This window comes from Micromonospora sp. SD19 (assembly GCF_054462275.1).
In genome coordinates this window covers 1139146-1196646 of sequence record NZ_JBTLMN010000001.1, presented here as the reverse complement: position 1 = coordinate 1196646, position 57501 = coordinate 1139146, and the positions used below count along the sequence as shown (strand labels likewise).

The window sequence follows — 57501 nt, the reverse complement described above, 5'->3', positions numbered from 1 at the left end:
GAGGCGGCTCGACACGCCGGCACGGAGGTCAGCGGCGTCCAGGTGCGGGGCCGCGACCGAGGGCCGGCCGGCCGGTGGGCGCAGCTGCGCCGACGGGCGTTCTTCGGTGTCGGTGCGGTGCCGCAGCACGGGTCCGCCTCGGACACCTCGACAGTGGAGGGACTGGCATGAACGAGCGCAGCGCGCGGAGCGTGACCTCCGGCCTCGCCGGCCGGCTGGGTCGGGCGGCGGCGTTCTCGCTGCTCGCCGGCACTGTCGGAGGCGCCGCCGTCCTCGCCGGTGAGGCGTTCGTCGCCCGGCACCGACGCTACGCCCAACCGGAGCTGGGCCTGGCCCTGCGCGCCACGATCGGCCGGGCGGGCGCTCCTCCGCTGCGACTGGTGCTGCTGGGTGACTCGTCGGCACTCGGTGTCGGTGTGGACCGGCTGGAGGACACCATCGGCGGGCAGTTGGCCAACCTGCTCGCCGAGGGCCCGACCGGCCGCCGGGTGCACCTGTCCAGCGTCGGCGTGTCCGGGTCCCGCTCGACCGACCTCGCCACCCAGGTGGCCCGGGCCCTGCTCGGTGAGCGGCCCGACGTGGCGTTGATCCTGATCGGCGCGAACGACGCCACCGGGCTGCGCCGGCCCGCCGACGCGGCGGCCTACCTCGGTGCGGCGGTGCACCGGCTGCGTGAGGCGCGCGTCGAGGTGGTCGTGGGCACCTGCCCCGACCTCGGCGCGGTGCGTGCGATCGCTCCCCCGCTGCGCCAGGTGGTCGGCTGGTCCGGGCGTCGGGTGGCCCGCGCGCAGACCAGCGCCGTGTTGCAGGCGGGCGGCTCGGTGGTCGACCTGGGCACCGAGACCGGGCCGGTGTTCCGGGCCGATGCGGGGACGCTCTGCCCGGACCGTTTCCACCCCTCCGCCGATGGTTACCGGGTGTGGGCGCACGCGCTGCTGCCCGCCATCGTCGCCGCGGCGGCGGCCACCACCCGGCGCTAGATCGTCGCCGGCCGCTGGTGACATTTCCCGCTGTGCCGGCTTCTTCCGCGCATGTTACCGGCGGGTTAACGTTGGTCCATGCCGATTGAGTCGTCCCGCGACGCCGTCATCGTCGCCACCGCCCGCTCCCCCATCGGCCGGGCGCACAAGGGTTCCCTGCGCGATGTCCGCTCCGACGACCTCGCCGCGACCATCGTCCGAGCCGCGCTGGACAAGATCCCCGCGCTCGATCCGACCACGATCGACGACCTCTACCTCGGGTGCGGCCTGCCCGGCGGCGAACAGGGCTTCAACATGGCCCGGGTGGTGTCCACCCTCCTCGGCCTGGACACTGTCCCCGGCGCCACGCTGACCCGCTACTGCGCCTCCTCGTTGCAGACCACCCGGATGGCGATGCACGCGATCCGGGCCGGCGAGGGCGACGTGTTCGTCTCCGCCGGCGTGGAGATGGTCTCCCGCTACGCCCGGGGCAGTTCCGACGGGCTGCCGCCCGAGGCGCAGGCGCTGGTCGGCGGCGGCTGGGAAAACCCGCGCTTCGCGGCGGCCGGCGAGCGCTCGAAGCGCCGCGCGCAGGGCGGCGCCGAGGTGTGGACCGACCCGCGCGAGGCCGGTGAGCTGCCCGACATCTACCTCACCATGGGGCAGACCGCGGAGAACCTGGCTCAGGTGTACGACGTCACCCGCGCCGACATGGACGAGTTCGGCGTACGCAGCCAGAACCTCGCCGAGAAGGCCATCGCCGACGGCTTCTGGGCCCGGGAGATCACCCCGGTCACCGCGCCGGACGGCACTGTGGTGAGCACCGACGACGGGCCCCGGGCCGGCGTCACCCTCGACGCGGTCGCCGGTCTGAAGCCGGTGTTCCGCCCGGACGGACGGATCACCGCCGGCAACTGCTGCCCGCTCAACGACGGTGCGGCGGCGGTGGTGGTGATGAGTGCCCAGCGGGCCGAGGAGCTCGGGATCACCCCGCTGGCCCGGATCGTCTCGACCGGTGTGACCGCCCTGTCGCCGGAGATCATGGGCCTCGGGCCGGTCGAGGCGTCCCGGCAGGCGCTGCGCCGGGCCGGTATGACGATCGACGACGTCGACCTCGTCGAGATCAACGAGGCGTTCGCCGCGCAGGTCATCCCCTCCTACCGCCAGCTGGGCATCCCCGAGGAGAAGCTGAACGTGATGGGTGGGGCCATCGCTGTCGGCCACCCGTTCGGCATGACCGGCGCGCGGATCACCGGCACCCTGCTCAACGCGCTGGAGTGGCACGACAAGACCATCGGTCTGGAGACCATGTGCGTGGGCGGCGGCCAGGGGATGGCCATGGTGCTCGAACGGCTCAGCTGAGTCGCCCTCAGAGCGCGCCGCGGGTCGCCGTCACCTCGGCGGCGGCCCGGGTCAGCGCCTCGGCCCCCGGGTCGGCGGCCAACAGGTCCGCCGTGACCACCCGCAGCTGGTCGGGCAGGGCCAGGTCGTTGTCGAGCCGGGGCACCACCCGCCGGGGCTGCCCCTCGGCGTCGGCCGCCAGGTTGGCGACCTCCTGCACCAGGCGGTGCACGAGGTCGGCGCGGGACACGTTGCCGGCGGTCGCGGCCGCCGCCCACCGCGGCTGCTGCCAGTGCGCGATCTGACCGACCAGCAACCGCACGGCCTTGTCCAACTCCGCTGCGCTCATCGCCGCCGAGTCTACGGCCGGCACCGACCGCGCCGGGTCGGGCCGGTCAGCGACGCAGGTAACTGAGCAGCCGCAGCAGCTGCCAGTAGAGGAAGACCAACCCGGTGAGCAGGCCGAACGCGCTCAGCCACGCGCACCGGCGGGCTCGACCGTCGCGCACCGAACGCTCGACGAGATCGAAGTCGAGGATGAAACTGAACGCCCCGGCGATGATGGCCACCACCGAGATCGCGTACGGCACCCAGCCGACCTCCCCGCTGACGCTGTAACCCGCCAGGCCCGGTCGCCCGCTGATCAGGTACGACACCAGGTTGACCACGCTGAGCACGGCGATGCCGAGCAGGGTGCCGATCACCAGGCGGGCCAGCCGGGGCGTCGCCCGGATCACCCGGGCCCGGTACAGCGCCGCCATGCCGAGGAAGACGCCGAAGGTGCCGGCCACCGCCTGCACCACGATGCCCGGATAGACCTGCTCGAAGGTGCGGCTCGCTACCCCCAGCAGCAGGCCCTGCAGGATGGCGTAGCCGACGATCGGCACCGGGTTGGTGATTCCCCGCAACGAGATGACCAGGACCAGCGCGATCGAGGCGAGCGCGCTGCCGGCCAACGCGGCACCCAGCCACACGGCGTCGGGAATCACCGCCCAGGACACCGCCGCGGCGACGCCGGTCACCAGCAGCAACCCGACGGTACGGACCACCACGTCGTCGACGGTCATCGGCTCGACGTCACGGGAACCGAGCACCCGGGCCTCCACCCGGCCGGCCTCGTCCAGCCGGTTGAGCACCGGGTTGTTGCTGCGCACCGTCGCCTCCTCCGCCCGCGTACCCCAGGGCTTGTGTCAAAGCCTCGCAGTCACTCTGCCCCGGGCGGGCCGGCGGCGGCGGGGAAACGGCGCGGACGACGGCGCCCGCCCCCAACGACGTTGGAGGCGGGCGCCGGTCGCAGTGCGGACGAGGTCAGTCGTCGCCCTGGAAGTAGCTCAGCAGGCGCAGGATCTCGATGTAGAGCCAGACCAGGCTGACCAGGATGCCGAACGCGGCCGTCCAGGAGTAGCGCTGGGGCAGGCCCATCCGGACGCCGTCCTCGATCTCCTTGAAGCTGAGCACGAAGCTCAGCGAGGCGACCACGATGCAGACCAGGCTGAAGCCGATGGCCAGCGGGCTGCCGTCACGCAGGCCCGTGTTGACGCCGAACAGCGCCAGCACCAGGTTGATCATCATGACGGCGAAGAGACCGACCATCACGGCGATCATGCCCTTGACGAAGGCCGGGGTGGCCCGGATGACCTTCGCCCGGTAGAGCATCGCCATCAGGAAGAAGATGCCGAAGCTGGCGGCGGCGGCCTGGAGCACGATGCCGTCGTAGGCCGTCTCGAACGCCTTGCTGACCATGCCGACGAAGACACCCTCGACGACCGCGTACGCGATCACGAGCGCCGGGTTGGCCATCCGGGAGAACGAGATGATCAAGCCGAGGACCAGGCCGACCACCGCCGCGCCGATCCAGGCGGTACCGACCAACGCGTCGGGCACGAGCACCCAGGCGGCCGCGGCGGTGATGCCGAGGATGCCGAGCAGAGCGACCGTCTTGACGACCACGTCGTCGACGGTCATCGGCGCCACGGTCGGCGGCGCGGCCGGGTAACCGGCCTGGGACGGGTACTGCTGGGGAATGCCGGGCTGTCCGTACGGCCCGGCCGGGGCGTACCCGGCGGAGCGCTCCCGCTCGGCCGCCTGGCCGAGCCGGGCGAGCACCGGGTTCGAGGTCTTCACTGTCTGGCCTCCCTCAGGGGGTCGTGTGCACGTGAACGTGCCCTCCAAGAGTAAACGGCGCAGTCACGTCTTGGAGATCACGAATGAGAATGGGTGAGGTCGACCGGTGCCCGGGGCGGGGGTCGAACCCGCACGCCTTTCGGCAGCCGCTTTTAAGGCGGCCGTGTCTGCCGTTCCACCACCCGGGCGAGTGACACCGGCGCGCCGACACGCCTGGTGCAATGTCACCGTAGCCGGTCTGCGGCGACCCGGCGTACCCCGCCGGCCTGGCCACATTAGGGTCGATGCCGTGAGCAGCGCAGCCCCCATGGCCCCCGACGCCGCGCCTGAGCAGGCATTCCGCCTCGCCGATCAGGTCAACCGCCGGCCCCGGGCCACCCGGCTGCTGGCCGCCGTCCGGCGTCACCGGGCGGATCTGCTGGCCGCTCTGATCTTCGCGGTGCTGGCCGGTTGGCTCACCCACGGGCTGTGGCCCGACCCGGGAGCCCGCACCCTGGCGCTCAACCCGGAGGACCAGACCCTCTACGAGTGGTTCCTGGCGGTGGACGCCCGCGCGCTGCTCGGCGACTTCGACCTGCTCACCGACCGGCTCAACGCCCCCGACGGGGTCAACCTGATGGCCAACACCACGGTGATCGCGCTGGGCGTCGTCTTCGCGCCGGTCACCCTGCTGCTGGGCGCACCGGTCACCTTCGCGCTGATCGCCGCCGCCAACCTCGCCGGCACCGCCCTCGCCTGGTACCTGCTGTTCCATCGGACGCTGCGCGCCCGCCGGTTGGCCGCCGCACTCGGCGGCGGGCTGTGCGGCTTCGGACCCGGCATGGTCTCGCAGACCAACAGTCACCTGCACATGACCGCCCAGTGGCTGGTGCCGGTGATCGTCTGGCTGGTGGTCCGGCTGCTGAGGGCGGCCGACCCGGGGCCCGGGACACCCGACGGGACCGGCACCACCGGGCCGGACCGTCGACGGTTGTTCACCTCGGCGGCGGGGCTGGCCGGCGCGGTCACCGCGCAGGTCTTCATCGGCGAGGAGGTGCTCTTCCTCGCCGCGATCACGCTGCTGGTGATGTCGATCAGCTATGCCGTGGTGGACCGGGACCTGGCCCGCCGGGCGCTCCCCGGGTTCGCCGCAGGGTTGGCGATCACCGCCGGGCTCGCCCTGCTGGTGCTGGGCTATCCGCTGTGGTTCCAGTTCGCCGGGCCGCAGGGAGTCGCCGACGGGATGTTCACCCCGGCCTACTTCTCCGCCGACCTGAGCAGCTGGTGGACCCTCTCCCCACTGTCGGTGGCCGGCAGCGCCGAGTCCGCCCGGCTGACCACCGGCCCCGCCGAGTACAACACGTTCCTCGGCTGGCCACTGCTGCTGGTCGCCGCGGCCTGCGCGATCTGGGCCGGGCGACGCCGGCTGGTCTTCGCCTGCGTCGTGGCGGGCCTGGTGATGGGGTCGCTCTCGCTCGGCCCCGAGGTGGTGTTCGGCGGCACCAGGACGGCGGTCCCCGGTCCGTACGCAGTGATCGCCGGGCTGCCGGTGGTGGACGGGGCGTTGCCGATGCGGTTCGCGCTGGCGTTGCTGCCGATCGTCGCGACGCTGCTGGTGCTCGCTGTCGACCGGGCCCTGGGCAGCTCCGGTCGGGCACGACGGCTGGTACCACTGGCCGTCGGGGTGGCGCTGCTGCCGCTCTTCCCGACCCCGCTGCCCACCGCCGGACGACCAGCCGTGCCGACATTCATCAGCGGCGGCCACTGGCGGCAGTGCGTACCACCGGGCGGGGTGCTGGTCCCGGTGCCGTTGCCGACGCCGAAGGAGCCCTGGCCGATGCGCTGGGCGACCGCCGCCGACGCCGGTTTCGGGCTGCCGGAAGGCTTCTTCATCGGCCCGTACGGAAGGCGCGGCACCGCGGCGATGGGCACCTTCAAACAGCCCACCTCCGCACTGCTCGCCGATGTCGCCCGGCGCGGCGACCAACCGGCCATCGGCGATGAGCAGCGCCGCCAGGCCGCCCGCGACGCGGACTTCTGGGGTGCCTCCTGCGTGGCGCTGACCGACGACGCTCCGCACGCGGAGAGCCTGCGGGCAACCCTGGAACAGCTCTACGGCCCGCCCACCCGCATCGCCGACGCCTGGACCTGGCGGGTCTGAGCCCGCCTCGCGGGACCCAAAAACCCCGCCGATCTTGCACTTTCTGCTCGGACAAGACGGGCCAAAAGGCGCATCACGGCATCCGAAGGTGCAAGATCGACGGGGTTGGTGGGTCTGGGTTTTTGGGTTCTGGTCAGACGCGGGGCGCACCGACGGGCTGGGATGCCTCGACGAACTCCTCGCGCGGGTCGTGCAACTGACCCAGTGCGACCACCTCACGCTTGAGGAAGAACGCCAACGACCAGTCCACCACCACGCGGATCTTGCGGTTGAACGACGGGATCCGGCTCATGTGGTACGTCCGGTGCATCACCCAGGCCGGCCAACCGGTCATCTTGATCCCGTACACCTGGGCCACGCCCTTGTGCAGGCCGAGGCTCGCCACGCTGCCGACGTGCTTGTGCTTGTAGTTCACCGGCTCACGGCCCCGGACCACTGCCACGATGTTGTCGGCCATCCGGGCGGCCTGACGCACCGCGTGCTGGGCGCTCGGCGAGCAGAAGTTGCCCGGCTCCTTGGTGAGGTCCGGAACGGCGGCGCAGTCACCGGCGCTCCAGGCACCCTCGACCACCTGGTCACCGTCGACCACCTGAAGGGTGGGCAGGCAGGTGATCCGCCGACGGTCGTCGCGCGGGAAGTCGGTCGCGTCAAGCATCGGCGACGGCTTCACACCGGCCGTCCAGACGATCGTGTCGGAGCGGAAGCTGTCACCGTCGGAGAGCTTGACCACCCCGTCGACGCAGGACTCGAGCCGGGTGTCCAGCCGGATGTCCATGTTCCGCTTCAGCAGTTGCTGCACGGTGTAGGCACCCATGTCCCGGTCGACCTCGGGCAGCACCCGCTGGGTCGCCTCGACCAGCACCCACCGAACCTCGTCCTGCTTGAGCTCCGGGTAGTAGCGCAGGGCGTCGCGAGCCATGTCCTCCATCTCGGCGAGCGCCTCGATGCCGGCGTACCCACCACCGACGAAGGTGAAGGTCAGCGCGGAGCGGCGGACGTCCGGATCCGGCGTGGCAGCCGCCACATCGAGCCGATCCAGCACGTGGTTGCGCAGGTAGATCGCCTCGCCGATGGTCTTGAACCCGATGCCCTGCTCGTGCAGGCCCGGGATCGGCAGGGTGCGGGAGACCGAACCCGGGGCCACGATCACGTGGTCGTAGGTGATCTCCCGGGCCGGGCCGCTGATCGGCTGCACGGTGGCCACCTTGCGGTCGTGCTCGATCCGCGTGACCGTGCCGGCCACCATCTTGCACCGGCGCAACTCCCGCCGCAGTGGCACCACGGAGTGCCGCGGGGAGATGTTGCCCGCCGCCGCCTCGGGCAGGAACGGCTGATAGGTCATGTGGGGTTGGGGGTCCACCACCATGACCTCAGCCTCACGGGAGCTGAGCTTCTTCGACAGGCGCAGGGCGGCGTACAGACCGACGTGCCCGGCACCAACCACAAGGATCCGCTTCGGATTCACGTTGTCTATCTTTCCCCGGCCGGCTCAGGTAATCCCGCTCGCGCCCCCCATCTGTGACGGAGCACAACCCATGTGACCTGCGTAACCCTCAGGTCACAGCGGTCACCGACGCCGCAGGAGCCAACCGAGCAACGCCGCCGTCCCCACCGCCACCAGCAACCCCAGCACGGTGACCCACTGGTATCCGGCTCCCCCACCCGTCCCCGCCGCCTGCAACAGCAGCACGCCCAACACGGCGGCACCCAACAGCACGGCGGCCGAGCGCACCAACCAACGGCTGATCAACTCCGGGTCGACCACCGCGTCGTAGGGCAACAGCGCGGCCAGCGCGCAGAGGGTGTGGCCCAGGTAGAGCAGGGCCGCGACGGCCAGCAGCCGCCAGAGCGCGACCGGACGGCCGTACCCGTCGGTGGCGAGCAGCCAACCCCCGACAGTGACCAACGCCGTGAAGGTCGCCCACAGCCGCCGCGGCCCGAACGCGGGCAACAGGGCGGCGAACGCCAGGAAGAGGATCGGCCGGCCGGAAAGCACCTCCGCCGGAAACGCCAGGGCGAACCCGGCAAGCACGATGACGAAGATCGCCGCCCGCACCAGCAGCGGGGCGACGCTGATCCGGGCGACGGCGTTCCGCGTGGCCCGAGCCCGCTCCACGACCGGGTTCACCGCACTGACCTTTCGTTCACCGGCCACCCACCCTGGGGGCCGTCGCCAACCGCGCCACGTCCCGCAGCACCTGGTCCAGGCTGCCGGCGCCCGCCCAGCGCACCACCGGTACGCCGTGCTCGCGGAGCTGCCCGATCATGATCTCCCGGTCCAGCCTCCACAGCCGGTACGCCACCTCGGCCCAGCCCCGGTCCTTCGGTGACGCCAGGTCCGTCGGCAACGTGTCGACGGCCACCACGAACCGCCCGCCGCGAGCCAACCGGGCGAGCATCTGCGCCGACCGTTCGTCCAGCAGCGGGGTGAGCACCACCACCAACGCGTCCGAGGAGAGCAACTGCGGGCCGAAGACCTGGTCGTACGGTTCGTGCGCGGACGCGTGCACCCGGACGTCGAGCAGCCACTCCAGGACGGTGAGGTACTGCCGCCGCCCGGCGGCCGGCCGGAGCCGACGGGCGGCCGGCCCGTACTCCAGCAGGGACACCCGGTCGCCACGGTGCAGGTAGTGCTCGGCGATCGCGGCGGTGGCCCGGACGGTGGTGTCCAGCACCGAGGCGGCACCGTCCACCCCACCGGAGCGGCCCGCCTCGGCGAGCACGTCGAGCAGCACCACCACCTCCGCGTCCCGGTCGGAGAGGGTGGCGGCCACGTGCAGTTGCCGGGCCCGCAACGAGACCCGCCAGTCGATGCGGCGCAGCCGGTCACCGGGGGCGAAGACGCGTACGCCGGCCAGCTCGCCGCCCTCTCCGGGTCGGCGGGAGTGGTGCGCCCCGACCAGGCCGGCTGCGCGGGGCATCGCCTCCACCGCCTCGAACGGCTCGGTACGCGGGTACACCCGCACCCGGACCGGCTCGGTGATCACCGCCCGGGAGACCAGCAGACCGCCCGCCGTGGCGACCCGGGCACCGGCGGGGCCAATCGGGTGCCGGCCCCAGCGCAGGGCCTTGCCGGCCAACTCAAGGTCGACAGCGGCACCGATCGGCACCGAGGTCACGAACGGTCGGTCGGCGACGGAACGGCCCCCGTTGTTACCCGGAGCGGTCACCCCGGTCGCCGCGACGGCACTCTGTGCCCCGTCGCCGGCGGCCTCGTCGCTGGCGAAGCCGGCCCTGTCGATCCGCAGCCACGGCGACACCCGGGACCGCATCACCACCAGGTCGTAGTCGACAGTGTCCGGGTTGCCGACGCTCACCGCCGCCGCCACGTCACCGCCCTCGACAAGCGGCCCGCCGTCACCCTGGGTGATCCAGACCTGGGGCAGCGCCGTGGGCCGTCGACGCAACGCGTACGCGGTGCCCAGCGCGAACGGAGCGGCCAGCACGATCAGGTCCACCCTGCCCAGCAGCACGCCGGCCACCAGCAGCAGGCCGGCGAGCAGCACCGCGCGGCCGAGCGCCGGGGTGGGCGCCCAACCGGCGGCCGGTTCCGCTTCGGTGGCCCTCGGCACTGTCGGTCCGGTCATCAGTGCCGGGGCCCGCCGGCGGCGTAGCTGGGCAGCGCGCCACTGGCCGGGGCGGGAGTCGCCTCCAGCACCTCGCCCACCACGAACGCCGGGTCGACCCGGCGCAACCACATCTCCGGGCGCAGGGTGATCCGGTGTGCCAGGGCGGGCGCGGCCACCGACTTGACGTCCTCCGGCACCACGTAGTCCCGGCCGCCGAACACCGCGCGGACCCGGGCCAGCAACAGCAACGCCAGCGAACCACGAGGTGAGGCGCCGACCAGCACCGACGGGTGCTCCCGGGTGGCCGCGGTGAGCGACACGATGTAGCGGCCGATGGAGTCCTCCACCACCACGTCCTCCAGGGCGGCCTGCATGGCCCGCAGCGTCGCCGCGTCGACCACCGGCTTGATGTCCGCCTCCTCCCGGCGACGGCCCATCCGGCGGCGCAGCACCTCCCACTCCTCTTCGTGCTGCGGGTACCCGAACGAGACCCGCAGCAGGAACCGGTCCAGCTGCGCCTCGGGCAGCGGGTAGGTGCCCTCGTACTCGATGGGGTTGGCGGTGGCCAGCACGTGGAACGGCTCGTCGAGCTTGTAGGTCACCCCCTCCACCGACACCTGCTTCTCCTGCATCGCCTCCAGCAGCGCGGACTGGGTCTTCGGCGGCGTCCGGTTGATCTCGTCGGCGAGGAGCAGGTTGGTGAAGACCGGGCCGGCCCGGAAGCTGAAGTCGCCGTTGCGCTGGTCGTAGAGGAAGGAGCCGGTGACATCGGCGGGGAGCAGGTCGGGGGTGAACTGCAACCGACGGAAGTCCAACCCGAGCGCCTGGGCGAACGATCGGGCGGTGAGCGTCTTACCGAGCCCCGGGAGGTCCTCCAGGAGCACGTGCCCGCCGGCGAGGATGCCGGCGAGGACCAACTCCAACGCGTCCCGTTTGCCGACCACGACGGTGCCGACCGCATCCAGGACCGCCCGGGCCAGGTGCCCGACCTCGGCGGGGGCAATGCTCCGGTCCACGTCGTTCATCAAATACTCTCCAGTTCGGCGACGATCACCGCGAGGTCGCGCGGCGACGGGGTGCGGCGAGGCGGGGTCTCCAGGAACGTCCACAGGCGCTCACCCAGCAGGGCGCGAGCGCGGGCGGGATCCGACTCACGGGTCACGCCGTGTTTCAGCCGCATCCGCTCGTCGGCCAGTTCACCGATCCGGGGCAGGACCGTCCCGGTGAACCGTTCGGGTCGGGTCGAGGACCAGTCCAGCGGCCACTCCCACCTGTTGATCGCGCTGCGCAGCGCGTCCCGGGCACCCCAGTTGTAGCTGCCGTCCTCCTCGCCGGCGCCGACCCGAGCACCGCCCGGCGGCGGGGGCGGCGGCGCGAGCAGTGCGGTGACCCGGCGCACCGCCAACACGGCGAGCACCCCGGCGATCAGTACCGGCAGCGAGACCTGAAGGCCCACCGCGCGGAGGCCGACGAGCAGGACCGCGACCAGCGCGGCGGCCCAGGCGAGGGAACGCAGCATCGGACGCCAGCGGGAGTCGCGCGCCCCCGGACCGGTCGGCGCCGCCTCCTCCTCGAAGGCGAGCAGATCGTCGATGCTGGTGCTGCTCATGGGGTCACCACCGCGGTGAGTTCTCCGCGCAGCCGGCGAAGTGCGGCGCGGGCCTGGTCCCGGGTGCGTTCGTCGACCGGGTGGGTGGCGTACCGGGCCTCCCGGTAGACGTGCGCGAACTCCGCCAGCACGTCGGTGCTGGCGATGGCCGGCACGCCCGCCTCCGGGTCGCCCTGCAACAGCCGGCTGACCAGGTCGGTGGGGGTGTCCCCGGCGAGCCTCGGCACACCGGCCGCGGCGGCGGTCTCCTCCAGCCGCACCCAGCAGGCGATCACCGCCACCCGGGGGTCGGTGTCCCGGTCGTCGAGTTCCACCAGGCCGGCGTCGAGGGCGGCGACGACCTCGCGGGCGGTGCCCTCGGCGGTCCGACGGCCCCGCTGCGCCGGTAGCGCCCGGGTGGTGCGGCGCAGCGCGCCCCGGACCAGGACCCAGCAGAGGTAGCCGAGCGCGGCCAGGATGGCCAGCCCGAGCAGGGCCACGGCCACCTTGCCGACCCACTCCGGAATGTGCGCCTGGGTGGCCTCGCCCGCGTCGCGTGGCTCGATCGGGATGGACGGTGACGGCTCGACGGTCGGGTACTCCGGAACCCAGGGAACGTTGTCCGCGGCCGGCGGGATCCGACTGGCCCCGATCGACGAGTGGGCGGACGCCAGCGCGGCACCGGCGAGCAGGACGGCGACCGCGCCGACCGGCCACCACCGGCGGAGCAGGCCGAGCACCGGACGCAGCGCCGGCTCGGCCGACGGCGCGGGCGGGCGGGTTCCGTGTGTCATCGCCACCACCCCACGCGTCGTCTCAGTCCACTCCGGCCAGCTGTTTAGCCTGGCCGAAGACGTCGTCCAACATCCCTGGTGTCAACCGCCCGGTGAAGGTGTTCTGCTGACTGACGTGGTAACAGCCCAGCAAGTCCGGGGCGTCCGTGCCGGACCAGTGTGCCCCATGACCGAACGCCGGTCGCGGGCTGGGCGGGCGCTGCCCGTACACCGCGCGGAGCACCGGCCACCACGCGGCCCAGGCGAACGCGCCCAGCGCGACCACGACCCGCAGCGTGGGCTGGATCAACGCGACCTCACGGTGCAGCCAGGGCGCGCAGATGTCCCGTTCCGCCGGGGTCGGCTTGTTGTCCGGTGGCGCACACCGGACGGCCGAGAAGACCCGCAGGTCCCGCAGGGCGAGCCCGTCGTCGGCGGCCACACTCGTCGGCTGGTTGGCCAGCCCGGCCCGGTGCAGCGCGGCGAACAGCACGTCACCCGACCGGTCACCGGTGAAGATCCGGCCGGTGCGGTTGCCACCGTGCGCGGCGGGCGCCAACCCGAGGATCGCGATCCGCGCGTCCGAGGTGCCGAAGCCCGGCACCGGCCGACCCCAGTACTCCTGGTCGCGGAAGGCGGCCCGGCGGGTGCGGGCGACCTCCTCCCGCCACCGGACCAGCCGTGGACAGGCGAAACAGTCGCTCACCGCCGCGTCGAGGTCGGCCAGGTCGGTCGCCCGCGCTGCGCGGGCGACCACCTGTTCGGGGGTACGCGTCTCAGCCAAGCTTGGCCCGGAAGAGTTCCAGGGTGCGGGCCCAGGCGCTGGCGGCGGCGCGCTGGTCGAACGCCTCCGGCCGGTCGTCGTTGAAGAAGGCGTGCGAGGTGCCCGGGTAGTCGTAGAGGTGGCAGTCACCGCCGGCCTCCTCGATGGCCCGACGGGCGGTCTGTACGCCCTCGGCGGTCGAGGTGCCGTCCTCTTCGGAGCAGTGGATGACCGCTGCCTTGCCGGCGTAGTCGGCCCAGTCGGGGCGCATCGACTCCCAGGGCAGCACGGGATAGAACCCGGCGGTGGCGACGATCCGCTCGGAGATGGTGGCCGACCAGAGGGCCAGGCTGCCACCGGCGCAGAAGCCCACGGCACCGACCTTACCGGTGACCTCGGGCCGCCCGGCGAGATAGTCGGCCGCTCCGGCGATGTCCTTCGCCGCCTCGTCCATCCGCATCGCCAGCAGCAGCCGCTGCGCCTCGTCCGGCTCGCTGGTCGTCTCACCGTGGTAGAAGTCCGGGGCGAGGGCCACGAAACCGGCCTCGGCGAACCGGTCGGCCACCGACCGGATGTGCGGGACCAGACCCCACCATTCCTGAATGACGATGACGGCGGGGCTGGCCGTGCCGCTGGCGGGTATCGCGAGATACCCCTCGCTCGTGCCCCCGTTGCTGCGGTAGCTCACCATTTCGCCCATGGGCCGTCCTCCTAGCGGTCAGTCATCGTTGGCTGGTCGCCCAGTGGTCCTACGTGCCGGTAGCCTGCCACGCCACGCGGCCGTCGGGAAGACGCCGGAACAGTGGCATTCACCTCCTGTTCGCCCCCTGGTGACTCCGGGTACGCCGACGGCGGCGGGATGTCTCCCGCCGCCGTCGACACCGGTCCGCCGCTCCGGTCAGACCTTCTTGGTCAGGCAGAGCACGTAGCCCGTCTTGCCCGGCTCGATGCTGGAGAAGATGTACCCCTCCTCGCCCTCCTTGAAGAACTGGGTGCAGGTGGTGTCGGCCTTGGCCTGAGCCTCGCTCTGGCCGTCCACCCGACCGACCACGTTGTACGCCGCGTCGGTGGAGGTGCACTCGACGACCTTGGCGCCGTCGACCTCCTCCTGCTCGGTGCCGGTGATCTCGGGCAGCTCGGCGATGCAGTCGCCGGTCTTGGCGTCCGCGGTCTCGTCCTTGTTGAAGTAGTTGCCGATCGCCGAGGCGACGCCGAACTTCAGGCCGGCGATGACGACGACGGCAAGGACCGCACCGACGATGCCGAGGACCTTCCTACCACCGGACTTCTCCGCCTTCGGCTCGGCTGGCTGCGGCTCGGTCGCCTGCGGCGACTCGCCAGCGGGTTGCTGCGGCGCGGCCGCTTGCGGCGTCTCGACGGCCGGCTCAGGGGTTGCGGCGTCGGACGCGGGGGGCGGTGCGACCTGCTCTGACACGGGGGTTCCTTCCGAGGGGTTGATGAGCAGACGACACCGTAACGATCATTGATTTTCGGTGCCGTCCCGCTCGCCTCGTCCGTTCAGCTATTTCCCAGCTTCACCCGCATGATCCAGTTCACACCTCGGTTCACCGGGTCGGGGTGGGGGTTGGTGTCCCGCTCGGCGGCACTGCGGTGGGCGTACCGTCTGGCGGCGGCGTCCCGGTCGGCCCGGGTGTGCCGCTCGGGTCCGGGGTGCTGGTCGGGTCCGGGGTGCTGGTCGCTGAACCGCGCGGGAGGGGTGCGCCGGGCGCGCGGGGCACGAAGGGCGCCTGCTCCGGGCAGTACGGGTACGCCCGCAGGTTCGGCTTGTCATAGACCTCTTCCGAGCAGTCCGGGTAGCCGAGCCGGATCGGATTGCCGTTCTGGTCGAAGAGTCGGGCGTTCTCCACCAGTCGGCCCTCGCTGTCGTAGACGAAGACGTCCCGGACCCGGTCGTACTGGCTGTCGACCGAGGTCTGGTCGTAGCCGTAGTCGCCGTAGCGCATCCGGTCCTCGGCCTGCATCAGCGCGGCGAACGCGAAGATCACCAGCACCACGCTGCCGACCTGCACGGCCGAGCGCGGCCAGCGGGTCAGCTGAGCCGAGCGGCGGCCGATCCAGATGGAGGCGACCACGAAACCGATCAGCATGATCATGCCGGCGAGCAACTCACCGCCGAACCTCGGCAGCAACCCGAAGCTGCCGCCGGTGCTGATCACGGTGACCAGCATCGCTGCCAGGTAGCCCCGGAGCACCCACCAGCCGGGGCGCAGCAGGTGGAGGAAGTCGCTGGCCGTCGCGTACCCCAGGGGTGGGCCGAGACGGGTGTCCAGGGTGCGCAGCCGGCCGCGGACCCGGGCCATCGCGGTGGCCACCCGCTGGTCGAGATTGCGCCCGCCGCCCGGCGCGGCGCCGGCCGCGGCGCGCAGCTCGGCGGCGTACGTCTCGGGCTCGCCCAGTCGCTCGAGAAGGGTGCCCTCGGCCTCGGCGGCGACCTCGGTGAGGTGGTCGGCGAGGTCCTCGGTCAGCTCGTCGCGTTGCGCGGTCGGCAGGTCGGCCAGAGCGGCCCGGACCCGCGCCACGTAGTCGGTGATCTCCTGCTCCGTGACGGTCATGCCGCCATCCCCCGATCGTCGAGCAGACTGTCCATGGTGGTGGCGAACGAGCGCCAGAGCTTGCCGGAGCGGGTCAGTTGGTCGCGCCCCGCGGCGTTGAGTGAGTAGTACTTGCGGTGCGGCCCGGATTCGCTCGGCACCACATAGGTGGTGAGCAGGCCGGCGGCGAAGAGGCGACGCAGCGTCCCGTAGACCGAGGCGTCGCCGACCTCCTCCAGGCCGGCCTCGCGCAACCGGCGCAGGATGTCGTAACCGTAGCCGTCCTCCTCCCGGAGAACAGCCAGGACGGCCATGTCGAGCACGCCCTTCAGCAGCTGTGTGGTGTCCACGCATTGCACACTACTGTGCAATGCGTAATAGCGTCAACGAATCCGCCTCAACACGCCGAGCCGGTCAGGCGCGCGGAAGGTTGATCGACTCGGTTTTCAGGAAGTCGAGGCATCCGAGGCACACGGATACCGCGACTTCAAGGAAGGCGAGTTGATCGAGCCGGCTAGCGCGTGGCCGGCTGGAGGCTCCAGGCGATGCCGTCGAGGATGTCGTGCTCGGATGCCACCACCGACGGCATCCCGGCCCGCTCCATGATCACCCGAAGCACCAGCGCGCCCGCACCGATCACGTCGGCCCGGCCCGGGTGCATCACCGGGTTCGCCAACCGCTGCTCGCGGGTCTGACCCAGCAGCTCAGCGGTCACCCGGGCGACCTCCTCGTACGACACCCGGGCGTGGTGGATGCGCTCCGGGTCGTACTCCCGCAGGCCCTGCGCGAGCGCGACCACAGTGGTGACCGACCCGGCGAGGCCGACCAGGGTGGCCGCCTCGCGACCGGGCACCACGGCGAGCGCCCGGTCCACCACTGCCGCGATGTCGGCCTGCGCCGCCGCTACCTGCTCGGGCGTCGGCGGGTCACCGGGCAGGTGCCGCTCGGTCATCCGGACGCAGCCGATGTCGACCGAGATCGCCGCACGCACCCCGTCGGCCCGGCCGCCGACCACGAACTCGGTGGAACCACCACCGATGTCGACGACCAGGAACGGCTCCTTCGCGTCGGCGGGCAACCCACGCACCGCGCCGGTGAACGACAACCGGGCCTCCTCGTCGCCGCTGACCACCTCGGGCTCGACACCGAGGGTGGCCCGCACCATCTCGGTGAAGTCAGCGGCGTTGGCGGCATCGCGGGAGGCCGAGGTGGCACACATCCGCACCCGCTGGGCGCCCAGCTTCTCGATGTCGGCGGCGTACGACGCCAACGCCATCCGGGTCCGCTCGATCGCCTCCGGCGCCAGTCGACCGGTGCGGTCCACGCCCTGCCCCAGCCGGACGATCTCCATCCGCCGGGTCAGGTCGACAAGCGGCGCCTGCGGCCCGGCCGACGCGTCGGGCAGGTCGGCGACCAGCAGTCGGATCGAGTTGGTCCCGCAGTCGATGGCCGCCACACGCGTCGTCACGGCAGCAACCTTACGGCAGGACGGGCGGCCACCTGGCGGCTTGGCCGGCCGTGGGCACCGACTCGCCCGCGTCGCCCGACGGGCCCCGTAACAAGCTCGCCCCCAGCGCGGTCAGGTGATGTCGGACGGCCCCGCCCTCGCGCACGCTGGCCACCAGACCGGCGGTCCGCAGGGCGTGGGCGTGCTCCGAGGCCGAGGAGAGACTGATCCCGACCGACCGGGACAACACGGTGGTGGTCAACCCGCCGTCGGCCGCCAGCCGGCGCAGCACCAGCGCCCGGGTGACGCCGAGCAGCCGACCGAGGGAATCGGCGGCGGCGGAGGCCCCGAGCGTGGGCATGACCACCGGATAGACGAGCAGGATCGGATGACCCTGCTGGAGCAGCACCCGGGGCCGTGGCCCGGCCAGCGGGGAGGGCAGCAGGATCAGCCCGTGGCCGGTGCCGGGGAGATCACCGTCCCACCACGTGTGTACCTCCAGCACCGGCTCCCGCCACCGGATCCCCGGGTGCAGACCCGAGAAGAGGCGGGCCAGGCCATGCTGCGCCAGCCGCTGACTGGCAGCCGCCACCTGCTGGCGGTACGCGGACGTCAGCTCGGCCCAGTGCGGTTCGAGGACCGCGTCGAACCAGGCCCGCACGGCCCCGCCGAACAGGTCCAGCACCTCCGGGTCGGCCGCCGCGAACCGCCGCCGCAGCGGGCTGACCGGCGTGTCCGCGTACGCCATGGTGACCTCGGCGCGGACCCGCCGTGCCGGGGTGGCCCGAATCGCCTCCAGGCCGGCCTCCACCGATTCCAGACCGGCGAAGGGCGTGACGAAGTCCGGCAGACGCCCCTGGCCGGGCAGCAGGTGCCGCAGGATCGCGGTGGCAGCCTGGGCGGCAGGCGTGCCCTCGGCCGCCACCGCCCGCTCGGCCAGCGCCGGCGCCAGCGCCGCGACAGTGGGATCGCGCAGCCACTGACCGGCCAGCAGCGCGTTCGCGACCGGGTGGAGCCGGTCGGCGAACCGCACCCGGCACAGGTCGGCCGACCCGAGCTGGAGGCGAAGCATGACACCAGCCTGCCCGCCTTCGGCCAGGACCGAAAGGGTTGTTTACCGGCCGAAGGATCTCCAGTGTGGACGGCGGGGTCGACGGGGGGTGACCGGCGTGCGGCGATCGGTGGCGGTGTTGACGGGGCTTTGCCTCCTGATCGTGGCCGCAGCCTGTAGTGAGCGGGGGCAACCCTCGTCGGCCCCGCCAGCCGCGCCGTCCGCGTCGAGCGAACGACCGGCGGCCGGCGACCACCAGCTCACCCTGAAACACAACGGGCTCGACCGCACCTACCTGCTGCACGCGCCGGCAGGGTACGACCCGACCCGGTCACCCGCACTGGTCATCGCGCTGCACTTCTATCCCGGCACCGGCTCCGCGATGCGGGAGCTGGCGGGCCTGGACGCCAGGGCCGACAAGGACAACGTGCTGGTCGCCTACCCCGACGGGCAGGGCGGCGGTTTCAACGCTCTGATCTGCTGCGGCAGCGCCGACGACGTCGGCTTCCTCGACGCCCTCACCGACCATCTGGTGCAGACCTGGCACGCGGACCCGAACCGGGTGTTCCTCACCGGCATCTCGAACGGCGGCGACATGAGCTTCCGGGCGGCGGTGGAGAGCACCGGCACCTTCGCCGCGATCGGGGTGGTCAGCGGTGGCTACAGCGGGGAGTTGACCACGGCCGACAGCTACGTGCCGAAGAGCCCGGTCTCCGTGATCACCTTCATCGGCGGTCAGGACCGGTACGCCACGATCTTCCAGACCGGGATACGGACCTGGCAGCAGCGGCTCAACTGCCGGCCGAGCCCGAAGGCAGCCGGGGTGCCGGGCGTGACACACACGGTGGCGGGCTGCGCGGACGGCAGCGAGGTCAGCGTCTACACCCTCGCCGACATGGGTCACAGTTGGCCGGGCGCGACAGCGGGCCAACTCGCCGCGACCTCCGCGGGGCTGTCCGCCACCGACCTGATGTGGGACTTCTTCGCCGCCCACCCCCGCAAGGGCTGATCACAGGCGCAGCAGCATCCGGGTGTTGCCCAGCGTGTTCGGCTTGACCCGCTCCAGGTCGAGGAACTCCGCGACACCCTCGTCGTACGACCGCAGCAGCTGCTCGTAGACCGGCTGCGGCACCGGCGCGCCGTCGATCTCGCGGAAGCCGAACGAGGCGAAGAACCGGGTCTCGAAGGTGAGCACGAAGATGCGGGCCACGCCCAACTCCCGGGCCGCGTCGATCAGCTCACCGACCAGCCGGTGACCGATCCGCCGGCCCCGGCAGGACGGGTCCACCGCCACCGTGCGGATCTCCGCCAGGTCCTCCCACATGACGTGCAGCGCCCCGCAGCCCACCACGACGTCGTCCTCGGCCCGGACCGCGACCCGGAACTCCTGCACGTCCTCGAAGAGGGTGACGGTGGCCTTGCTCAGCAGCCGCCGGTCGTCGGTGTAGGTGTCGACGAGTCGCCGGATGCCCCGCACATCCCCGGTGCGCGCCCGCCGTACCGTGATCTGATCCGCAGTCGGCGTGCTCATTCGCCCGCCGGCACGTCCACGCACGGCCCCGTCGACCACCAGGGCTCGACCAGCTCCAACGTCTCGTCGCCGAACGGGTTCACCCCGGGGCCGGCGCCCAACGCGTGGCCCAGGTGCACGTGCAGGCACTTCACCCGGCCCGGCATCCCGCCGGCCGAGATGCCGGCGATCTCCGGCACCTCGCCGATCGCCTCCCGGCGGGTGAGGTAGTCCTCGTGCGCCGCACGGTAGTGGGCCGCCAACTCCGGGTCCGTCGTCAGCCGGTCCGCCATCTCCTTCATCAGCCCCGCCGACTCCAGTCGGCTGCACGCCGCGGTGGCCCGGGGGCAGGTCAGGTAGTAGAGGGTCGGGAACGGGGTGCCGTCGGAGAGGCGGGGGGTCGTCTCCACCACGTCCGGCAGGCCGCACGGGCACCGGTGGGCGACCGCCCGGGTGCCGCGGGGCGTCCGGCCCAGCTGCGCGGCCACCGCGGCCAGGTCGGCCTCGGTGGCCGGCTCACGCTGCGGCAGGGGTACGGAATCCGCCGCCGGCTCCGACGGTGGTACGACAGTCACGGTGCCATCTCTCCTGGTGCGGTGCGGTGCGGTGGGTCGGTGGCTCACTTGCCCGGCTGCTGGCTGTCCGCCGCCTGCACGCTCGACCAGAGCGTGTCGTACCAGGTCACCGGCCCGGCCGGGGCGGCCGAGCCGGCCGGCTTCCCGGCGTCCCGGGCGGCGCCCTCCGGGTCGTGCAGCACCACCATCATCTTCTCGCCCGGCCGGCCCATGAAGAACCGTTCCCGAGCCTGCGTCTTGATGTACTCGGGGTCCTTCCAGTTGGCGGCCTCGGCGGCGAGCTTGGCGATCTCCGCCTCCTGTGCCGCCTGGGCGGCCTCCATCCGCTCGATGTCGGCCTGCTGGTCCAGGTAGACCCGGACCGGGTAGGTGTAGGCCAGCGCGAGCGCGATCAGGACCGCGAACAGCACCGTGGCCCGACCGGTGAAGCCACGGGGGTGGGGTGCGGCGAGCCGCTTCACGGCACCGCCGGCGGCGGTACGCCGAGCGGCTGCCGGACGGTTCGCGGAGCGCACGCCCTCGGCGCCCCGGGCAGCACCCGGCGCGCGACCGGCGGCGCGCGGCTCGGCGCGTACGCCGGCCTCCCGGACCGATCCCCGCGTGGCGCGCCCGCCGCCCGGCCGGCCGGACTGACCCGGCCGGCGAGCGGGACGCTGACCACCCGGTGTGCGGCGCTGCTGCATCGTCACACCCCTCCCCCGAGGCTTCGTGCGTCTCAGGCCGAACGGTAGCGCGGGAACGCGCCAGCGCCGGCGTAGCGCGCCGCGTCAGCCAGCTCCTCCTCGATCCGGAGCAGCTGGTTGTACTTGGCGACCCGGTCCGAACGGGCCGGCGCGCCGGTCTTGATCTGGCCGCAGCCGGTGGCCACCGCCAGGTCGGCGATGGTGGTGTCCTCGGTCTCGCCGGAACGGTGGCTCATCATGCACTTGAAGCCGGCCCGGTGGGCCAGGTCCACCGCGTCCAGGGTCTCGGTCAGCGAACCGATCTGGTTGACCTTGACGAGAACCGCGTTCGCCGCCTTCTCCGCGATGCCGCGGGCGATGCGCTGCGGGTTGGTCACGAACAGGTCGTCGCCGACGATCTGCACCCGGTCACCGATCGAGGCGGTCAGCGTCTGCCAACCGCTCCAGTCGTCCTCGGCCAGCGGGTCCTCGATCGACACGATCGGGTACTCGTCGGCCAGCTTCGTGTAGTAGGTGCTCATCTCCTCGGCGGACTTCGCGGCGCCCTCGAAGGTGTAGGTGCCGTTGTCGAAGAACTCCGTGGCCGCCACGTCGAGCGCGAACACGATGTCGGTGCCGAGCCGGTAACCGGCCTTCTCGACCGCCTCGGCGATCAGGTCCAGGGCCGCCGCGTTCGTCGGCAGGTTCGGCGCGAAGCCACCCTCGTCGCCGAGCCCGGTGGAGAGGCCCTTCTTCTTCAGCACCGACTTCAGCGCGTGGTAGACCTCCGCGCCCGAGCGCAGCGCCTCCCGGAACGTGGGCGCGCCGATCGGCGCGATCATGAACTCCTGGATGTCAACGTTCGAGTCGGCGTGCGCGCCACCGTTGAGGATGTTCATCATCGGCACGGGCAGGAGGTGCGCGTTCGGGCCGCCCAGGTAGCGGAAGAGGCTCAGCTCGGCGCTGCCGGCAGCGGCCTTCGCCACCGCCAGGGAGACCCCCAGGATGGCGTTCGCGCCCAGCTCCGACTTGCTGTCGGTGCCGTCGATGTCGAGCATCTTCTGGTCGATCAGCCGCTGCTCGCTGGCCTCGTACCCGATGATCTGGTCGACGATCTTGTCTTCGACGTTGGAGACCGCCTTCTCCACGCCCTTGCCCTGGTAGCGGTCGGCGTCACCGTCGCGCAGCTCGATCGCCTCGAAGGCGCCGGTGGAGGCGCCGGAGGGCACGGCGGCGCGGGCTACCGTGCCGTCGTCCAGACCGACCTCGACCTCGACCGTCGGGTTGCCCCGCGAGTCGAGAATCTCCCGGGCGACGATTCCCTCGATGGTTGCCACTAAGTCGCTCCTCGTTGTTGTTATCCGGTCCGTGGGTGGGCCGCGACGGTGCGGCTGAGGCAGGTGTTGAACGCAGCGTATCGGGCGGCGCGAACGGGCACGGCGTCGCCCGCGCACCCGGGTCACCCCGCGTTGACGGACATTCCCGGATTTCCGGGCGTCAACCGGCAACGGGTTTGCGCTGCACGGACCAAATCCACCAGGCTGGTCGCCATGCCCGCCGCCTCGACCACCCTCCGCATGCTCGCCGTGTCGGTCATCGCGTCGCTCACGGTCACCGGCTGTCAGACATTCGAGGACGCCGGAGTCGCCATGGGCCGCTCGGAACTCGTCAACGATCTCGCCGCCCGGCTCGACCGGGCACTGGAGTTGACCTACTCGGCCACCTACCAGTTGCCCGGCGGCCAGCGCGCCGCGATCGTGCAGGCACAGGACCCGGCGCGATCCACGTACACCTACCCGGGCGGGCAACTCACCGTCACCCCGGACGCCATCACCCGGTGCACGACAACCGGCACCCGCCCGGAGTGCACGCTGGTCGCCCCGCCGACCCCGGGCAGCAAGCCCACCGTGACGCTGTTCGGCGAGGCCAACCGGCAGGGCCTCGTCACGCCGCCGGTGGTGGTCGGCCTGCTCACCGCCGCCGCGCTCGACCCGCAGGCGGTCATCAAGCAGAGCGACACCACGGTCGCCGGGCACCACGCCGCCTGCGTGGCGGTGGAGAGCTCGTCCGGCGACTTCACCGCCTGCGTGACCACCGAGGGCGTGCTCGGCAGCTTCACCGGGCCGGTCGACGGCAAGCCGGTGGAGCTGGCGTTGAGCGACTACTCCGCGACCGTCGACGAGGACGCGTTCGAGCCGCCCGCCGGTGCCGGCGTCGTCGACCGCCGCCCCGGCGGCTCCTGACCGAGCCGGCCGAGCCCAGGTCGGGCGCACCGCCCGGCGGGCCCGCGTCCGGCGCAACTGCTGCCCGCGTACGCCATCTCGCGCCGGCACATCGACGCGACGGTGACCGACGGCGGCGCCGAGCCCGCGCGGCGGCCCTGCTCAGAGACCGAGCAGGGTGCGCAGGTGGCGCGGGGGCGGGCAGTCGTGGGCGAGCATCGCGTCGTGCCAGTCGCGGACCGACACCCCGTCCGGGCGGGCGGCGGCGATGTCGGCCACCTCGCTGTAGCCGACGAAGTAGGTGGACAGCTGGGTCGAGGTCAGTTGGGCGCGCCGCCACTTGCCGGCCGCCTCGCCCTCCTCCTGGAAGCCGCGCCCGGTCATCAACGCCATCGCCTCGGCCTCGGGCAGGTCCTCGGCGTGCACCAACTGGTCGAGCAACGCGTTGATGGTCATCCGTAGCTGCATCTTGAGCTGCTGCAACCGCACCGGCAGACCACCGAAGCCGAGACCCGTCATCACCTCCTCCGCGTAGACCGCCCAGCCCTCGATGAACGGGCCGGACTCGGCCAGCGCGCGGACCCGGGTGCCACCGACGTAGCGGCGGGCGTGGGCGAGTTGGAGGAAGTGCCCCGGCATCGCCTCGTGCACCGTCAGGTTGCGGATCATGTGGTCGTTGTATTCGCGGTAGAACGACTCGACCCGGTGCGCCGACCAGTCCGACGGGGTGGGCGCGATGCAGTAGAAGGTCGGCACGGCGGCGGTCTCCAGCGGGCCGGGCGCGTCGCAGTACGCCACCGCGACGCCCCTGGCGAACTCCGGCATCTCCTGGATCACGCACCGGTCGTCGACCAGGGTGACCAGGTCGTGTGCGCGGACGAAGTCGGTGGCCTCGTCCAGTGTCACAGCGGCCAGCTCGACGATCGTCGCGTCGTTCGGGTGCTCGGCGGCGAGCAGGTCCAGCGCCCGCCGTACGGACGCGTCGTCGGCCGGCCCGCCGACCAGCTCGACGGCCGCCGCACGGATCTCGGCGGTGACCCGGTCCAGGTTGGCCCACGCGCGCCGCTGGATCTCGGCGGCGCCCAGCTCGGTGTCGAGGGTGTGCCAGAGCCGCGCCTCCCAGCGACGTCGGCCCAGTCGCGGGTCACGGCCGGGACCGGCATCGGCGGCCAGGCCGGCCCGGAGCCAGGCGACGAACTCGTCCAGCGCGGCGATCGCGGCGGTGGCCGCCGGCTCGACCCGGTCGAGCTGGCTCGGCGCCTGGGCGAGCAGCGCCGGCAGCTCGTCGCGGATCAGCGCGGCCGTGCCGGTGAACTGCCCGACGGCCGTCTCCGCGTGGATCCGCGGCATGTCCCGCAGCGTCGCGCGGGCGGTGGCGAGGGCGTCCGGTACGGCGGCGAGCCGCCCGGCCAGTTGGGTCAGCCGCACCTCGGCGGGGGCGTACGGGCGGGCCAGCAGCGGGTGCAGCAGCGGGCCGGGGTTGTGCCGCAACGGATCCCACTCGTGCGACCGGATCTCGGTCAGCTCGAACAGCTCCCGGTCCACGAATGAGGTGAGCAGCGCGTGGTCGACCTGTTCGTCGACGTCGAGGGAGTCCGGGTCCAGTTCGGACAGCGCGTTGGCCGCGTCGGAGAGCATCGCCCGGTCGGCGGTCAACCCGTCGGCGGACAGGTCCGGCAGCCGGTCGTCGAACCGGTGGTCCCCGGCGGCGGTGGCGACCCCCGGCCGCGACTCCAGCAACGCCTCGACGACCCGCTCAGCCAGCACCCCAAACGCTTCCACCCGCCCACCCTACCGACCGCCCCACCGTGGTCGGCCGGTTCCGCCCCGTTCCGTCGATCATGAAGTTGTTGCCGTTCGCCTCGGCGTGTCGGGGCAACAACTTCATGGTCAACGCGGGTCTGCCGGTGGCGGTTCGGCGGTGCGGATGAGATCGGCGTGGGCCAGGGTGGCGCGGCGGAGGGCGGCTTCGGGGTCGAGGCCCGCCTCGCGGGCCGCCGCGACCGTGGCCAGCAGGCTGGCTCCCAGCCTCGCTTCGGCGTCCGGTTGGGCGTCGGGCAGCGGCGGCGGAACCTCGATGCCCCGGCGGGCGGCACGGTCCAGGATCTGCGCCGCCAGAGCCAGCGCGGGCTGACTCAGGGCCACGCCGTCCAGCACCGAACTCCGCGCCTTCTCCGCGCGCTTGATCCGCTCCCAGTTCTCGGTGATCTCCTCCAGGGTGCCCACCTCGGCACCGGCGAAGACGTGCGGATTACGCCGGATCATCTTGTCGACCAGACCACCGGCCACGTCGTCGATGGACCACCGCTCATCCTCGGGCAACTCCTCGGCGAGCCGCGCGTGCAGCACCACCTGCAACAACACGTCGCCCAACTCCTCGCGCAGCGCGTCGGTGTCGTCGGCGCTGATCGCGTCGTACGCCTCGTAGCTCTCCTCCAGCAGGTAGCCGGCGAGGCTGCGGTGCGTCTGCGCCCGCTTCCACGGGTCGCCACCCGGCGAGGCCAGCCGGTCCAGCACGGCCACCGCGTCGAGCAGCCGGGCGCCCGGCGGATCCCACGAGCCGTACATCAGCTCCATCTCGGCCAACCCCGGTTGCCGGGCCAGCCGCAGGCCCAACTCCCGGGCCAGCGCCTCGTCACCCGTCGGACCGGCCAACCACACCACGGTGCCGTGCGCCGCCACCGCGTCCAGCAACGGCTGCGTGGCCGGGCCGTCCACCACAGTGACCTCGGCGCCCGCCTGACGCACGGCCGTGACCATCTCACTGTCCGAGCCGGTCAACACCGGGTGCTGGCGTACGACGTCCCAGGCCGCGGAGGTCAACAGGCCGGCCGGCAGCCGGGGTGAGGTGACCAGCAGGACGATCCGCGCCGACATGCTCAGCTGGCCGTGCCCTGCTCCGGTGCGGGAGCCTCGTCGCTCGGCGCGCCGCTCGACGGCAGCGGCTCCGGGGTGGAGATGTCAGTGACCGGGCCGGCCTCGTTGATGTACGGCAGCGAGTAGAAGACCAGCGACTGGCCGGTGCTCACCACCGACGGCACGCCCACCGCCCGGTAGCGCGGGTTGATCGTGACGTCGACCCGGCGCGCCTCTTCCTCAAGCGCGGTGCTGAGGGCGGTGGCGCTACGCACGAAGCCGCCGTCGCCGAACGCCTGACGGACGTTGGCCACCGACATCCCGGCGTCGATCGCCCCGGTCTTGGTCAGGGCGTCGTAGACGGCCATCAGCGAATCGTCGCTCAGCTCGGCCGGCGGGAGCTGCTGGTTGAGCACCTGGAGCAGGTCGATCCAGTCACCCCAGAGCTTGGCGTACTCGGTGCTCGCCGGCACCCGCAGGTTCTGCTCAAGCTGCTGTGGGCTGACCTCGTCGGGCACCTGGATGTTCTTCGCCGCCGCCACCCGCTTGCCGAGGTCCAGGCTGACCAGCAGGTTGACCACGTCCTGACGGGTCACCGCGGCGCGCAACTGCTCCGGAGACGGCGTCGCCCCCGCCTGACCGGCCTCCCGCCGGACGGCGTCACCGTACTTCGTCTGCGCGTCGTCGTAGATCGCGTCGACCCGGTCCACGGAATAGGCGGTGTCACCGACATAAGCGGCGATGTTCGGTGCGGACTTGCCGCAGGCAGCGAGGGAGAGGACACCCAGGGCCGCGACGCTGGCGGCGGCGATCACACGGCGAGCACGCATACCCGTCACTCTCTCATGCCCTCCGCCAGCCTGTGACGGCCCCCACCACACCACGGACCCGCCTCAACCCGCCGCGACGGCGAGCGGGGCGGGAGCACCGAGCACATCGGAGAGCAGTTGTGCACACCACTGCAGCAGCGCCTGGTCCCGCAGCGGCTCGCCGCCGATCCGCCGGGTGGTCGGTCGGGGCACGCTGACCTGGTCGGTGGCCTGCTTGTAGACGGCATCCGGGTGGTAGCGCTTGAGCCGCATCTGCTTCGAATCCGGCAACGGCAACGGCCCGAAGCGGACGTGCTTGCCCTGCATGGACACGTCGGTCAGGCCGTAGCGGCGGGCCAACAGGCGGAACCGGGCCACCTCCACCAGGTTCTGCACCGGGGCCGGCGGCTCGCCGTACCGGTCGGTCATCTCGGCGATGACCTCGCCCAGTCGCTCCTCGTCGCGCGCCTCGGCGAGCTTGCGGTACATCTCCAGACGCAGTCGCTCCACGCTCACGTAGTCGTGCGGCAGGTGCGCGTCGACCGGCAGGTCGATCTTGACGTCGGTCTCCTCCTCCGACCGCTCACCCTTGAACGCGGAGACCGCCTCGCCGACCATCCGCACGTACAGGTCGAAGCCGACACCCTCGATGTGGCCGGACTGCTCGCCACCGAGCAGGTTGCCGGCGCCCCGGATCTCCAGGTCCTTCATCGCCACGTACATGCCGGCACCCAACTCGGTGTGCTGGGCGATGGTCGCCAACCGCTCGTGGGCATGCTCGGTCAGCGGCTTCTCCGGCGGGTAGAGGAAGTAGGCGTACGCCCGCTCCCGGCCCCGGCCGACCCGGCCGCGGATCTGGTGCAGCTGGGCCAGGCCGAGCAGGTCGGCCCGCTCCACGATCAGGGTGTTGGCGTTCGGGATGTCGATGCCCGACTCGACGATCGTGGTGCAGACCAGGACGTCGAACTCCTTCTCCCAGAAGCCGACCATGACCTTCTCCAGGGCGTCCTCACCCATCTGGCCGTGCGCCACCGCGACCCGCGCCTCGGGCACCAGCTCCCGCAGCCGCCGTGCCGCCCGGTCGATCGACTCGACCCGGTTGTGCAGGTAGAAGACCTGCCCGTCGCGGAGCAGCTCACGGTGGATGGACGCGGCCACCTGCCGGTCGTCCTGCGCGCCGACGAAGGTGAGCACCGGGTGCCGCTCCTCCGGTGGCGTGGCGATGGTGGACATCTCCCGGATGCCGGTGATCGCCATCTCCAGGGTGCGCGGGATCGGGGTGGCCGACATGCTCAGCACGTCGACCGACGCGCGCAGCGTCTTCAGGTGCTCCTTGTGCTCCACACCGAAGCGCTGCTCCTCGTCGACGATCACCAGGCCCAGCTGCTTGAAGCGGGTGGCGGTCTGGAGCAGCCGGTGGGTGCCGATGACGATGTCGACGGTGCCGTCGGCGACCATCTCCAACGTCCGCTCGGTCTCCTTCGCCGTCTGGAACCGCGACAGCTGTCGGATCTGGACCGGGAACTGGCTCATCCGCTCGGCGAACGTGTTGTAGTGCTGCTGCACCAGCAGGGTGGTCGGCACCAGCACCGCCACCTGCTTACCGTCCTGCACCGCCTTGAACGCCGCCCGGACCGCGATCTCGGTCTTGCCGTAGCCGACGTCGCCGCAGATCAGCCGGTCCATCGGGACGGTCTGCTCCATGTCCCGCTTGACCTCCTCGATGGCGGCGAGCTGGTCCGGAGTCTCCTGCCACGGGAAGGCGTCCTCCAGCTCCCGCTGCCACGGCGTGTCCGGGCCGAACGAGTGACCCTTGGACGCCTTGCGGGCGGCGTAGAGCTGGATGAGCTGCGCGGCGATCTCCCGGACCGCCTTGCGGGCCCGGGCCTTGGACTTCTGCCAGTCCGAGCCGCCCATCTTGTGCAGGGTCGGCTGCTCACCGCCCACGTAGCGGGAGAGCTGGTCGAGCTGGTCGGTGGGGACGAACAACCGGTCGCCGGGCTGGCCCCGCTTGCTGGCCGCGTACTCGATGACCAGGTATTCCCGGCTGGCCCCGTTGACGGTCCGCTGCACCAACTCGACGTAGCGGCCGATGCCGTGCTGCTCGTGCACCACGAAGTCGCCGGCCTTGAGCTCCAGCGGGTCGATGGTGTTGCGCCGCCGGCTCGGCATCTTGCGCATGTCCCGCGTCGAGGTGCCCCGACCGCCTGTCACATCGTTGCCGGTGAGCAGCACGAAGCGCGACGCCTCGTCGACGAACCCGCTGCCCAGCGCGCCGCAGGTGACCACCAGCTCGCCGGGGGCGGGCGCGGTCGGCACCTCCTGCACCAACCGGGCACCGAGGCCGGCGTCGCGCAGCACCTCCACCGCCCGTTGGGCGGGGCCGTGCCCCTCGAAGACCAGCGCGATCGACCAGCCGTCGCCGGACCAACGCTTGAGGTCCTCGACGACCCGCGAGGTCTCACCGTGATAGAGCGGTGCCGGCTGGGCGGAGAGGGTCACCGCGATGGCGTCGTCCGGGGTGACGGCGGCCTGCTCCGGCGCGTCCTCCCAGGGCTGCCGCGTCTCGGCCGTCTCGCCCTCCACCAGACCGAACGGGGACAGCGTCCACCACGGCTGGCCGAGCTTGCCGGCGGCGGCGCGTACCTCGCCGAGGGTGCGGAAGGCGGCGGCGCCGACGTCCACCGGGGCCTGGCCGCCGACCGCGGCGGCGGCCCAACTGGCCTGCAAAAACTCCTCCGAGGTACGCACCAGGTCGTGCGCCCTCGTGCGGATCCGCTCCGGGTCGCAGAGCAGGACGTGGGTGCCGACCGGCATGGCGTCCAGCAGCAGCTCCAGCGAGTCGGGACCGACCAGCACCGGGGCCAACGACTCCATCCCCTCCACCGGAATTCCCTCGGCCAGCTTGTCGAGGATCTCGGCCAACTCCGGGTGCTGCTCGGCGAGCGCGGCGGCCCGGTCGCGCACCGCCGGGGTGAGCAGCAGCTCACGACACGGCGGCGCCCACAGCAGCGGGACCTGTTCGATGGTCCGCTGGTCGGCGACGGCGAAGGTGCGGATCTCCTCCACCTCGTCGCCCCAGAACTCGACCCGGGACGGGTGCTCGTCGGTGGGCGGGAAGACGTCCAGGATGCCGCCGCGTACCGCGAACTCGCCGCGCTTGGTGACCAGGTCGACCCGGGCGTACGCCATGTCGATCAACCGGCGGGCGACCTCTTCCAGGTCCGCCTCCTCGCCTGCGGCGAGCTGCACCGGCTCCAGGTCACCGAGCCCTTTGAGCTGGGGCTGGAGCAGCGAACGCACCGGGGCCACGACCACCCGCAGCGGCCCGGTCCGGCCGTGCGCGTCGGCAGACTCGGGGTGCGCGAGGCGGCGCAGCACGGCCAGCCGTCGACCCACGGTGTCCGAGCGTGGGGAGAGCCGCTCGTGCGGCAGCGTCTCCCAGGAGGGGAAGACCACTACCTGTTCGGCCGGCAGCAGCCCACCGAGCGCGGCGGCCAGGTCGTCGGCCTCCCGGGTGGTGGCGGTCACCGCGAGCACCGGGCGCCCGGCCCCGTCGTTGTCGGCGGCGACCGCCGCGACGGCGAACGGGCGCAGCGCCGCCGGGGCGGTGATGTCGAGGCCGTCTACCTGGGCGGCACCGGAGCGCGCCAGGTCACGCGCCCGGGCCAGCCCGGGGTCGGCCAGGGCGGCGGAAAACAGACCGGTGAGCAAGGGAAATCCTTCCCGGGGAGTCGACGCACACGACGGCGGCCCCTCGTCCAGTCGGACGGGGGGTGCACGACAACAAGCCTAGCCCCGTCGACCGACAGTCACCCCCTTCCGCCCAGGTCCACGCCGCCCCGCGCCTCGCGCCTCGCGCCTCGCGCCTCGCGCCTCGCGCCTCGCGCCTCGCGCCTCGCGCCTCGCGCCTCGCGCCTCGCGCCTCGCGCCTCGCGCCTCGCGCCTCGCGCCGAAGATCGTGCTCGAACCAGGATGTAGTGGCCTCAGCGACGCGCCGATGCCACTACATCCTGGATATTGCGAGATCTTGGGACCGCGCCGCCCGGCGCCACCAGCCCTCGCAGCGGATCTTGACCAAGTCGCGGCTGGCGTGGTCGGGTTTCGGGATGGGTGAGCAGTGGCGGGCACAGTTCGACGCGGAGGTGAGCTTCGCCAACGGCGGCGGGCTGCGTACCGAGGGGTTCCGACTGGACATTCCCGGTCGGGAGATCAGCGACGACGACCTGGCGGCGTTGTTCGTCCGGCACCTCGGGCTACTGATGGTGGCCGAGGTTCGGATCAGCGCCAAGACGATCATCGAGGAACCGCACAAGGGCGGCCGGGGCGTCGCCGTCGATCAGCCGACGTCCGGCCGCAGGCTGGTCGAGCTGAGCCACGTGATCAGCGAAGGGATGACCACCCTGCCCGGTTGGCCGGGCCCCCGGATCACCGACTGGTTGACCTTCGCCGCCTCCCGGGAGCGGTACGCCCCGGGCACCGAGTTCCACGTGGCCCGAATCGACATGATCGCCAACACCGGCACGTACCTGGACACGCCCGCCCACCGATGGGCCGGCCGGGACGACCTGACCGCTGTGTCGCTGGACCGTCTCGCCGACCTACCGGGGGTGGTGGTCCGGGTGCCGGCCGGCATCCGCGCGGTTGACCGGCTCATGCTGGCCCCGTACGAGGTGGCCGGTCGGGCGGTGTTGCTGCACACCGGGTGGGATGCGCACTTCGGCACCGAGCGGTACGGCGCGCCGGAAGCGCCGTACCTGACCGGGGACGCCGCCCAGGCGCTTGTCGAGGCTGGGGCGGCGCTGGTCGGCATCGACTCGATCAACATCGACGACATGGGCCCGGCTGCCGCCGGCGTACGCCCCGCGCACAGCGCACTGCTCGCCGCCGGCATCCCGATCGTGGAGCACCTGACCGGCCTGGGCGCGTTGCCGCCGAGCGGGTTCCGGTTCACGGCGGCCCCGCCGATGGTGGCCGGCATGGGCACCTTCCCCGTTCGCGCCTTCGCCGTCGTCGCCGCTGGCACGTGAGGCCCGACACCAGCGACACCTGACCCACCACCGTCACGTCTGGGGAGGGAACGATGCCCGCCGAGGGAGTCGGCAGTGATCCGCGTCGCCGCACCACACCCGCCCGGTGGCGGGTGCTGGGGCACCCGGAGGGGCTGCTCGTCTACCAGGCGCGGTGCATCGTGGAGGACCACGGCTGGACGGAGTCCACCGTCGTGGACCGGCACAAGGTCATCCTGGGCCGTTCCGGGGCGTACCGGCGGCGGCTCAACGGTCGGGTCGAGCTCTCCGACGCCACCTCGGTGCTGCTCACCCGCCCCGGCGACGAACTCGCCGTGGCCCACCCGTTCGGCTGCGGTGACTCGTACACCTGCCTGGAGATCGACCCGGTGGTGCTGGCGGCCCGCCCGGACGCGGAGGGTTGGCTGGACCGGGGTGGGTGGTCCGGATCCTCCGACGCGGCGCTGGACCTGGCGCACCGGCTTCTGGTGGCGGAGTTCCGGCGCGGGCTGGACGGGTTCGAGATGGCCGAGCGGCTGCACCGGTTCCTGACCCACCTGCTGCGGCACAGCCCGCTCGGCGCGGACGAGGGGCTCGACCCGGCGGTCCGCCGTCGACCGGCGACGCTGGTCGCCCACCGGCGGTTGGCCGACCGGGCTCGGGAGGTGCTGGCCAACTCCGGTTTCACGCTCAGCCTGGACGAGGTCGCCCGGGAGGTGGGCAGCTCGCCGCACCACCTCAGCCGGGTCTTCCACCGGATGACCGGCAGCAGCCTGACCAGTTACCGGAACCGGCTGCGGGTACGGGCGGTGCTGGACACGCTCGCCGAGCCCGACGGTCGTCCGCTCGGTGCGTTGGCCACCGAGTACGGGTTCGCTGACCAGGCACACCTGACCCGGGTGGTCCGGGAGCAGGTGGGCCATCCACCGGCCCGCCTGCGCCGGTTGCTCACCCCCACGGGCGAGACCCGGACCGGGTCGGGCTGACCCGTCGGCGGGTGCGGACACCGTCGAGGAGGCCCCGTCAGCGGACCTGCGGCGCCCTCTCGGGCACGTGCGACCGGGGGCGTCGGGCCTCCCCGAACAGGCCCGCGTGCCCCCGTCGCCAGGACGGAGTCCGGTCCGGCAGGAACCATCCTCGGGCCGTCGGGCCGCCGCGTCTTGAAGAAAATTGCTCAGTAGCGCCCTATGTTCCGATCCCGGCGCACACCACCGTCTGCCCGCGCGGACCGATCATGGTGGTTGAGATCACGCCGCAAAACACACGTCCGGAGGCAGTGGATCACCCGGGGGCCCTCCAGACATCCGGTCCGCGCGGATACCATCCAGTAAGTCGGACAGCGCTGTCCTTCGTACCCACGCAAGGGAGCGCATCGTGACCGACCAGCACGACCACGACGGCCCGGACGCCGCACTGCGCGCCGACATCCGCCGACTCGGCACCCTGCTCGGCCAGACCCTGGCCCGCCAGGAGGGTCGCCCGCTGCTCGACCTCGTCGAGGAGATCCGCGCCCAGGTCCGCAGCGACGCCCCGGCGGCCGCGCAGCGCCTCGGCGGGCTCGACGTGACCACCGGCACCAAGTTGGCCCGCGCCTTCTCCACCTACTTCCACCTGGCCAACATCACCGAGCAGGTGCACCGCGCCCGGGATCTGCGCCGCCGTCGCGCGGTGCAGGGCGGCTGGCTGGACCAGGCCGCCAAGATGATCGCCGAGCGGGGGGTGCCGGCCGAGGAGATCGCCAACGCCGCTCGCCGGCTCGCGGTGCGACCGGTCTTCACCGCGCACCCGACCGAGGCGGCCCGTCGGTCGATCCTGTCCAAGCTGCGGGCGATCGCCGACGAGTTGGACACCGAGACCGCCAACGCGATCCTCTACGGCGCCAGCGACGAGGGCCCGGCCAACCGCCGGTTGGCCGAGCTGCTCGATCTGATGTGGCAGACCGACGAGCTGCGGCTCGACCGGCCGGACCCGACCGACGAGGCCCGCAACGCGATCTACTACCTGCGCGACCTGTACGCGGAGGCCGCCCCGCAGGTGCTCGACGACCTGGCCGACACGCTGCGCACGCTCGGCGTGGAGACCTCACCGACGGCCCGGCCGTTGAGCTTCGGCACCTGGATCGGCGGCGACCGCGACGGCAACCCGTTCGTCACCCCGGCGGTCACCCGCGAGGTGCTGACCATCCAGCACGAGCACGGCATCGCCGCCACCGAGAAGGCGATGGACCACCTGATCAACGAGGTCTCGGTGTCCCGCCGACTGCGCGGGGTGTCCCTGGACCTCTCCGCCAGCCTCGCCGCCGACCTGGACGCGCTGCCCGAGGTGGCGCAGCGTTTCCGCCGGGTCAACGCGGAGGAGCCGTACCGGCTCAAGGCGCGCTGTGTGAAGGCGAAGCTCGCCAACACCCGGCTGCGGTTGCGTCAGGGCACCGCGCACGTGCCCGGTCGGGACTACCGGGGCTCCGCCGAGCTGGTCGCCGACCTGGACCTGCTGCGCGCCTCGCTGGCCCGCAACTCCGGGCAGCTCACCGCGGTCGGCCGGCTGGCCTCCACCATCCGTACGGTCTCCGCGTTCGGCCTGCACCTGGCCACCATGGATGTCCGGGAGCACGCCGAGGCGCACCACGCGGTGCTCGCGCAGCTCTACGAGGCGGTCGGCGAGGTCTCCGACTACCCGGCGCTGACCCGGCTGGAACGCACCAAGCTGCTCGCCGACGAGCTGACCGGCCGCCGGCCGCTGTCCACGCTGGACACGTCGCTCACCGAGCCGGCCCGCAAGACGTTCGACGTGTTCAGCACCATCCGGGAGGCACAGGACCGGTTCGGCGCCGAGGTGATCGAGTCGTACATCATCTCGATGACCCTGGGCGTCGACGACGTGCTGGCCGCCGTGGTGCTGGCCCGCGAGGCCGGCCTGGTGGACGTGCACAGCGGGCGGGCCCGGATCGGGTTCGTGCCGCTGCTGGAGACCCCGGCCGAGCTGAACGCCGGCGGTGAGCTCCTCGACGAGTTGCTGTCACTGCCCGCGTACCGGGCGCTGGTCACCGCCCGCGGCGACGTGCAGGAGGTCATGCTCGGCTACTCCGACTCGAACAAGGAGGCCGGGATCACCACCAGCCAGTGGTCGATCCACCGGGCGCAGCGCGCGCTGCGCGACGTGGCCGCCCGGCACGGCGTGCACCTGCGGCTCTTCCACGGCCGGGGTGGCACGGTCGGGCGTGGTGGCGGTCCGACGCACGAGGCGATCCTGGCGCAGCCCTACGGCACGATGGACGGCGCGATCAAGGTGACCGAGCAGGGCGAGGTGATCTCCGACAAGTACACCCTGCCCTCGCTGGCCCGGGAGAACCTGGAGTTGACCCTCGCCGCGGTGCTCCAGGCGACCCTGCTGCACACCGCGCCCCGGCAGCCGGCCGAGATGTTGGAGCGCTGGGACGCGACGATGGACGTGGTCTCCGAGTCGGCGTTCCGGTCCTACCGGTCGCTGGTCGAGGACCCGGACCTGCCGGCGTACTTCTGGGCGTCCACCCCCACCGAACTGCTCGGCGCGCTCAACATCGGCTCCCGGCCGGCGAAGCGCCCGAACACCGGCGCGGGACTGTCCGGGCTGCGGGCCATCCCGTGGGTGTTCGGCTGGACGCAGACCCGGCAGATCGTGCCGGGCTGGTTCGGCGTCGGTTCCGGGCTGGCCGCCGCCCGCGAGGCGGGGCTGGCGGACGTGTTGGCCGAGATGCACCGTAACTGGCACTTCTTCCGCACGTTCCTGTCGAACGTCGAGATGATGCTGACCAAGACCGACCTGAGCATCGCCCGCCGGTACGTCGAGACGCTGGTGCCGAAGAAGCTGCACCCGATCTTCGAGCAGATCGAGCGGGAGTACGAGCTGACCAAGCGGGAGGTGCTGGCGGTCACCGCCTCACCGGCCCTGCTGGAAAACTCGCCGGTGCTCCAGCGCACCCTGGCCGTCCGCGACACCTACCTGGAGCCGCTGCACCACCTGCAGGTGGCGCTGCTGCGGCAGTACCGGGAGTCGGGTGCCGCCGGGCGGGCCATCGCCACCGCCCCGGGTGGTCGACGCGCACCGAGCGACGGCACCGCCCTGGAACGCGCGCTGCTCACCACCGTGAACGGCATCGCCGCCGGAATGCGCAACACCGGCTGATCATCAGGTACGACAACGGGCCCCGGTCGCTGTGACCGGGGCCCGTTTCGTGGGTCTGCGGACGACTGTCAGAAGTCGCCGCCGCCGAAATCCCCGCCCCCGAAGTCACCGCCGCCGAAGCCCCCACCGCCGAAGTCACCGCCGCCGAAATCCCCACCGGCGTAGTCGCCGCCGAAATCCCCACCCTGGTCGCCGCCGCCGAAGTCCTGGTCGCCGCCGTCGCCGCCCTGGTCGACGCCGTCACCGAAGCCCTCCTGGTAGCCGGCGTCATAGCCGTACCCGGGGTCGGCGAAGGCGGGCGAGAAGAGCGCGTCGGCGATCAGGATGCCGCCGAGCACGCCGGCCCCGGCGCCCAGCGCCGTCTTCCACCACGGCGTCGAATACCAGCCGGCGGGCACCGGCCGACCCTGATAACGCCCACCGGGGTAGTAGTAGGGCGTTTCCCGGCCGGGTTGCGGCCCGGCCCGGAAGGTCTGCCCCTGCACGTCGACCTCGCGCTCCTTGGTGAGCTGCCCCACGCCCCGGGCGGCGGCCAGGGTCGGCAGTTCGGGGCCCGGGTCGATACCCAGCGCCGTACGCGCCGCCCGGATGTACGCCAACCCCTCCAGCGCGGTCTCCCGGGCCAGGGCGAACTGGTGCGGCGTACGCGCCTGCTCCAGCTGCGAGCCGGCGGCGTTGTACCGCTCACCGGCGTCGGCCAGCGCCTGGCGCACCGCCGGGTCGTCGCCGTGCAGGTTCATCAACTGGCCGCCGAGGCGCTCGTACCACCGCTGCGCCTCCGCGCGGGCGTCGCCGAGCTCGGTGCGTCGGCGGGCACCGGCCTGGGCGCGGATGAGCGCGGCTGCGCCCAGCGCGCCGACCAGCACCACGGCGAGGCAGAGCAGAAGTTCCATGTCATCGAACGTACCCCTGGGTGTCACGTCATATCCGTCTGGCAAGCTCCGGTGATGGACGTCTCGACGTTGCTCCTGGTGATGGTGTGCCTCGGCGTCGGCGGGGCGGTGGGCTGGCTCGCGGCCCGGTCCCGCTCGGCGGCCGACATCGCCCGTCTCGACGCCACCCTGGCCGCCACCCGGGAGGGCGAGGGCCGGCTGGAGCAGTCCATGCGGGCGTTGAGCTACGAGGCCACCGCGCAGTCCCAGGAGGCGGTGGCCAGGGCGGTCGCGCCGCTGCACGACACCCTGCGCCGCTACGAGCAGCGGGTGGCCGAGCTGGAGCACGACCGGGTCGACGCGTACGCCGAGCTGCGCGAGCAGGTCCGCTCCATGACCGCGGTCTCGGGTGAGCTGCGCACCGAGACGAAACAGCTGGTGGCGGCGCTGCGCGCACCGCAGGTGCGGGGTCGCTGGGGCGAGCACCAACTGCGCCGGATCGTCGAGGCTGCCGGCATGCTGGAGCACTGCGACTTCTCCGAGCAGGTCACCGCCGACAACGACGGGCAGGTTGTCCGCCCGGACCTGGTGGTCCGGCTGCACGGCGGTCGCTCGGTGGTGGTGGACGCCAAGGCGCCGTTCGACGCGTACCTGACCGCCATGGAGGCCCGCGACGAGCGTGGCCGGGACACCCACCTCGACGCGCACGCGCGGCACCTGCGGGGGCACGTGGACGCGTTGGCGGCCAAGTCCTACTGGTCGGCGTTCGACAGCGCACCCGAGTTCGTGGTGCTGTTCGTCCCCGCCGACCCGTTCCTCGACGTCGCGCTCCAGCGTGACCCGACGCTGCTGGAGCACGCGTTCACCCGCAACGTGGTGCTGGCCACGCCGGCCACGCTCGTCGCACTGCTCCGCACTGTCGCCTACTCGTGGCGGCAGGAGGCACTGGCCCGCAACGCGCTCGCGGTGCACACCCTCGCCCGGGAGCTGTACGGCCGGTTGTCCACCCTGGGCGATCACGTGGGCAAGCTCGGGTCCTCGTTGGCGGGTGCGGTGACCGCCTACAACCGGGCGGTCGGCTCGCTGGAGGCCAGGGTGCTGGTCAGCGCCCGCAAGCTCGCCGAGTTGGGCGTATCGGACGACGAGTTGGCCACGCCGGCCCAGGTCGAGCTGACGCCCCGGCAGCCGCAGGCACCCGAGTTGGTCGATCCGACCGACGGCGAGGTCGAGGCCCGCTCACCGGCTATGTGACAGTGCGTGTGCCCTCATGTCACGAAGTGGTCACAAGGGACTGACCGGTAGTGACAGTGTTCATCGATACCACGAAAGATTCTGCTCACCCGAGCGCCCTTCTCTGAGGGGCCCTGTTCTCTGGAGGTAAAGAGAACGTGAGCAGACTCCGAAACCTGAGCCGGCGCACCTCAGCCGCGCTCTTCGCGTCGGTCCTGGCGGCGAGCGCCGCGACCGCCGTCGGCGGTGCCGCCACCGCGGCCGCCGCTCCCGCCACCACACCTGACGCTTCCCCGGCCACCGCCGCCGAGACGCTGGGCGCGCACGACGCCAAACTGCTCGGCGAGGCCCGCGCCAAGAAGGCCCCGACGGTCACCCTGATCGTCGCCACCGAGAAGGGTGAGGCAGGGGACGTCGCCGACAGCCTGACCAAGCTCGGCGGGACGGTCAGCCAGCGGCAGGACCGGGTCGGCTTCGTGCTGGCCAAGGTCCCGACCGACAGCGTTCTCAAGGCGGCGCGGCTGCCCGGCGTCTCGGCCGTCGACCTGGACGAGGTCATCCAACTGCCAGACCCGACCCCGGAACGCACCACCACCGGCACCGCTGGCGCTCGGCAGGCCACCGTCGGGGCGCCGGGAGCGACCACCCCGGCCGACAACCCGTACATGCCGACGAACGAGACCGGCGCGGTGGCGTTCACCGCGGCCCACCCGGAGTGGGACGGCCGGGGCGTCACGATCGGCATCATGGACTCCGGCGTGGACCTGGCCCACCCGGCCCTGCAGCAGACCACCACCGGCGAGCGCAAGATCGTCGACTGGGTCACCGCCACCGACCCGCTGGAGGACGGCACCTGGCGGCGGATGCAGGCCGAGGTCGCCGGCCCGTCGTTCACCATCGCCGGTGGCACCTGGACGGCGCCGGCCGGCGCGTACCGGTTCAACCTGTTCAGCGAGTCGGTGACCACCAACAGCGACGCCCGGGGTGACGTCAACCGCGACGGCGACACCACCGACACCTGGGGTGTGCTCTACGACCCGGCCACCAACAACATTTGGGTGGACGCCAACCAGAACCTCAACTTCACCGACGACCCGATCATGCGGCCGTACAAGGAGAAGTACGACATCGGCTACTTCGGCACCGACAACCCGGCAACGCCGGTCGCCGAGCGGCAGCCCTTCGTCGTCGAGTTCCGCAAGAACGTCAACACCACGCCGATCGGGCTGCCGGGCACCTACGACTACGTCAACATCGGCATCGTCGAGAGCACCCACGGCACCCACGTCGCCGGCATCACCGCCGCCAACGACATGCTCGGCAACGGGGCGTTCGACGGTGCCGCGCCCGGCGCCAAGCTGGTTTCCGCCCGCGCCTGCTCCTGGGGCGGCGGCTGCACCGCGGCCGCCCTCACCACCGGCATGATCGACCTGGTGGCCAACCGTGGCGTCGACATCGTCAACATGTCGATCGGTGGCCTGCCGGGCCTGAACGACGGCAACAACGCGCGGACGAACCTCTACAACGAACTGATCGAGACGTACGGCGTGCAGTTGGTCATCTCGGCCGGCAACTCCGGCCCGGGTCTCAACACCGTCGGCGACCCGTCGGTCGCCAGCAACGTGATCAGCGTTGCCGCCAACATCAGCAAGGACACCTGGCTGGCCAACTACGGCTCGGTCGTCAGGAAGAAGAACGCTTTGTTCAACTTCTCCTCCCGTGGCCCGCGCGAGGACGGCGGCTTCAAGCCGAACATCGCCGCCCCCGGTTCGGCCATCTCCACCGCACCGACCTGGCAGCTCGGCGCTCCGGTCCCCGAGGCCGGATACGCGCTGCCCCCGGGCTACGCGATGCTGAACGGCACGTCGATGGCGTCCCCGCAGACCGCCGGCGCGGGCGCGTTGCTGCTGTCGGCCGCCAAGGCCACCGACCGGGGCGTCAGCCCGGCCGCGCTGCGGCGGGCGCTGTTCAGCTCCGCCAAGCCGATCGCTGACGTGCCGACATACGCGCAGGGCTACGGCATGGTCAACGTGCCGGGTGCCTGGCAGCTGCTGCGTCAGGGCGTCGAAACCCGGTCGTACGTCTCCGACGCGCCGGTCTGCAGCCCCCTGGCCGGCCAGCTGACCATCTGGAACGGTGTGAAGTTCGTGCCGAACCCGGGTCGGGGCACCGGCGTCTACAACCGTTGCACCTCGTCCGAGGGCGGCCACAAGGTCGGCCAGAGCAAGACCTACCCGGTCAAGCTGACCCGCACCAGCGGGCCGGCCGGCACCATCAAGCACGACGTCACGCTCCAGGGCAACGACGGCACCTTCAAGGCACCGAAGAGCGTCGCGTTGCCGCTCAACAAGACCGTCACCATCAGCGTCACCGCCAAGCCGGCCACCGAGGGTGCGCACGGGGCGATCATGCGGATCGACGACCCGGCCACCAACGTCGTCGACTTCGAGGTGTCCACAGTGGTGGTGGCCTCGAACGACGTGAAGAAGCCCACCTTCTCGTACGCCAACGAGGGCTCGGTCGACCGGAACGGCTTCACGTCGTACTTCGTGACGGTGCCGGAGGGCGCCAAGGCGCTCCAGGTGAACCTCTCCGGGATCGCCACCGGTTCGCAGACCCGCTTCATCGCGATCAACCCGCTGGGTGTGCCGGTGGAGGCCACCACGAGCACCGTCTGCTACACCAACTTCTCCGACGTCAACGTCTGCAAGCCGCAGGAGCGTGACTACCAGAACCCGCTTCCCGGGGTCTGGGAGATCGAGGTGGAGTCGCGGCGCACGTCCCCGGCGCTGAACAACCCGTTCAAGCTCCAGGTGCGGGTGCAGGGCCTGACGGTCGAGCCGGCGCTGGTCGAGCTGCCCAGCGTCGAGGCCGGCGAGCCGACCCGGGTGAGCTGGAACGTCACCAACGCCTTCGGCCCGGTCTCGGTCAGCGGCCGCAGTGGCGCGCTGACCGGTGTCCGCACCGAGCGTCCGACCATCACCGAGGGCGGCCCCAACCAGGAGTGGACCGTCGAGATCCCGGCGGGCACCTCGACGTTCACCGCCCGGATCGGCAACCCCGCGAACGCGGGCGCAGACCTGGACCTGTTCGTCTACCGGGGTGCCACCGAGGTCGGCCGGGCGGCCGACGGTGACTCGGAGGAGGCGGTGACGCTGAACAACCCGCCGGCCGGCACCTACCGCGTCGTGGTGGAGCCGTACGGGGTCGACGGGCCGGGCACGAGCACCGCCTACGACTACTACGACGCGTTCGCGTCCGCGTCGCTGGGCACGATCACCGCTCCGGCCGTCGCGGTGCCGCTGATGCACGGCGAGTCGGCCACCATCACCGGCACGGTGACCGCGGTGGCCGTTCCGGCCGACGGGCGTCAGCTCTCCGGTGAGCTGGCGATCGTCACCACCGAGGGTGCGATCGTGGGTCGCGGCAACGTGTCCATCGGGGCGGTGAACTGATCCGCCCGTAACGCCGGCAGGAGCCCGTCCCCATGTTCGGGGGCGGGCTCCCGCGTGTCAGGGTGGGTGGTCAGGACCGGTGGGCGCTCTCCACCACGAACGGGGTGCCCTGCTGGCAGGTGGTCATCATGCCGGGCTCCACCCGACCGGTGACCTCGACGCGTGCGCCCGGCGTCAGCACGTCACGCGGGCCACCGAGCAGCAGGTATTCGCCGAGCAGTACGCACCCGGGCTCCACACCGCCCTGCACGATGCCGCTCACCGTGGTGGCCCCGACGCCCGGCGGCGTGCTCGGGCCGCCCGGTTTCGGAGTCTTTCCTCCGGGCGGCGGGGTGGGGGTGACTGTCGCTGGCGAGACGGTCGGGTCGGGCGTGGGCTGGCTGGTCACCGGCTGCGCTCCCGTCGGGGTGGGGGTTGGTGTGCCGCCCACCCCGCCCTGGTTGCCGCAGGCGCTCAGCGCCACGCAGACAGCAAGCGCGGGGACGGCGAACCGAAGAGTCCTCATGCCGAATCTGACGTACGCCGACCCGAGTTCGTTCCCGTGTTCAGCCGCGCGCCGCAGCGGCCTTCATGTCCCGCTTCAGCTCCTGCGGCAGCGAGAACGTGAGCCGTTCGTTGGCGGTGGTGATCTCCTCCACGTCGGCGAAACCGCGCGCGGCGAGGTGGACCAGCACCTCCTGGACCAGGTCGTCCGGGACGCTCGCGCCCGAGGTCAGGCCGACGGTGGTGGCGCCCTCCAGCCAGGCGTCGTCGATCTCGTGCGCGAAGTCGACCAGGTGACCGGCGCGGGCGCCGGCGTCCAGGGCGACCTCGACCAGGCGCACCGAGTTGGAGGAGTTCGTCGAGCCGACGACGATCACCACGTCACAGTCGGCGGCGATCTCCTTGACCACGTGCTGCCGGTTGGAGGTGGCGTAGCAGATGTCGTCACTGGGCGGGGACTGCAACAGCGGCAGCCGCTTCTTGAGCCGGGCCACCGTCTCCAGCGTCTCGTCGACCGAGAGCGTGGTCTGGGAGAGCCAGACCACCTTCTCCGGATCACGTACGGTGATCTTGTCGGCGTCGTCCGGGCCGTCCACCAGCTGGATGTGCGCGGGGGCCTCACCGGCGGTGCCGATGACCTCCTCGTGCCCCTCGTGGCCGATGAGCAGGATGTCGTAGTCCTCGGCCGCGAAGCGCCGCGCCTCGTGGTGCACCTTGGTGACCAGCGGGCAGGTCGCGTCGATCGCCTTCAGCGAACGCGCCTTGGCCTGCTCGTACACCTCCGGCGCCACGCCGTGCGCAGAGAAGATGACGGTGGCGCCCTCGGGCACCTCCTCGTTCTCCTCCACGAAGATCGCGCCCTGGGCCTCCAGGGTCTGCACCACGTGCTTGTTGTGCACGATCTGCTTGCGCACGTAGATGGGGGCACCGTAGAGCTTCAGCGCCTCCTCCACGGTCTGCACCGCGCGGTCGACACCCGCGCAGTAGCCGCGGGGCTTGGCCAGGAGCACGCGCTTGCCGGTCCGGTGAGTCGCCTGAGCCTCAGTCACCACCCCATCGTACGTGCCGGCTTTCCCACCGGCAGTGGGCCGCGACCCGCCCAGAGCCCCGGTGATCAAGAGGTTTGCGTCAAAAACGCGCCCAGCACTGACGCAAACCTCTTGATCACCGGGAGGGTCCGTAGGGTGGGCGGGTGAGCGGAGACGGGCGGGTGGGGGGCGGCGGGGCCAGCAGCGCTGAGGAGCCTTGGCCGGTACGGGTGGTCAGCCAGAAGGTGGGGGCCTGGATCGCCAAACTGGGCTGGGTGTGGGTGGACGGGCAGGTGGCGCAGATCAGCCGTCGCCCCGGAGCCAGCACCGTCTTCCTCACCCTGCGCGACCCGTCGGCCGACCTGAGCCTCACCGTCACCACCAACCGGGACGTCCTGGACGCCGGCGCACCCGAGCTGCGCGAAGGCGCCCGCGTGGTGCTGCACGCCAAGCCGGAGTTCTACGCCGCCCGGGGCACGCTGAGCCTGCGCGCCGACGAGATCCGCCAGGTGGGCCTCGGCGAGCTGCTGGCCCGGCTGGAGAAGCTCAAGAAGCTGCTCGCCGCCGAAGGACTCTTCGACCGCGCCCGCAAGCGTCGGCTGCCCTTCCTGCCCGGCCGGATCGGGCTCATCACCGGTCGCGCCTCGGCGGCCGAACGGGACGTGCTGACCAACGCCCGACGGCGCTGGCCGGCGGTCGAGTTCCGGACGGTCAACGTGGCAGTGCAGGGCCCGTCGGCGGTCCCGCAGATCGTCGACGCGCTCAAGGTGCTGGACGCCGACCCGAGCATCGATGTGATCATCATCGCCCGGGGTGGCGGCGGCATCGAGGACCTGCTGCCCTTCTCCGACGAGGCGCTCTGCCGCGCGGTGTTCGGCTGTCGTACGCCGGTGGTCAGCGCGATCGGCCACGAGACGGACGCGCCACTGATCGACTACGTGGCCGACGTCCGCGCCTCCACCCCGACCGACGCGGCCAAGCGGGTCGTCCCCGACCTCACCGAGGAGGTACGCCTCATCGGTCAGGCCCGACACCGCCTCGAACGAGCGGTGCGCAACCTGGTCGACCGGGAGACACACCGGCTCGACGGGCTGCGGTCCCGGCCGGTGCTGGCCCGGCCGCAGGTGATGGTGGAGCACCGGGCGACCGAGCTGACCGCGTTGCGGCAGCGGGCCGGCCGATGCCTGGAGCACCGGCTCACCGCCGCCGAGGATGACCTGCGGCACACCCTCGCGCGGCTGCGCGCCCTGTCCCCCGCCGCCACCCTCGACCGGGGGTACGCGATCGTGCAACGCGCGGACGGCCAGGTGGTCCGCGCGGCGGCGGAGGTCGGCAAGGGCGATCCGCTGCGGGTACGCCTGGCCGACGGCGAGCTGGCCGCCACAGTCGATGGCTGAGTGGCGACGCGCCGCAGCGGGGAGGGGTGTGCTGAGATGAACGCGATGACTGACGACACGAAGGCCGGGCCGGACGAGCGGCTCAGTTACGAGCAGGCCCGCGCCGAGCTGGCCTCGGTGGTGGAGCGGCTGGAGGCCGGCGGCACGTCCCTGGAGGAGTCGCTGGCGCTCTGGGAGCGCGGCGAGGCGCTGGCGGTGATCTGTCAACGCTGGCTGGATGGCGCGCGGGCGCGGATCGACGCCGCCCGGCAGGAACCAGCTTCCTGATCGCCGGTGGGGCGGCCGGAGCCGCCCCACCGGGGCAGGTCAGTTGAACAGGCTGTACAGCTCGGCCGGCGCCTCGACGACCTGGTCCGCCGGCGGCTTCTGCGCGGCGGTGGCGGCACCGTAGTCGGAGTACGTCATCTTGATCTCCTGGGCGGCGGTCTGCCCGGCGGCCGGCAGTTGCAGCACCAGCTCACTGAGCCGGCCCTGCGGGTCCACCTTCGCGGTGAACGGGACGGTCTTCGCCTGGGTGCCGAGCGCGGCGATCGTGGCGGCGTTCAACGAGCCCGCCTCGGCGGCCTTGGTGACGTCGATGGTGCCGGCGTACGTGCCGGTGCCGGTGCTGCGGACCTCGGTGATGCCCTGGGTGAGCACCGCGCTGCCGGCCGGGTCGACCTTGTCGAAGTCGAAGCCGAGGTTGCGGTTGCCCTTGATCCGGTTCTGGTCCAGGTGCTGGTACTTGCCGAGGTTGAGCTGCTTGATGGCGGGCAGGCTGTTGGCGGTGGGGCCGGTCAGCTCCAGCTTGACCCAGCTGTCCGGCTTGTAGTGGATCACGTCGAGTTTCATCGCCAGGTCGGACGAGGGACCACCGATGGCGATCTTCAACGCCGCGCTCTGGCTCGGCTGGTGCACCAGCCCCTCCGCCGTCGAGCCGGCGCCGGCCAGCGTGAACCGGAAGTTCCCGTTGCTGATCTCCTTGGTGGAGTCGAGCAGGGCCTGCTTGGCGTCGCCCGCCACCGGGACACCGGACGGGCTCGCCGTGCCGGACGCCGTCACCGTCGGGGACGGCGTCGAGCCGGTGGTGCCGGTTCCGCTGGCGCAGGCGGCCAGTGCGGGCGTGATCAGAGCGGCGGCTACCAGGCCGGCGCCAAGTCGTCGAACAGTCATACGTGTCTCCCAAGGGGGTCACCCGACGACCTGGACGGCGCCGGAAACCGGGCGACGCAGCAGCACCGTCGGCTGCGTCGCGCGATCCGGGCCGAGCAGCGCGCCCGGATCACCCCCTCCTTGTTCCCTGTCGAGGCGTCGGACAATCACCCTTCGGGCTGGTTGCCCAGATTCGGCGCCGGCGGGTCCATCGACCGCCGAGGTCCCCTCAGCGCAGTGAGCCGGCCAGTTCGCGTAGTTCGTTGTCCCGGGCGTCGCCGACGACGATCACCGTGCGGGTCGGCTCCAGCAGGACCAGCGCCTGTTGGTTGCCCCGCGCGGTGTAGAGCTGCCAGGTGCGCCCGGCCAGCTCGGTGGGGCCCTGCGGCTGGCCCTGGCTGGTCAGCTCGGCGGGGAGCAGACGATCCGCCGGGACGCTGCTCTGCAGCAGTTGGACGCCTCGCCCCTCCGGGGTGAGGTAGCCGAGTCGCAGGTTCGCGCCGTTCTCGACGGTCTGGTAGCGGGCGCTGACCGTCTTCCAGTCGGAGCCGAGCCCCTGCGGCTGGCTCACCGGGAAGACGTTCGCCGACCGGGCCTGTTCGATCGCGGGCGCCGGATCGACGGTGGTGGCCTGGTCGCCGCCGAGGAATCCCCGGTAGAACGCCAGCAGGAGCGCGATCGGGACGAGCAGCACCAGCAACGAGATCGCCATGTCCTTCGGCGACCGCTCGGACTTGCCGGCCGCCGCCGCTGGCGGCGGGGTCGGGGTCGGATCGGTCGCGGCGGGCTCACCACCGGCGGGGACGTCGGCCGGCGGCTGACCGTCGGGCGGCGTGCGGTCGGCGGGTACGCGGTCGGCTGGCTGTGCGGGTTCCACCCCGCTATCTTCGCAGCCGCCCGACCGGCGGTATCCGTGCCATCACCGCCCCGCGCCGACGCCCCGTCGGCCATCGTGTGAGGATCAGCGACAAAGCTGGCGGTGGGGGCCTCCCCGCGGCCGGTCGTCCCCGCACCGTCGCGAGGAGGAGTAGCCGTCATGACGAACACCAGGACGCGGATCCCACAGGATCTCGACCGTAACCTTGCCCTCGACCTGGTCCGGGTCACCGAGGCCGCGGCGATGGCCGCCGGCCGGTGGGTCGGTCGGGGCGACAAGGAGGGCGGCGACGGAGCAGCTGTCGACGCGATGCGCAAGCTGATCAACTCGATCCAGATGCGCGGTGTGGTGGTGATCGGCGAGGGCGAGAAGGACAACGCCCCGATGCTCTTCAACGGCGAACATGTCGGCGACGGCACGGGCCCGGAGGTGGACGTCGCCGTCGACCCGGTGGACGGCACCACCCTGATGAGCAAGGGCATGCCGAACGCCGTGGCGGTGCTCGCCGTCTCCGAGCGGGGTGCGATGTTCGACCCCAGCGCCGTGTTCTACATGGAGAAGCTCGCCGTCGGGCCCGCGTACGCCGACGTGATCGACATCAACGCCGGGGTGGCGGAGAACCTGCGCCGGATCGCCAAGGTCAAGGGCACCGACGTCTCCGAGGTGACGGTCTGCGTGCTGGACCGCAGCCGCCACGACGACCTGGTCACGCAGATCCGCCGGGCCGGGGCGGGTATCCGGTTCATCTCCGACGGCGACATCGCCGGCTCCATCGCCGCCGCCCGGGGCGAGTCGGACGTGGACGTGCTGATGGGCATCGGCGGCACCCCGGAGGGCATCATCTCCGCGTGCGCGCTCAAGTGCATGGGCGGTGCGATGCAGGCCAAGCTCTGGCCGCGCGACGAGCAGGAGCGGGAGAAGGCGATCGCCGCCGGGCACGACCTGGACCGGGTGCTGGGCACCGATGATCTCGTCACCGGCGACAACTGCTTCTTCGTGGCGACCGGGGTCACCTCCGGCGACCTGCTGCGCGGCGTGCGGTACCGGGCGGGCGGGGCGTACACCCAGTCGATCGTGATGCGCTCGAAGAGCGGCACCATCCGGGTGATCGACTCGTACCACCGGCTGGAGAAGCTGGCGCTCTACTCCGCTGTCGACTTCGACGGTCGACCGCTGGCTGAACAGGAGTGACAGCCACCGACACGGCGACCCCGCAGACCCTGTCGGCCGCCCGCCGGATCACCGGCGTCGCGCTCGCGTCGGCCTCCGGGGTCGCGGTGGCGGTGCAGTCGCGGATCAACGGCGAGCTGGGGGTACGCCTCGAGGACGGTTTCGCGGCCGCGGTGGTGTCGTTCGGCCTCGGCCTGCTGGTGCTGCTGGTGCTGGTGCCCGCGACCCCTGGTGGCCGGCGCGGGCTGGCCGCGACCCGGCGGGCCCTGCGGACGGGCGCGTTGCGGCCGTGGCAGTGCCTCGGTGGCATGTGCGGGGCGTTCCTGGTGGCCACTCAAGGGCTCACCATCGGCACGTTGGGCGTGGCGGTCTTCACCGTGGCGGTGGTGGCCGGCCAGACCGGCAGCAGCCTTGCCGTGGATCGGGCCGGGATCGGGCCCACCGGCCGGCAGCCGGTCACCCGGCAGCGACTGGCCGGCGCGGTGCTCACCGTGTTGGCGGTCTGCCTGGCGGTCGGTGACCGACTGGGCGACCCGGGCGCACTGGCGCTGGCTCTGCTGCCGCTGCTCGCCGGGGTGGGCATCGCCTGGCAGCAGGCCGTCAACGGTCGGGTCCGGGCGGCGGCCGACAGCGCGTTGACCGCCACGCTCGTCAACTTCGCCGTCGGCACTGTCACCCTGCTGGTCGCGTTCGCGATCGACATCGCCGTACGCGGCTGGCCCGGTGGCCACCTGCCGTCCGAGCCGTGGCTCTACCTGGGCGGCCCGATCGGCATCGTGTTCATCGCGATCGCCGCCGCGATCGTGCGCTTCACCGGTGTGCTGCTGCTCGGCCTGGCCACCATCGCCGGGCAGATCGTCGGCGCCGTGCTGCTGGACCTGGTCCTCCCCACGGCAGCCTCGCACCCCGGGGTGAACACCCTGCTGGGGGCGGCGCTGACCATGGTGGCAGTGCTGATCGCCGCGCTCGCCCCGCCGGCCCGCCGCTGAGCCGTCAGCGGGCCGGCGACGCAACTGGCGCGGATCGGCCGCCCAGGGCCCCCACGGTCGCCGTGAGCGCACCGGGTCGACTTCGTCATCGTGCGGCCGGGCCGAACGGCGCCAGCCCGCACCACGGCACCCGGACCTCGACCACGCGCCGACCTGAGCGGCCTACCCCGACTCGGCTGACGGATCCGGCACGGAAGGCCGGAGCACCGGATGGGACGACTCCGGCGGCGCTGGCGGCGTCCTAGACGACAGCCGATCCGGCGGTTCGAACGGGTAGGGCGGGTCGAGCGGGTAGGACGGATCGGGCACCGCGGGCGGGTGCGGTGGGTAGGGCGGGTAGGGCACCGCGGCCGGGCGCGGCGGGTACTGCGGGTAGGGCGGGTCGGACGGGTGCGGTGGGTATCGGCGCCCAAACGCCCGGGCCGGGTCGTACAGCCGGGCGATCCGAACGGCGAGCAGCACGCCCGGCACCAGGGCCAGCAGGGCGAGCGCCACGGCGACCCTGCTCTGCGCAGGGTTCCCGCCCAGCCAACCCACGAGCGGCACCAGGGACAGGAGCGCGGTGAGCAGCAGCCCGGTGAGTGCCCATCCGCTCCATCGGGTCAGTGCGTCCTGGTAGGAGACTCGAACGAGCATGGCCGTCGCTGTCACGACGTTCAGGGGCAGAACGACGAACAGCAGGGCCATGCCCGTCGAGGAGTCATCGTTGCGCCCCCAGGCGCCGGCCAGCACGATCCCCGCGACCACTATCGCCCCGCTGCCGGCGACCCCCCACCAGCGCGGACCGCCCCCGCGACGGATCGCCAGATGACCAGCGAGCACGGTGACCGTAACGCCGAGGGTCAGCGCGAGCGCGAGGGCGAGCTGCAGGTCCGTGTCGCGGCTGCCGAGCCCGCCGTCCAGCGCGGGCGGCTCGGTCCAGCCTCCGTCGTCCGGTCCCGCGTGATGTCGGAAGCCGTCGCGTTGCCATCCGCCGTCCGCTCTCCGGTGCAGGATGCCGTCGCGCCCGTTGGCGACCAGCACCTCGTGGCCGCCACCGGCGGCCGGATAGACGATCAGATCGCGGGAGGCGAAGTGCCGGCGGATGTCACCTGGGTTGGCGAACCGGCGGGCCATCCCCTCGCGGCGCGCGTCCGACACCTCCCAGGCCACCTGCCAGGTCACGCCCGCGTCGTCACTCTGCTCCACCCGCAGGTGCTCGGCGACCGCCCGGTAGCACCGCTGCGGCTCGGTGGGCACACACGCCTGCCGCTGCCCGGGGCCCTGGCGGGACAACCGCTGTTCCTCGCCGTCGGCGGCGGGCCGCCAGGTGTTCCCCCCGTCCTGGCTGATCGACCATCGGCCGTCAGCCGGCCCCTCCGGCCAGGTCCGATCGTTGTATCCCACGCCGATCGAGATCGCCGGGTGACCGTCGAGCAGGGCGGTGCCCACGGCGTACGGGTACTGGTACTGGCTGGTGGCGGCCACCGCGAAGACCGCCGGTGGCAGCACCACCAGCATCCGGACCAGCCGGGCGGTCCGTCGGCGCATCGGGCGGCGACGTGACCGCCGCCAGCTCCACCAGGCCAGGCCGAGCGCCGGCAGGGTGAACAGGTCGGTCCAGTCGGCCCGGACCAGCGACGGCCCGGCCAGCACGGTCCAGGCCGAGGAGGCGAGTTCGGCGGCGTACCCACTGGATTTGACCACCGCGAACCCGGCACCCACAGTGGCCAGGGCGACCGACGCGGCCCTCCGGGCCGGCAGTCGTGGCAGCAGGAGGGTCAGCAGCACCGCGACCAGCGGTGGGGCGAGCACCAGCCCGGCGACGTCGCTCAGCTTGCCGGTCACCGGGCCGGGGAAGGCCGCCTTCAGCACATGATCGTTGACCAGCAGCAGGGCCAGCGCGAACAGGGTGGCAGGGTGGCAGAGCCAGGACAGCGTGGTGGGTGCGCCGTCCTGGGGAGTGGCGGAACCCGTCATCCCCTCAGGATCGGGTCGACCCGTCTCGATCCGGACTCAGGTCGGTCTGGGTCCGGTACCGACGCTCAGCCGGCATCGGAGGAGTGCCCCGGGAAGAGGTGGGCGCTCGGGTCGATGGCCACCGCCGCGTTGTTGACCGCCGTCGCCGCCTCACCGAAGCCGGTGGCGATCAGCCGGACCTTGCCCGGGTACTCGGTGATGTCGCCCGCCGCGAAGACCCGGGGCAGGTTGGTGGCCATCGCGCTGTCCACCAGGATGTGGCGGCGGTCCAGCCGTAGCCCCCACTCGGCGAGCGGGCCCAGGTCGGCGGTGAAACCGAGGGCGGCCACCACCACGTCCACCGGCAACGTCTCGGTGGCGCCGCCGCGCACTGTCACCTCGGCACCGGTCACCGTGCCGTCCCCGAGCAGCCTGGTGACCTCGGCGTTGACCACGACCCGCACCGGCAGCGCGAGCACCCGGGCGACGGTCGAGGCGTGCGCCCGGAACTTCTCCCGTCGGTGTACGAGGGTCACCGACCGGGCCAGCGGTTGCAGGGCCAACGCCCAGTCGAAGGCGGAGTCGCCACCACCGACGATCAGCACGTCCCGATCGGCCAGCTCGGTCGGCTCGGTCACGAAGTAGACGATCCCTGACCCGGGGGCGCCGTCGGCGCACGGCAACGGCCGAGGGCTGAAGCTGCCGAGCCCGCCGGTGACCACTATCGCGCCGCAGGCGAGTTGCTCACCGCCGGCCAGGCCCAGCACCGGTCGGCCGTCAGCGTACGAGAGCTTCTCCGCCCGGGTGCCGAGCAGGTACCGCGGATTGAACGGCGCTGCCTGGGCCACCAGGTTGGCCACCAGATCACGGCCCTTGACGGCGGGAAAACCGGCGACGTCGAGGATCAGCTTCTCCGGGTACATGGCAGTGACCTGGCCGCCCGGTTCGGGCAACGCGTCGATCACCGCCACCGACAGCCCTCGGAACCCGGCGTAGTACGCGGCGAAGAGGCCGGCCGGACCGGCCCCGATCACGGCGACATCGACCTCGCGCATGGCGTACCGTCGCTTTCCGCTTACGGATCAACGCGTGCTGATCTCGACCGTAGGCGGGCGGCGACAGTCGGGCAAGGACGTCCCAGAGGCGCGCCGGAGAATCGGCTCAGGGCAGGCTGAGCGTGGAACCTGAATAGTCCGGGCCGTCCACCGCCGGTCGCCGCCGCCGGAACAGGATCGCCGCCACCACCCCGCCGAGCAGGCCGAACAGGTGACCCTGCCAGGAGATCCGCTCGTCGGTGGGGAGGATGCCGACCAGTTGCCAGCCGTAGAGCAGACCGACCAGGAGGAAGACCGCGAAGTTCCACCAGCTGCGCTCGACGATGCCCCGGGTGAGCAGGATGCCCAGGTAGCCGAAGATGACACCACTGGCGCCGACCACCACCGAGTTGGGCGAGCCGGTGAACCACACGCCGAGCCCACTGACCAGGATGATGATCAGGGTCGACCAGAGGAACCGGCGGGCACCGGCGGCGAGGACGAAGGTGCCCAGCAGGATCAGCGGGATGCTGTTGCTGTAGAGGTGGTCGAAGCCGTGGTGCAGGAACGGGGAGAAGAAGACCCCGTCCAGCCCGTCGATGCGTTGCGGGATGATGCCGGCGGTGGCGTCCAGGCCGAACGCCAGTCCCTGGTCGACGGCCTCGATGAGAAACAGGAACGGGACCACCGCGCACATGGCGACGAAGGCCCGGCCGAGCGAGGCGTAGAACGCCTCGGTGCCGAACCGGAACGGGTCGCCGCTTGACGGGTGCAGGGTCACCGTACAACTGCTATCAGCAAAAGCGGCCGACCGCCACTCACGTCCCGACCGGGGTACGCACGACAGCGGGGCGGGTGGTCGTCCACCCGCCCCGCGTCGAGAGCGTCAGTAGTGCCCGTTGTTCTGGAAGTAGGTCCAGGCACCGCAGGGCGTCTTGTACCTGCCCTTGATGTAGCCCAACCCCCACTTGATCTGGGTGGCCGGGTTGGTTCGCCAGTCGGATGCGACGGAGCCCATCTTGCTGCCCGGCAGCGACTGCGGGATGCCGTACGCACCGGACGAGGAGTTGCTGGCCTTGTGGTTCCAGCCGCTCTCCTTGGTCCAGAGCTTCTCCAGGCAGGGGAACTCGGAGATGCCGAAGCCGGCGTCGATCATCAGAGCGCAGCCGGTCTTGCGGTTGCCGCTGTACTCGGCGCAGGACGCCGGGATCGGCCCGTCGTACGGCTTGGCGGCCGCGTTCGCGGCCGCGCGCTCACGTTTGCGCGACGCCGCGGCGGCCTCGGCCTGGCGTGCCCGCTCGGCGGCTTCCTTCGCGGCCTGCTTCGCCCGCAGCTTCGCCTGGTACTCGGCGGCGCGTTGCTTGGAGAACTGCACCTGGTGGGCGGCCTGCCGCTCACGCTGGTACGCGAGGTCGGCCCGGTCGACCTCGACGCTGACCTTGTCGGTCAGGCCCTGTTGCTGGGTTTCCCGGTCTTCGCCCAGGTAGAAGCCACCGGCAACGCCCACGGAGAGCAGCGCTACAGCAGCCGTACGGGCGCCCAACCGGCTCCACAGCCGACTCACGAAGTGGTCCCTTCGTCGGGAGCAAGGACGTGGCGCGGCGCGGGCCGCAGGTGGGCCGTCAGCCGTGCCACGAGCGCCCCGACCGGTTGCCGGTCGCGCTGACGCACCGATCTTCGCTGATGTCGTCCATCTCGCGACGTTCGATCACCAACGATTCCTCTGGTGCGTGGACGCTCGTGGGACACGATTGCGCACAGTGAGGCTGATGGGAAACGGACCGGGCCGTTTGTGACCTGGGCCACACCGAAAATATGGACGAATCCCCCTAAAGCGCCCGTCAGATCGGGATGTCCTCCAGGAGGTCGGTGACCATCGCGGCGATCGGCGACCGCTCCGAACGGCTGAGGGTGACGTGTGCGAAGAGCTGATGGCCCTTGAGCGCCTCGATGACCGCCGTCACCCCATCGTGCCGACCGACCCGCAGATTGTCCCGCTGGGCCACGTCGTGGGTGAGCACCACCCGCGAGCCCTGCCCGATCCGGGACAGCACCGTCAACAACACCCCGCGCTCCAGCGACTGGGCCTCGTCCACGATCACGTAGGCGTCGTGCAGGCTGCGCCCCCGGATGTGGGTCAGCGGCAGCACCTCCAGGATGCCCCGCGAGGTGACCTCCTCCAGCACGTTCTCGTGCACCACCGCGCCGAGCGTGTCAAAGACGGCCTGCGCCCACGGCGACATCTTCTCCGACTCCGAACCCGGTAGGTAGCCCAACTCCTGGCCACCTACCGCGTACAGCGGGCGGAACACGATCACCTTCTTGTGCCGACGACGCTCCATCACCGCCTCCAGCCCGGCGCAGAGCGCCAGCGCCGACTTTCCGGTGCCGGCCCGGCCGCCCAGCGAGACGATCCCGATCGACTCGTCCAGCAGCAGGTCGAGAGCGATCCGCTGCTCGGCCGAGCGACCGTGCAGCCCGAACGCCTCCCGGTCGCCCCGGACCAGCCGCACCGACTTGTCCGGCAGCACCCGGCCGAGCGCCGAGCCACGCGCCGAGTGCAGCACCAGACCGGTGTGACAGGGCAGCCCGGCCGCCTCGTCGAGGTCGAGCGTCTCGCCGGCGTAGAGCTGGCCGATCTGCTCCTCGCTCAACTCCAGCTCCGACATGCCGGTCCAGGTCGGGTCACTGGCCTGGCCGTGGCGGTACTCGTCGGCGCGCAGGCCCACCGAGGCGGCCTTGACCCGCAGCGGCATGTCCTTGCTGACCAGGGTCACCTCCCGCCCCTCGGCGGCGAGGTTCAGCGCGACGGAGAGGATCCGGGCGTCGTTGCTCTCGGTGCGGAAGCCGGGCGGCAGGACACCGTCGTCGGTGTGGTTCAGCTCCACCCGCAGGGTGCCGCCGACGTCGTTGGCGGGCACCGGGTGGTCGAGTCGACCATGCCGGACCCGCAGGTCGTCGAGCATCCGCAGCGACTGCCGGGCGAACCAGCCCAGCTCCGGATGGTGCCGCTTGCCCTCCAGCTCGGTGATGACCACCAGAGGCAGCACCACCTCGTGCTCCGCGAACCGGTGGAATGCCGCCGGATCGGAGAGCAGCACCGACGTGTCCAGGACGAAGGCCTGGCCGGCTGGTCGTGGCTCCTTGGGGTCGGCCGGCGCGGCGGCCGCCGAACGGCGGCTCCTGGTGGCGCGGCGGGTCGTGGCAGTCGCGGCCGGGGTCTGGTCGGCACCGGCGATGGTACGGCGAGTCGTCACAGGCCTGCTCCGACGGATGGGCACCCGCCACCCGTGTTCCGCCTCCTCCGGTGCCCGGGGACACGGGGTCGGATGCGGAACCCCGTGCGCGAGGTCGCAGATCCGGGCGGACCGGCTGGCTCGGGAGAACCCCGTGCCATGCCTAGACGCTAGCCCCGCCGGACCTTCCCGGCTAGAGGCCGAACGTGGATCTCCCACGGCGCGCTCGTGAACAGCGCCGCGCCGACGCCGGCACCAGCCGAAAGGCACCGTCGCGGGCACGGCGGAACCGGCCGGGATGCATGCCCCCTGCGCGCATCCCGGCCGGTTGGGGCCACCGTCACCGGTCTGACGTGACCCCGACGGTGCGTGTCCGCCGCGGACGACGCACCGCGTTCGTGGCGCCGGTCGGCGGGGCGGACCCCGCCGACCGACCTCAACCGGTCCGTCGGACGAGCGTGCCGGTCGGGTGCCGCCCGGTGATCGGGGCGGCCGGCGCGCTGAACGACGAGCCGGTGTACGTGGTGCCGGGGCGGGCGACGGCACCAGCGGAGCGGACCACTCCCGCGGGCGAGACCGACAGGGCCGAGGCGATGGCCGCCTGGGCGTCCCGCCGACGCCGGTTCCAGGCGCCCCGGTCACCGTCGAAGTAGCCCTGCCGGTAACCGAAGCGGTAACCGATGCGGTAGCTGAGCTGCCCGTGCAGCCGCCCGGCCGCGTAGCTGGTGGCGCCGAGCACCAGGACGAGGAACACCGCGAGAAAAGGGCTCATCGGGCAGCTCCGGCCCAGCCGGGACGCCAGGTCATCGCTCCTCCGGCTCGATCGTGGTGGGGTCGGCGACGAGCAGCCGGTCCAGGTCGTCGGTGCTGACCTCTTCGACCAGCTCGACGCTGATCCGGCAGCCGTCCAGCACGACTTCGGCCACCGAGGACCGGCGAATCTCGCCGCCGGCGTCGTAGACCCGGACACTCAGCTCGGGGCAGCCGAGATGGGTACGCCAGGCGTTCCACTCGGCACGATCGCCGACGCTCAGCGACAGGTAACGGCAGCCTCGGGCGAGGTAGAGGCGCCAGGGGGCGGTCAGCCCCGCAGCGACGCCCTCGGCGATCAGCCCGAAGGCCTGGGCGCGGGTGGCGAGCTCGGTCACCACGGCCCCCTGGCACCGGGGGCGTGACGCATGTGAGCACCAGTCGTCTCATGCACGTGACACACCGTAGATTGTCCCATGGACGTGACAGTATCAGCTTTTCGTCCGGTTACGTTTGCCACTACGTTCATCTATTCTGCCCGCGTGACACCCCTCAACAGTGGCACTGACTCGTTTACCGGAAATCCGAACACCTCGTCACGTCCGCGTGACAGTGGCGAGCCGGCGTACCCACCCTCCGCCGGCTGGCCGTACCGTCACGGAGTGACCGAGACGGCCAATGCGCGGAAGATCGCCTTCGCCACCTTCGTCCGACGGGCCCTGGACGAGGCACGGGCGACCCGAGCCTGGAGCGGCACCGAGGTGTCCCGGCGCACCGGCGTCTCCCGGCAGACCATCAACCGCTGGGTCCGGGGCGACTGGGCCAGCGACCCGGAGGCCGAACGGGTGGTCGCCTTCTGCGAGGGGCTGGGCCTGAACCCGGCCGCCGCCTTCGCCGCCCTCGGCTGGGACCGCACCGCGACCGGCCCCCGCACCGGCCAGGCCGCCCCTCCGATGGACCCCGACGTCGAGGCCCTGCTGCGCCGCCTGGTCGACCCGCAGGTGTCGGACGCGGAGAAGTTCCACATCCGCGAAACCATCAGATACCTCGCATACCGCCCAACGCTGCCGGTCGATGTCCGAAAAAGGGGCAATCAGGCGGGCTAGTTCCTCAGATAGCGAAAGAACGCCTGGTCAGGTTCATTCGTTTACCTCCGGGGTTGGAACGGGCACGCTAGCGTCCCTATTCGTACTGCTTGGGCTCGTCATCGGCGGGGGGACGGGACAAGGCCGAACCCAGCCCTGCGGGACAGAAGGAGGGGTCTGTCCATGACCCTGAAGTGGTTGGCAGTCGTGGTCGCAACGGTGTCGGTGACATTGTGGGTGACCGGCAACACAGTGACCCTCGTGGTCGACGGCGGGCAGCTTCCGCTGCTCGTCAACCTCTTTGCGCTCATCACCGCCGGCACCGCGGTCGTCCTGGCCGTCGTCGCCGAGCTGCACGAGCGCCTGAACAACCGGATCAGCGCGCTCACCGAGTTCCTGGTGGCCCGGCTCAACGAGATCGAACACCACACCGGCGATCGGAACACCGGGTTCGTGGAGGGCTACCTGTTGAGCCACGGCCAGGAGGCGGCGGTGGTGCCGTTCGGCCGGCGCGGACGAGGAGCTGCCGAACGCTGATCGCCTACCGCACAACGGGTCCGCTCGGCCAGGAATGAGCCTGGATCGCCGGGGTACGCTGACGCGCGTGCCGCCGTTGAATCTGGGCAATCAGCAGCCGAAAACCCCGTTGGACGCCGACCAGGCCTGGCGGGCAACCGCCAGTCGGGCGGCCGGGACCGTGCTCTTCTTCGACTTC

Annotated in this window: 53 protein-coding genes, 1 tRNA gene and 1 pseudogene (2 of these 55 cut by a window edge); 18 read left to right on the top strand and 37 right to left on the bottom strand. The window is 71.9% G+C overall.

The window, feature by feature from the left end; translation table 11 throughout:
* From ACX27O_RS05580 to ACX27O_RS05570, 3 genes and pseudogenes are all read left to right on the top strand, one after another.
* Positions 1-182: pseudogene (locus ACX27O_RS05580) on the top strand (SGNH/GDSL hydrolase family protein) (its annotated part extends 882 nt beyond the left edge of the window); the annotation flags it as partial.
* Positions 168-980, top strand: coding sequence for an SGNH/GDSL hydrolase family protein (locus ACX27O_RS05575; protein ID WP_210858126.1), 813 nt, complete (start codon positions 168-170; stop codon positions 978-980). The pseudogene ACX27O_RS05580 and the gene ACX27O_RS05575, both read left to right, overlap by 15 nt.
* A 78-nt stretch (positions 981-1058) precedes the next feature.
* Positions 1059-2321, top strand: coding sequence for an acetyl-CoA C-acetyltransferase (locus ACX27O_RS05570; RefSeq protein WP_030328749.1), 1263 nt, complete (start codon positions 1059-1061; stop codon positions 2319-2321).
* Positions 2322-2328: 7 nt separating this feature from the next.
* On the opposite strand, the gene ACX27O_RS05565 is transcribed toward ACX27O_RS05570, so the two are convergent.
* The 4 genes from ACX27O_RS05565 to ACX27O_RS05550 form a co-directional block, all read right to left on the bottom strand.
* Positions 2329-2649, bottom strand: a complete 321-nt coding sequence (locus tag ACX27O_RS05565) for a hypothetical protein (RefSeq protein WP_279515229.1) — start codon at positions 2647-2649, stop codon at positions 2329-2331.
* A 46-nt stretch (positions 2650-2695) separates the two neighbouring features.
* Positions 2696-3454: a Bax inhibitor-1/YccA family protein gene (locus ACX27O_RS05560; protein ID WP_387217069.1), complete on the bottom strand. Its 759-nt coding sequence runs from the start codon at positions 3452-3454 to the stop codon at positions 2696-2698.
* Between the two features lie 154 nt (positions 3455-3608).
* Complete coding sequence (locus ACX27O_RS05555; RefSeq protein WP_030328756.1) at positions 3609-4424, bottom strand: Bax inhibitor-1/YccA family protein; 816 nt, start codon at positions 4422-4424, stop codon at positions 3609-3611.
* A 107-nt stretch (positions 4425-4531) separates the two neighbouring features.
* Positions 4532-4612, bottom strand: a tRNA-Leu gene (locus tag ACX27O_RS05550).
* 101 nt (positions 4613-4713) lie between these two features.
* On the opposite strand from ACX27O_RS05550, the gene ACX27O_RS05545 reads away from it, so the two are divergent.
* The gene (locus ACX27O_RS05545; RefSeq protein WP_387217072.1) at positions 4714-6564 is read left to right on the top strand and encodes a hypothetical protein; all 1851 of its coding nucleotides are present in this window, start codon (positions 4714-4716) and stop codon (positions 6562-6564) included.
* A gap of 133 nt (positions 6565-6697) precedes the next feature.
* On the opposite strand, the gene ACX27O_RS05540 is transcribed toward ACX27O_RS05545, so the two are convergent.
* The 13 genes from ACX27O_RS05540 to ACX27O_RS05480 form a co-directional block, all read right to left on the bottom strand.
* The gene (locus ACX27O_RS05540) at positions 6698-8029 is read right to left on the bottom strand and encodes an NAD(P)/FAD-dependent oxidoreductase (protein WP_030328762.1); all 1332 of its coding nucleotides are present in this window, start codon (positions 8027-8029) and stop codon (positions 6698-6700) included.
* Positions 8030-8131: 102 nt separating this feature from the next.
* Positions 8132-8692 carry a hypothetical protein gene (locus tag ACX27O_RS05535; RefSeq protein ID WP_210858123.1) on the bottom strand — a complete coding sequence of 187 codons (561 nt, stop codon included), beginning with the start codon at positions 8690-8692 and terminating at the stop codon, positions 8132-8134.
* A 16-nt stretch (positions 8693-8708) separates the two neighbouring features.
* The gene (locus ACX27O_RS05530) at positions 8709-10151 is read right to left on the bottom strand and encodes a DUF58 domain-containing protein (protein WP_210866243.1); all 1443 of its coding nucleotides are present in this window, start codon (positions 10149-10151) and stop codon (positions 8709-8711) included.
* Positions 10151-11158 (bottom strand): AAA family ATPase, encoded by a 1008-nt coding sequence (locus tag ACX27O_RS05525; RefSeq protein WP_030328768.1) that lies wholly within the window; start codon positions 11156-11158, stop codon positions 10151-10153. Before ACX27O_RS05525 ends, ACX27O_RS05530 begins: the two co-directional genes overlap by 1 nt.
* Positions 11158-11742, bottom strand: a complete 585-nt coding sequence (locus ACX27O_RS05520; RefSeq protein WP_358127658.1) for a hypothetical protein — start codon at positions 11740-11742, stop codon at positions 11158-11160. The genes ACX27O_RS05525 and ACX27O_RS05520 overlap by 1 nt, the downstream gene beginning before the upstream one ends.
* Positions 11739-12515 carry a DUF4129 domain-containing protein gene (locus ACX27O_RS05515; RefSeq protein WP_358127660.1) on the bottom strand — a complete coding sequence of 259 codons (777 nt, stop codon included), beginning with the start codon at positions 12513-12515 and terminating at the stop codon, positions 11739-11741. Before ACX27O_RS05515 ends, ACX27O_RS05520 begins: the two co-directional genes overlap by 4 nt.
* A 22-nt stretch (positions 12516-12537) precedes the next feature.
* On the bottom strand, positions 12538-13278 hold the full coding sequence (locus tag ACX27O_RS05510; protein ID WP_458939012.1) for a uracil-DNA glycosylase: 741 nt from the start codon (positions 13276-13278) through the stop codon (positions 12538-12540).
* A complete protein-coding gene (locus tag ACX27O_RS05505; RefSeq protein ID WP_030328776.1) occupies positions 13271-13957 on the bottom strand; it encodes a dienelactone hydrolase family protein in 687 nt (228 codons plus the stop codon). Before ACX27O_RS05505 ends, ACX27O_RS05510 begins: the two co-directional genes overlap by 8 nt.
* A 198-nt stretch (positions 13958-14155) precedes the next feature.
* Positions 14156-14692: an LppU/SCO3897 family protein gene (locus tag ACX27O_RS05500; protein ID WP_030328778.1), complete on the bottom strand. Its 537-nt coding sequence runs from the start codon at positions 14690-14692 to the stop codon at positions 14156-14158.
* A gap of 130 nt (positions 14693-14822) precedes the next feature.
* Complete coding sequence (locus tag ACX27O_RS05495; RefSeq protein WP_358127664.1) at positions 14823-15830, bottom strand: HAAS signaling domain-containing protein; 1008 nt, start codon at positions 15828-15830, stop codon at positions 14823-14825.
* The gene (locus tag ACX27O_RS05490; protein WP_030328782.1) at positions 15827-16159 is read right to left on the bottom strand and encodes a PadR family transcriptional regulator; all 333 of its coding nucleotides are present in this window, start codon (positions 16157-16159) and stop codon (positions 15827-15829) included. Before ACX27O_RS05490 ends, ACX27O_RS05495 begins: the two co-directional genes overlap by 4 nt.
* A gap of 164 nt (positions 16160-16323) precedes the next feature.
* On the bottom strand, positions 16324-17265 hold the full coding sequence (locus ACX27O_RS05485; RefSeq protein ID WP_210866280.1) for a Ppx/GppA phosphatase family protein: 942 nt from the start codon (positions 17263-17265) through the stop codon (positions 16324-16326).
* A gap of 22 nt (positions 17266-17287) precedes the next feature.
* Positions 17288-18328, bottom strand: a complete 1041-nt coding sequence (locus tag ACX27O_RS05480) for an ArsR/SmtB family transcription factor (protein WP_051708185.1) — start codon at positions 18326-18328, stop codon at positions 17288-17290.
* A gap of 142 nt (positions 18329-18470) precedes the next feature.
* Between ACX27O_RS05480 and ACX27O_RS05475 the strand changes: the two genes are divergently transcribed.
* Entirely contained in the window at positions 18471-19316 is an 846-nt protein-coding gene (locus tag ACX27O_RS05475) for a CE1 family esterase (RefSeq protein ID WP_458939011.1), read from the top strand.
* Here the strand turns inward: ACX27O_RS05475 and ACX27O_RS05470 are convergent, their stop codons facing one another.
* The 4 genes from ACX27O_RS05470 to eno are packed head-to-tail and all read right to left on the bottom strand — an operon-like array spanning position 19317 to position 22391.
* Positions 19317-19838 carry an amino-acid N-acetyltransferase gene (locus tag ACX27O_RS05470; RefSeq protein ID WP_030328789.1) on the bottom strand — a complete coding sequence of 174 codons (522 nt, stop codon included), beginning with the start codon at positions 19836-19838 and terminating at the stop codon, positions 19317-19319.
* Positions 19835-20392: a DUF501 domain-containing protein gene (locus tag ACX27O_RS05465; RefSeq protein WP_030328791.1), complete on the bottom strand. Its 558-nt coding sequence runs from the start codon at positions 20390-20392 to the stop codon at positions 19835-19837. The genes ACX27O_RS05470 and ACX27O_RS05465 overlap by 4 nt, the downstream gene beginning before the upstream one ends.
* Before the next feature lie 44 nt (positions 20393-20436).
* Positions 20437-21075: an FtsB family cell division protein gene (locus tag ACX27O_RS05460; protein WP_030328793.1), complete on the bottom strand. Its 639-nt coding sequence runs from the start codon at positions 21073-21075 to the stop codon at positions 20437-20439.
* Positions 21076-21107: 32 nt separating this feature from the next.
* Positions 21108-22391, bottom strand: a complete 1284-nt coding sequence (gene eno / locus ACX27O_RS05455) for a phosphopyruvate hydratase (protein WP_030328795.1) — start codon at positions 22389-22391, stop codon at positions 21108-21110.
* Positions 22392-22604: 213 nt separating this feature from the next.
* Here eno and ACX27O_RS05450 point away from each other — a divergent pair, with 213 nt between their 5' ends.
* The gene (locus tag ACX27O_RS05450) at positions 22605-23297 is read left to right on the top strand and encodes a hypothetical protein (protein WP_030328797.1); all 693 of its coding nucleotides are present in this window, start codon (positions 22605-22607) and stop codon (positions 23295-23297) included.
* Positions 23298-23438: 141 nt separating this feature from the next.
* On the opposite strand, the gene ACX27O_RS05445 is transcribed toward ACX27O_RS05450, so the two are convergent.
* From ACX27O_RS05445 to mfd, 4 genes are all read right to left on the bottom strand, one after another.
* A complete protein-coding gene (locus ACX27O_RS05445; protein WP_030328800.1) occupies positions 23439-25058 on the bottom strand; it encodes a DUF885 domain-containing protein in 1620 nt (539 codons plus the stop codon).
* Between the two features lie 108 nt (positions 25059-25166).
* Positions 25167-26153 (bottom strand): nucleoside triphosphate pyrophosphohydrolase, encoded by a 987-nt coding sequence (locus ACX27O_RS05440; RefSeq protein WP_358136146.1) that lies wholly within the window; start codon positions 26151-26153, stop codon positions 25167-25169.
* A gap of 2 nt (positions 26154-26155) precedes the next feature.
* Positions 26156-26962 carry a hypothetical protein gene (locus tag ACX27O_RS05435; protein WP_030328805.1) on the bottom strand — a complete coding sequence of 269 codons (807 nt, stop codon included), beginning with the start codon at positions 26960-26962 and terminating at the stop codon, positions 26156-26158.
* A 63-nt stretch (positions 26963-27025) separates the two neighbouring features.
* A complete protein-coding gene (gene mfd / locus ACX27O_RS05430; RefSeq protein WP_210866250.1) occupies positions 27026-30655 on the bottom strand; it encodes a transcription-repair coupling factor in 3630 nt (1209 codons plus the stop codon).
* A 395-nt stretch (positions 30656-31050) separates the two neighbouring features.
* Between mfd and ACX27O_RS05425 the strand changes: the two genes are divergently transcribed.
* From ACX27O_RS05425 to ppc, 3 genes are all read left to right on the top strand, one after another.
* Complete coding sequence (locus ACX27O_RS05425) at positions 31051-31971, top strand: cyclase family protein (RefSeq protein WP_210862515.1); 921 nt, start codon at positions 31051-31053, stop codon at positions 31969-31971.
* Positions 31972-32024: 53 nt separating this feature from the next.
* A complete protein-coding gene (locus tag ACX27O_RS05420; RefSeq protein WP_247676332.1) occupies positions 32025-32936 on the top strand; it encodes a helix-turn-helix domain-containing protein in 912 nt (303 codons plus the stop codon).
* A gap of 388 nt (positions 32937-33324) precedes the next feature.
* Positions 33325-36111, top strand: coding sequence for a phosphoenolpyruvate carboxylase (gene ppc / locus ACX27O_RS05415; protein WP_357638122.1), 2787 nt, complete (start codon positions 33325-33327; stop codon positions 36109-36111).
* A gap of 68 nt (positions 36112-36179) precedes the next feature.
* Here the strand turns inward: ppc and ACX27O_RS05410 are convergent, their stop codons facing one another.
* On the bottom strand, positions 36180-37004 hold the full coding sequence (locus ACX27O_RS05410; RefSeq protein ID WP_458939010.1) for a hypothetical protein: 825 nt from the start codon (positions 37002-37004) through the stop codon (positions 36180-36182).
* A 54-nt stretch (positions 37005-37058) separates the two neighbouring features.
* Between ACX27O_RS05410 and rmuC the strand changes: the two genes are divergently transcribed.
* Together rmuC and ACX27O_RS05400 are read left to right on the top strand one after the other, a co-directional pair.
* A complete protein-coding gene (gene rmuC / locus ACX27O_RS05405) occupies positions 37059-38234 on the top strand; it encodes a DNA recombination protein RmuC (protein ID WP_210861328.1) in 1176 nt (391 codons plus the stop codon).
* Between the two features lie 137 nt (positions 38235-38371).
* On the top strand, positions 38372-41668 hold the full coding sequence (locus tag ACX27O_RS05400) for a S8 family serine peptidase (RefSeq protein ID WP_458939009.1): 3297 nt from the start codon (positions 38372-38374) through the stop codon (positions 41666-41668).
* A gap of 70 nt (positions 41669-41738) precedes the next feature.
* Here ACX27O_RS05400 and ACX27O_RS05395 read toward each other — a convergent pair whose 3' ends face one another.
* Both ACX27O_RS05395 and ACX27O_RS05390 read right to left on the bottom strand, forming a co-directional pair.
* Entirely contained in the window at positions 41739-42173 is a 435-nt protein-coding gene (locus tag ACX27O_RS05395; RefSeq protein WP_358127685.1) for a hypothetical protein, read from the bottom strand.
* Between the two features lie 40 nt (positions 42174-42213).
* A complete protein-coding gene (locus ACX27O_RS05390; protein ID WP_124770510.1) occupies positions 42214-43200 on the bottom strand; it encodes a 4-hydroxy-3-methylbut-2-enyl diphosphate reductase in 987 nt (328 codons plus the stop codon).
* 143 nt (positions 43201-43343) lie between these two features.
* On the opposite strand from ACX27O_RS05390, the gene xseA reads away from it, so the two are divergent.
* Positions 43344-44576 (top strand): exodeoxyribonuclease VII large subunit, encoded by a 1233-nt coding sequence (gene xseA, locus ACX27O_RS05385; RefSeq protein WP_245233528.1) that lies wholly within the window; start codon positions 43344-43346, stop codon positions 44574-44576.
* 45 nt (positions 44577-44621) lie between these two features.
* Positions 44622-44843, top strand: a complete 222-nt coding sequence (locus tag ACX27O_RS05380; protein WP_030328827.1) for an exodeoxyribonuclease VII small subunit — start codon at positions 44622-44624, stop codon at positions 44841-44843.
* A gap of 39 nt (positions 44844-44882) precedes the next feature.
* Here ACX27O_RS05380 and ACX27O_RS05375 read toward each other — a convergent pair whose 3' ends face one another.
* Positions 44883-45728 (bottom strand): hypothetical protein, encoded by an 846-nt coding sequence (locus ACX27O_RS05375; RefSeq protein WP_458939008.1) that lies wholly within the window; start codon positions 45726-45728, stop codon positions 44883-44885.
* Between the two features lie 208 nt (positions 45729-45936).
* The gene (locus tag ACX27O_RS05370; RefSeq protein ID WP_030328831.1) at positions 45937-46584 is read right to left on the bottom strand and encodes a DUF4245 domain-containing protein; all 648 of its coding nucleotides are present in this window, start codon (positions 46582-46584) and stop codon (positions 45937-45939) included.
* 159 nt (positions 46585-46743) lie between these two features.
* On the opposite strand from ACX27O_RS05370, the gene glpX reads away from it, so the two are divergent.
* Positions 46744-47775 carry a class II fructose-bisphosphatase gene (gene glpX, locus ACX27O_RS05365; RefSeq protein WP_030328833.1) on the top strand — a complete coding sequence of 344 codons (1032 nt, stop codon included), beginning with the start codon at positions 46744-46746 and terminating at the stop codon, positions 47773-47775.
* Positions 47772-48743 carry a DMT family transporter gene (locus ACX27O_RS05360; protein WP_051708187.1) on the top strand — a complete coding sequence of 324 codons (972 nt, stop codon included), beginning with the start codon at positions 47772-47774 and terminating at the stop codon, positions 48741-48743. Before glpX ends, ACX27O_RS05360 begins: the two co-directional genes overlap by 4 nt.
* 162 nt (positions 48744-48905) lie before the next feature.
* Here the strand turns inward: ACX27O_RS05360 and ACX27O_RS05355 are convergent, their stop codons facing one another.
* The 7 genes from ACX27O_RS05355 to ACX27O_RS05325 form a co-directional block, all read right to left on the bottom strand.
* Complete coding sequence (locus tag ACX27O_RS05355) at positions 48906-50702, bottom strand: hypothetical protein (RefSeq protein WP_458939007.1); 1797 nt, start codon at positions 50700-50702, stop codon at positions 48906-48908.
* A gap of 65 nt (positions 50703-50767) precedes the next feature.
* Positions 50768-51736 (bottom strand): NAD(P)/FAD-dependent oxidoreductase, encoded by a 969-nt coding sequence (locus ACX27O_RS05350; protein ID WP_030328840.1) that lies wholly within the window; start codon positions 51734-51736, stop codon positions 50768-50770.
* Positions 51737-51842: 106 nt separating this feature from the next.
* Positions 51843-52496, bottom strand: a complete 654-nt coding sequence (locus ACX27O_RS05345; protein ID WP_030328841.1) for a rhomboid family intramembrane serine protease — start codon at positions 52494-52496, stop codon at positions 51843-51845.
* Between the two features lie 105 nt (positions 52497-52601).
* A complete protein-coding gene (locus ACX27O_RS05340) occupies positions 52602-53279 on the bottom strand; it encodes an aggregation-promoting factor C-terminal-like domain-containing protein (RefSeq protein WP_030328842.1) in 678 nt (225 codons plus the stop codon).
* A 277-nt stretch (positions 53280-53556) separates the two neighbouring features.
* The gene (locus ACX27O_RS05335) at positions 53557-54972 is read right to left on the bottom strand and encodes a PhoH family protein (protein WP_030328848.1); all 1416 of its coding nucleotides are present in this window, start codon (positions 54970-54972) and stop codon (positions 53557-53559) included.
* Positions 54973-55387: 415 nt separating this feature from the next.
* The gene (locus ACX27O_RS05330) at positions 55388-55723 is read right to left on the bottom strand and encodes a hypothetical protein (protein WP_030328854.1); all 336 of its coding nucleotides are present in this window, start codon (positions 55721-55723) and stop codon (positions 55388-55390) included.
* A gap of 31 nt (positions 55724-55754) precedes the next feature.
* Positions 55755-56099 carry a hypothetical protein gene (locus ACX27O_RS05325; protein WP_030328857.1) on the bottom strand — a complete coding sequence of 115 codons (345 nt, stop codon included), beginning with the start codon at positions 56097-56099 and terminating at the stop codon, positions 55755-55757.
* A gap of 264 nt (positions 56100-56363) precedes the next feature.
* Between ACX27O_RS05325 and ACX27O_RS05320 the strand changes: the two genes are divergently transcribed.
* From ACX27O_RS05320 to otsB, 3 genes are all read left to right on the top strand, one after another.
* Complete coding sequence (locus ACX27O_RS05320) at positions 56364-56807, top strand: XRE family transcriptional regulator (protein WP_030328859.1); 444 nt, start codon at positions 56364-56366, stop codon at positions 56805-56807.
* A 162-nt stretch (positions 56808-56969) separates the two neighbouring features.
* The gene (locus tag ACX27O_RS05315; RefSeq protein ID WP_030328864.1) at positions 56970-57323 is read left to right on the top strand and encodes a hypothetical protein; all 354 of its coding nucleotides are present in this window, start codon (positions 56970-56972) and stop codon (positions 57321-57323) included.
* A gap of 67 nt (positions 57324-57390) precedes the next feature.
* On the top strand, positions 57391-57501 hold the 5' portion of the coding sequence (gene otsB / locus ACX27O_RS05310) for a trehalose-phosphatase (RefSeq protein WP_357638106.1). 714 nt of this gene lie beyond the right edge of the window; the window shows 111 of its 825 coding nt (coding positions 1-111); it begins with the start codon at positions 57391-57393; its stop codon lies beyond the right edge, outside the window.

Excerpts from the sequence above, each read along its gene's own strand:
- ACX27O_RS05575 (WP_210858126.1), top strand. The coding sequence starts at position 168 with ATGAACGAGCGCAGCGCGCGGAGCGTGACCTCCGGCCTCGCCGGCCGG.
- ACX27O_RS05570 (WP_030328749.1), top strand. The coding sequence starts at position 1,059 with ATGCCGATTGAGTCGTCCCGCGACGCCGTCATCGTCGCCACCGCCCGC.
- ACX27O_RS05565 (WP_279515229.1), bottom strand. The coding sequence starts at position 2,649 with ATGAGCGCAGCGGAGTTGGACAAGGCCGTGCGGTTGCTGGTCGGTCAG.
- ACX27O_RS05530 (WP_210866243.1), bottom strand. The coding sequence starts at position 10,151 with ATGACCGGACCGACAGTGCCGAGGGCCACCGAAGCGGAACCGGCCGCC.
- ACX27O_RS05525 (WP_030328768.1), bottom strand. The coding sequence starts at position 11,158 with ATGAACGACGTGGACCGGAGCATTGCCCCCGCCGAGGTCGGGCACCTG.
- ACX27O_RS05520 (WP_358127658.1), bottom strand. The coding sequence starts at position 11,742 with ATGAGCAGCACCAGCATCGACGATCTGCTCGCCTTCGAGGAGGAGGCG.
- ACX27O_RS05515 (WP_358127660.1), bottom strand. The coding sequence starts at position 12,515 with ATGACACACGGAACCCGCCCGCCCGCGCCGTCGGCCGAGCCGGCGCTG.
- ACX27O_RS05505 (WP_030328776.1), bottom strand. The coding sequence starts at position 13,957 with ATGGGCGAAATGGTGAGCTACCGCAGCAACGGGGGCACGAGCGAGGGG.
- ACX27O_RS05495 (WP_358127664.1), bottom strand. The coding sequence starts at position 15,830 with ATGACCGTCACGGAGCAGGAGATCACCGACTACGTGGCGCGGGTCCGG.
- ACX27O_RS05480 (WP_051708185.1), bottom strand. The coding sequence starts at position 18,328 with ATGCTTCGCCTCCAGCTCGGGTCGGCCGACCTGTGCCGGGTGCGGTTC.
- ACX27O_RS05470 (WP_030328789.1), bottom strand. The coding sequence starts at position 19,838 with ATGAGCACGCCGACTGCGGATCAGATCACGGTACGGCGGGCGCGCACC.
- ACX27O_RS05460 (WP_030328793.1), bottom strand. The coding sequence starts at position 21,075 with ATGCAGCAGCGCCGCACACCGGGTGGTCAGCGTCCCGCTCGCCGGCCG.
- ACX27O_RS05450 (WP_030328797.1), top strand. The coding sequence starts at position 22,605 with ATGCCCGCCGCCTCGACCACCCTCCGCATGCTCGCCGTGTCGGTCATC.
- ACX27O_RS05440 (WP_358136146.1), bottom strand. The coding sequence starts at position 26,153 with ATGTCGGCGCGGATCGTCCTGCTGGTCACCTCACCCCGGCTGCCGGCC.
- ACX27O_RS05435 (WP_030328805.1), bottom strand. The coding sequence starts at position 26,962 with ATGCGTGCTCGCCGTGTGATCGCCGCCGCCAGCGTCGCGGCCCTGGGT.
- ACX27O_RS05425 (WP_210862515.1), top strand. The coding sequence starts at position 31,051 with ATGGGTGAGCAGTGGCGGGCACAGTTCGACGCGGAGGTGAGCTTCGCC.
- ACX27O_RS05420 (WP_247676332.1), top strand. The coding sequence starts at position 32,025 with ATGCCCGCCGAGGGAGTCGGCAGTGATCCGCGTCGCCGCACCACACCC.
- ACX27O_RS05410 (WP_458939010.1), bottom strand. The coding sequence starts at position 37,004 with ATGGAACTTCTGCTCTGCCTCGCCGTGGTGCTGGTCGGCGCGCTGGGC.
- rmuC (WP_210861328.1), top strand. The coding sequence starts at position 37,059 with ATGGACGTCTCGACGTTGCTCCTGGTGATGGTGTGCCTCGGCGTCGGC.
- ACX27O_RS05395 (WP_358127685.1), bottom strand. The coding sequence starts at position 42,173 with ATGAGGACTCTTCGGTTCGCCGTCCCCGCGCTTGCTGTCTGCGTGGCG.
- ACX27O_RS05380 (WP_030328827.1), top strand. The coding sequence starts at position 44,622 with ATGACTGACGACACGAAGGCCGGGCCGGACGAGCGGCTCAGTTACGAG.
- ACX27O_RS05375 (WP_458939008.1), bottom strand. The coding sequence starts at position 45,728 with ATGACTGTTCGACGACTTGGCGCCGGCCTGGTAGCCGCCGCTCTGATC.
- glpX (WP_030328833.1), top strand. The coding sequence starts at position 46,744 with ATGACGAACACCAGGACGCGGATCCCACAGGATCTCGACCGTAACCTT.
- ACX27O_RS05355 (WP_458939007.1), bottom strand. The coding sequence starts at position 50,702 with ATGACGGGTTCCGCCACTCCCCAGGACGGCGCACCCACCACGCTGTCC.
- ACX27O_RS05350 (WP_030328840.1), bottom strand. The coding sequence starts at position 51,736 with ATGCGCGAGGTCGATGTCGCCGTGATCGGGGCCGGTCCGGCCGGCCTC.
- ACX27O_RS05330 (WP_030328854.1), bottom strand. The coding sequence starts at position 55,723 with ATGAGCCCTTTTCTCGCGGTGTTCCTCGTCCTGGTGCTCGGCGCCACC.
- ACX27O_RS05315 (WP_030328864.1), top strand. The coding sequence starts at position 56,970 with ATGACCCTGAAGTGGTTGGCAGTCGTGGTCGCAACGGTGTCGGTGACA.